This window comes from Ochrobactrum sp. P6BSIII, assembly GCF_014138065.1.
In the GTDB taxonomy this organism is placed as follows: Bacteria; Pseudomonadota; Alphaproteobacteria; order Rhizobiales; family Rhizobiaceae; genus Brucella.
Genome location: NZ_JACGXB010000024.1, coordinates 1 through 40,632 on the forward strand (window position 1 = coordinate 1; position 40,632 = coordinate 40,632).

A 40,632-nucleotide genomic window follows, 5' to 3' on the forward strand; every position below is an offset into this window, starting at 1 on the left:
ACCGCCAGCGCGTAGCCGACCGCAACCGCCGCATCGACGGCGTTGCCGCCGTTCTTCAGCACATCGATACCGACTTGCGAGGCAAGATGCTGGGCTGTAACCACCATGCCGTTTTGCCCTTCTGCCGGCGCAGGTGATGCTGCGTAAGCCGAAGGCAGATGGCTCGCAACGGCAACGACAGCGGCAAGGGAAAGTGATTTCAGTGTGTAATGCTGCATGCCTTTCCTCCCAAGAGTTCTCCCGGATGGGTATCCGGTAACATCGTCCGCAATATCGATTGCAAAGGCAAGCAGGAGAAAATTATTCTGATTGATGTTGTGAACAGGGCGTGGAGCGATACTAACTGGCCAACTTTGCGGAATGAGGTGGTGATCTATTGTTTCAGACTTTATTGCAATGTCTGCAATTCTCGGGGCTGCTTCGGACTGAGGAGTACTTTCAGCTCATTGTGCAACTCTATCAATAGCTTGGAAAGACCAAAGGCTCAGGTCGCGGGTTCATTACCCTTCAAGGCGTAAGGAGCGATATTGCTACTCATGCAGATTTGGGGCAGGAAACCTGTACTGGCAATCAGATGGCTGGCCGGGCTGTCAGCTGCCCGCATCATTACGTTCGCTGAAATACAGTGAACAGAACTACTTGCAGATTTGTATATGGATGGGTTCTTCTTCGCTGCTACCCAGCTCCATACATTGCTGTTTCGAACAGAAAGTCCAGCCTCCACTCGTCTTGCCAGACGCAGCAAGAAGGATTTCCTGCCTAGGAGGAATGGCCGGGTGATAAACATACCAACCATCTTTCAGAACTGCATCCGCTGGCGGATCCATCCCCGCGCCGGAGCCCTTGATGCGGGCTTCCGACAAGACCAGCCCCTGAGATGAGACGGTCCAGGACTCCTGCCATGGCACTTTTTCAACGCTGTGGGTCCATGACAGCAAGAAGCTTGTGGTGGCGATTTTCAGGACGCCGCCAGCCGTTGCAATGCAGACCGCCATCAACCGGATGACGCGACAACGGAAGGACGCGACCTCCAGAAATGCCATATCAGGAAAGCGGCGCAGGCAGCAAAGCCAAGCTCATCACTATAGGGATATGTTGCAAGCATCAGAGCAATTGCAGCAAAAGCCCATATGCGTTCCCACATTTTCAGTGGTGTTTTTAGATGACCGATGGCGGCGGCGCCCCAAAGCAGAATGCTAAGCAGAGCCTTGATGAACATATAGACAAAGGCTGGCCAGAAACCGAATTTTTCTGAAAGCGGTCCGCCCTCTTGGAGCATGATGACCGGTTCATACACCGCCATGAATGGCACGGCGAATCCCGCGACTGCGATCCGGATCGCTTGCATGCCGATCTTCATGCCGGACTCGCGCGCAATCGGCGCTGCCGCAAAAGCAGCAAGCGCTACCGGCGGCGTGAGATCCGCCATGATGCCAAAATAGAAGACGAACATGTGCGACACCAGAAGTGGTACTTCAAGGTGCAGAAGCGCAGGCCCCGCGATCGACGATGTGATGATGTAATTTGGAATGGTCGGAATGCCCATGCCAAGCACAAGACACGCCAGCATTGTCAGCACCAGAGAGAAAAACAGTGAGTTTTCTCCAACGCTGACGATCACGCGGGCGAAAGTCGACCCGGCTCCCGTAAGCGCCAGAACGCCGATGATGACGCCAACAAGGGCGCAGGCGATGCCGACGGGAAGCGCGTTCTTAGCGCCTTCAGCGAGACTTTGAAGACAAAGGCTGAGCGTTTCGCGACCGCCTCGCACTAGAAAGTTAATCGCTACCAGAAGCGCGACAAGCACTATGATAAGCGTTATGCCGCGCAGACTGTAGCCGAAAATGTTGAAGGTCGTACCGAAAGCCGCTGCCGACATGATGCCGAGTGCAACCCAGAACAACACGCGCAAAGGCGTCGACATGGGGCCGGAAATCGGCACGCCCAGAATGATAAGGGCGGTCAGGCTAAGGCCGACCGTGCCAGCAAAAAGTGGCGTATAGCCGGAGAATAGCAGCCATACCAAAGCGATCAGCGGTAAAACGAGAAACCAACGTTTTCGGATCGCTTCAAGAGCGCTGGGCATTTCGCTTTTGTTGAGTCCTTTCATCTTGAGACGCCGCGCTTCAAGATCAACCATCACGAAGACAGTTATAAAATACAGAATTGCAGGCACAATTGCCGCTTTGACGATCTCAACATAAGGCAGACCCAGCGTTTCGGCCATGATGAAAGCAACCGCGCCCATGACCGGGGGCATGATCTGGCCACCCATTGACGCCACAGCCTCGACACCACCGGCAAAGGCCGGGCGGAAGCCGGACCGCTTCATAAGCGGAATGGTGAACGCGCCCGTGGTCACGACATTGGCGACGCCGGACCCGTTGATTGTTCCCATCAAGGCAGAGGAGATCACCGAAACTTTTGCCGGGCCACCCCGCGATGCGCCGACCGTGCCCATCGCAATGTCGTTGAAGAGCTGGATCATGCCCGCACGCTCAAGAAAAGCCCCAAACAGGATGAACAGAAAAATATAGCTCGACGAGACATAGATCGGCGTGCCGTAAATTCCTTCGGTTCCCAGGAACAGAACCTCGACCACCTGCTCGAAATCATATCCGCGATGATTGAATGGCTGCGGCAAATATTGGCCGAACAAACCATATGCCAGGAATATCGCGCAGATGAGGGGCAAGGTCCAGCCCATCATCTTCTTTCCCGCCCAAAAGACGAGTGCGATGACCAGAATGCCGATTACAATATCCGGCGTATTGGGTTCGCCCGCCCGGATCACAAGGTCCTCGTAGAACACCCAATGATAAAGGCTAAGCGCGAAGGCGAGGATTGCCGCCAGCCAGAACGCTGCCCGTTTCGCAGCCGTGGTGCTCGCATTGGCGTAAAGGCCGAAGAGAAGCAGCAGCAGAAATCCGACATGGACCGAGCGGACCACCTGACTTGGCAATGGGGAATAGGCGGAAGTCCAAAGCTGGAAAACCGAAAAAGCCACGGCAATGGCAAATAGGATTTTTGCGCCTGTGCCTGTGCCCCAGGCGGGAATATGTTCGGCCGATTCCACGGCGCTGTTCTCGCTCTGCGTCATGAACAAACCTTCATCCGTTTATGCATGTTAGAAACAACGGTTTCGGAGACGACGCCATGGAGAACGATCGGGCTTCAACCGCCAAAAGGGGGCCGGCGCCCGAGATTGTTACGCGGGCGCCAACCAACGAAAGAGCTGAAACCAGCCTATTCGATACCTTTTTCCTTGTAGTAACGCAGTGCGCCGGGGTGGATCGGGACGGGTGACACAATGGTGCTCTTGTCGAGCTTGATCGCCTTGGCAGAAGAATGGGCGGCAGCCAATTGGTCGAGATTTTCAAACAGACCCTTGGTCATCTGGTAAACCAGCTCTTCATCCATATCAGGACGAACGATCAGATAGTTGATCACGGAAGCCGTCACGACGTCCTTGTCCTGGCCACTATAAGTATTCGCCGGGATTGTGTTGACCTGATAAGGCGCACCAATTTTCTCGATAACGTCTGCCGGAACCTCAACAACGTTGATGTCCACGGAGTTGGCAAGGTCACGCAGCGACGCGACGCCAAGTCCGGAAGATTGCAAGGTTGCATCCAATTGGCGGTTTTTCATCAGCTCGACGGATTCTGCGAAAGGGAGATATTCGATCTTGCCGAGATCATCATAGGAAAGTCCGGCAGCCTCCAGAATGGTGCGCGCATTCAGTTCCGTTCCGGATTTTGGCGCGCCGACGGAAAGACGTTTTCCCTTGAGATCGGCCAACGTCTTGATGCCGGATTCCTTGGAAGCGACGATCTGAACGTAATTTGGATAGATTGCCGCAAGCGTGTTCAGATTAGTGAGCTTCTTTTTAAAACCAGCCGCCTCATTCCCCTCATAAGCATCACGCAGGGAATCGCCCAGCGTGAACGCCACTTCGCCACGACCGCTGTTGATAAGATTGATATTCTCAATGGATGCCTTCGTCGCCTGAACCGAAGGACGCACATCAGGAATGCTGGAATAGATCTTTTCCATCGCGACCCCGAGCGGATAGTAGACGCCGCTGGTGCCGCCCGTCAGAATATTTACAAATTCTTCAGCTCGTGTTTGCGTTACACCGACGGCTAATCCGAGAGCCATGGCCAGAGAAACGGTAGTTTTACGATTAAAAAATTGCATGCTTCCTCCTCACCTCGAAAGATATCGCTGGACTATCAGTTCAGCGATCAGACAAAAGCCTATGCAGAATGCTTTCCTGCCATATTCGAAAATGTCCTCCCACAGACTTGCTGAACGCTACAGCATTCTTTTTAAAATCCCAAACTGTTTTGGAATTCTGACGTCGCCAATATAGATTCCTGTTTTATAAATCAGCGTGTGAAGCCGAAATGGCGCTGATATTATAAATATAACGTATTGTATTTATTTTTTATAATAAAATTTGGATGAGAAACAAATATATAAATACGAAAACTTCAATTAGACATTGAAGAAGCGATGAAAATTTCAATTTTGCTGAATGGGTAATTCTTTCAGGCCGGAAGCAGCGATCAAAAACCGATCGAGCGCTTGACAAGCGATGGCTAGCTTTTCATGCTCCAAGACATAATTTGAACAAAATTAACGAGGGAACGGAGAGAAACATGACAGTGAGAAAGTTCAGTCGTCGAGCAGCATTTGCTGTTGTTGCAGGTTTTGTTGCCGTTGGAACGGGCATCGCTTTCGCACAAGCTCCCGCGTTTTTTCGCATCGGCACCGGTGGAACAGCAGGCACCTATTACCCGATCGGTGGGCTGATCGCGAATGCGATTTCCGGTGCCGGAGATAAAGGTGTCCCTGGATTGGTGGCCACCGCTGTTTCATCGAACGGATCGGTCGCCAATATCAACGCGATTCAATCTGGCTCACTGGAGTCTGGCTTTACGCAGTCGGATGTTGCTTACTGGGCTCATACCGGCACTGGCTTGTATGACGGCAAGGGCAAGGTCGAAGATCTGCGTCTGATCGCGACGCTTTACCCTGAAACCATACATCTGGTAGCGCGTAAAGATGCAGGGATCAAATCTGTTGCCGACCTCAAAGGGAAGCGCGTTTCGATTGATGAGCCCGGTTCTGGTACGATTGTTGATGCTAGGATCGTTCTTGAGGCCTATGGCCTGAGTGAAAGTGACGTGAAAGCAGAGCATTTGAAGCCAGGTCCGGCGGGCGAGCGTCTGAAGGATGGCGCGCTCGATGCTTATTTCTTCGTTGGTGGATATCCCACGGGAGCGATCTCGGAACTTGCTACATCGAATGGCATTTCCCTTGTTCCGATTTCTGGCCCCGAGGCTGAAAAGATCAGAGAAAAATACACGTTCTTCTCACAGGATACCGTGCCGGCGGATACCTACAAGGATGTTGGACAGACAGAAACGCTCGCCGTTGCGGCCCAGTGGGTGACGAGCGCAAAGCAGCCGGATGAACTGGTCTACAACATCACAAAAACTCTCTTCAATGATGCAAGCAGGCAGGCTCTCGACGCCGGTCACGCAAAAGGCAAGCTTATCAAGCTTGATACAGCAATCACCAGTCTTGGAATTCCGCTGCACCCAGGTGCGGAGCGGTTCTACAAGGAAGCGGGTGTTCTCAAGTAAACCTATCCTTTCCAAGTGGAATGAATGGACGCGTTGAAACACAACTCCGAGATGCGGGCACCAGACCGGTGCCCGCGCAAGGGTGGGTTTCATGACATCCAGATGGATGTGAAGCTAAAGAGGGCTGGTGTGGTGAACGGACAAGAAACGAAACTTTCGCCCATGGAATTGGATGAGGCCAAAGCGCGAGAGCTTGAAGAACAGTTCGATTCCGAGATAAGGTTTCGCCCGCTGGCACCGATTGCCGCTCGTATCGTCGGGTTCCTGCTCATCGTTTTATCTCTGTTTCACTACTATACTGCGGGTTTCGGCCTTTTGTCGGAAATGGTGCATCGCGGCATCCATCTTTCCTTCGTGCTGGGCTTGGTTTTTCTCGTCTTCCCCTTTTCGCGGAAGGGTTATGATCAACCCGAAACCTCTTCGCTGCTAAGACCCCTCGGTATTTCAATCATTGACTGGGCGTTGGCGATTATCGCTGTTGTGGCAGTACTGCACGTCCCTTTAATACCGCTTGACGATCTTGCTTTCCGGGTTGGCAACCCGACCACCACAGACGTTGTTCTTGGAGGTTTGTTGGTCGTAGTGCTTTTGGAGGCAACACGGCGCTCGGTGGGCTGGCCGCTGCCCATTATCTCAATTCTGTTCATGCTTTACGCGATCTATGGACGCCACATGCCCGGCATATTGGTTCATCCAGGTGCGACTGTAAGCCAATTGATTGACCATCTTTATCTAACGACACAGGGCATTTATGGTATCGCGCTCGGTGTTGTTGCCACCTATGTCTTCCATTTTGTCTTGTTTGGTGTTTTCGCGACCCGCATTGGTTTGGGGCAATTGTTTCTTGATTGTGCAGCCTGGGTGGCAGGGCGCTTTGCTGGCGGACCTGCAAAGGTCTCGATTTTTGGCTCAGCGCTGTTCGGTATGATCTCTGGTTCTTCAGTCGCCAACACGGTCACGGTCGGTTCTTTGACCATCCCTGCAATGATCCGGCTTGGATATAAAAGGCATTTCGCGGCAGCGGTGGAATCGGCATCCTCAACGGGGGGGCAAATTACGCCTCCGATCATGGGTGCAGCTGCGTTCCTGATGATCGAATTTCTCAACTTGCCTTATACGACTATCATCCTGGCCGCTATTGTGCCGGCCTTTATGCATTTTTTCGGCGTGTTGATGCAGGTTCATTTCGAGGCCAAGCGCAATGGTTTGCGCGGCATGACCAAGGAGGAGTTGCCAGATCTCGGGGAGGCCTTTAAGCGCGACTGGCCGACAGTTATCCCTCTAGTAGTACTGATTGGTGTTCTGTTGTCCGGTTATACGCCTTATCTCGCGGCCTTCTGGGGTATAACCTTGTGTATTGCGGTCGGCCTGCTTAATCCCCGCAAGCGCATGACGGTGGGGGAGATACTCGACGGTCTGCGAGACGGTGCAAAATACGCTCTTGCCGTTGGTGCAGCGGCGGCTACTGTCGGCATTATAGTGGGCGTGGTGACGCTCACTGGGGTTGGTTTCAAAATTTCCTATATAGTAACATCGACGGCCGCCCAGCTCGCTGGCTTTTTTGGGACGATCCTGCCAGTTAGCTGGTTTGGACCGCAGAGTCTCACACTCCTTTTTACGCTCATAATGACCGGTATTGTCTGCATCCTCATGGGGTGCGGCATTCCGACAACCGCGAACTACATCATTATGGCCACGATTGCCGCACCTGCTCTGGGGCTTCTAGGTGTGGAGCCCATCGTCGCGCATTTCTTTGTATTCTATTACGGCGTTCTGGCCGACATAACACCACCGGTGGCGCTCGCCGCCTATGCAGCTGCGGGTATGGCGGGGGCCGATCCATTCAAGACCGGCAATACCGCGTTTCGCCTCGGATTGGGCAAAGTATTGGTGCCATTTGTCTTCGTTTTCTCGCCGTCCCTGTTATTGGTAACATCCAATTTCAACTGGCCTGACTTCTTTATTGCGTTTTTCGGTTGCGCCATCGGTATTACCGCGCTCGGCGCTGCGCTCTCAGGCTTTTTGTTGGTGAGAACAAAGCCTTGGGAGAACATCCTGATGGTCTTGGCGGCGGTTCTATTAGTTGCACCGGAGATTTACTCATCGATGGTGGGCTTGCTAATGTTAGTTCCGGTTGGAGTTCGGCAATTTTCTGGGTTAAAAACGGCAAAGATGCGTGAAGCCCACTGAAGCTCCTTCATCGATGCAAATTGCGATGCCCCAATTTACTCCGCCAGCAACACTCACGATATATTGTGCCAAATGTTGAATAGGACGATGGTTGCTGCGATCAGCAGAGAAAGAATTGTGACGAGAGTTGGCGACAGGACACCGCGTCTCCCGAGCCAGAATCTTAACTGGCAATCAAGGCGCTTATGACCGCTTTGCTTTAAAGCGGTCGTTCCGTTTATCCGTTCTTCAAGGTCCGCGAAGGGCCTCTTTCCGGACATTCTGTCTTAAGAAAATCGCTCGGTCGGTGAATGTTACCAAAGCTTCAAACGAAACGGGGCGGCCGTAAATTTAACGCTTTGTCGAATGGCAATATGTGAGAACGTCTAGTTCAATGTCGTCACACAGCGCCTGGTATTCGTTCAAGAGCAAAACGTTTTCTGTGCGATTTTTTCTAAGGCTTTCCAGCGTATTTGTCGCTGCGTCGTAGGCTTCAGCGAGTTCATCAATCGGGTCTCCGCCAAGTCGCTGCAAAGTCTGGCGAACGGCTGGTAATCTAAGCATAAGCTTATTTCTTCCGATTTTGGATGAGAAGTCGCTACTGACAACCGGTTTAAGATGATGCGATGCCATTAAAGTCCATACCAAAACAATAAGATACAGCGTTTGGGCAGCATGACACCGCATGCGGTGTCATGCAAGAAGGCAATGTTGATTGACAGCAATCACCTCCGCCAGCAGTACCTAGAAACTAACGCTGAGTTTGGCGTTGACTCCGTTCTGTTTGGCGCCGGATGCGAACTGGCCGTTATAGGAGAGGCCTAGCGTGGCATCTTCGGTCAACTTGAAATCAAGCCCTGCTTCGATGAGAGCTGTATCTTCGGCGATTGGCAGGCCTGAGACCGTAAAGGCGTCCGAGCCGATGAAGCTTGCGGTGGAAACCGGCGTGATATCGCCATAGGTGTGTCGCCAGCCGAGATCGGTTCGTGCCGTTGCCGTGACGCTGCCCAGAGCAAACTCTGTCGATGCACGAAGGCCGAGCGTCGAGAAGCTGGTATCCGTCGTGCCGGAATGAACGGATAGGGCTGCTGCAGTCTGGCCTGTTTCATTAAAACTGTCGGTCTTCAGGCGAAGATAGGCAAGACCCGCATAAGGCTCGAACAGGGCTTTGCCATAGTGGACGTTATAGCCAAGTTCGCCGAAGAGCTGGAAACTTCCGGCATTGTAATCGCCGGTCAGATTATCGGCAAAGCCGGGGAAGGCGACAGAACGGTTCATGTCGACATCATGCCATGTATAGGCAAGACCGGACCGGAATGCCAAGGCATGGCCATTGTTGAGCGTCCATTCCGTTCCGGTATAAGCGCCGAGCGTATAATTATCGCTGCTGCCTGACGAGGCGCGATCATTCATATCGAAACTGGAATGGCTGTAGCCTGCCAGAAGTCCGAGGCGCCATGTATCGAGAACCGCACCATCAATACCGGTGACAAAGCCGCCAACAGATGATTTTACCGCTCCCGCATTGCCATCGCTATCCTGTCTCGTCCATGCGCCATAGGCATAGCCCCAGGCGGTATAGAGATTTTGAAAAGGAGCAATGCTGGCAGGAGCCACGGCATCGATGGCAGAGGCGGAAGCCGATATATGCCTTTGCGCTCCGGCGTAGGAAAGCGCATTGATCGACGTTGCTGGAGCGCCCCCAAATGCCTGCTGCAGACGACCGAGTGCCGCATTGCGGATAAACTGGCCGTCGTTGATCAGTACACCTTTCGCGGAAGCATAAGCCTCACCGGAAAGGCTATCGAAAGCCGCACGCGCCTCATCGGCCGATAGCATCAACAAGGTATTGTACAAGGCCAGTGACGAACCTGTCTGCGCCAGCGTATCCAGACCGCCAGCGGTTGCCAGCTGATTGCGGGTCTGAGCCACAGTCGCAAAGAGGGCAGGGGAGGGCAGTTCAGGCTCAGGGGTTTCCGGGTCGACGGTTGTTGGGCAACCTGTCTTCAGGCAGATTTTGAGGTCTGCCGCTGTGTCGTCATAGACAAGGCTCATATCGAGAAAGGCTGAGTTCGACACAACGCCTGCGAATTCACCACTGATACCGCCATCCGTCGTCAGGATATGGTAGAGTTGGCCATTTTGGTAGCTGGTTTCTGGGTCAATCGTCGTGACCGAGACATTGCTGCCGGAAATCGTTGCTGTTCCGGTTACATCGACGCGATCGGAGGCGCCATCGCTGGCTATTTCGATTTCAAGCGCTGAGCCAGGCTTAAGCGTCAGATCGCCGTCGACTGTAAGCGTGCCGATGGAATTGCCGGGCGACAGCACGCCATCTGACAATATTGTCGCGTTTCCAGTCGTTCCATAGCCACCAAGTGCCGCGCCTGTCCAGACGACGATCCCGCCACCAAATGCTGCCTCGCTGTGGTCGCTGTCGCCAATGACCAATTTTCCTTCTTCAACAGTGGTGGAGCCGCCGAACGACGAGTTGTCGCCATTAAGAAACAGAGTTCCCTTGCCCTGTTTGGCCAGATCACCCGCTCCGGTAATCTCGCCGGAAAGCCTCAGTGTTGTCCCCGATTTTACGTCGAAACTGCCTGTTGTATCAACGATCACGGCGCGGCTGCTATCGAAGCTTTCAGTTGTGGCAAGCCTGCCACCGGCGAAGGTGAGGAAGCCCGAAACATCACCGAGAGAAGTGTCAGATGAGACTTGAAGAATTCCACCGTAAAGTGTTGTGCCGCCAGTATAGGTGTTCGCCCCCGTCAGACTGGTGCGGCCTGAGACCGTGTTAACCGTTCCATTGCCGCTGATCGTCGGGGCAAACACGTAATCATTCGCTGTATGATTGAAAACAATGGTGCCATTGCCGTCGCCAAAGGCGATGGTGGGTGCCGCCACGATACCGGGTACGTCTGCAGGGGAACTTGCATCGGCGCCAATCGCCAGCGTGCCCGTACCCCAACCTCGCTGCGCCAAGGTTATGCTATCGGCAGATACTGCACCGCCATTCCTCACAATGAGTAAGGCGGAACCACCCACTCCCACAACCAATTCACCGGCATTCTCCCATCGCGCGTTCGGACCATCAATGACCGCAATCCCACTAGAGTTCGAACCCTCCCCGATCGTGCCAAAACCAGAGGAAACCACGCCGTCCTCGCCAACAAGCAAATCACCTGTTCCGAAACGGCCGACATATAGCATATTGTCAATGATCCAAGACGAACCTCTACCTGTCACTGCCGCAGTGCCCACCGCATCCCTAATCTCAGAACCAATCGATCCATATCCTGACCTAATGGTGCCGCCATCTGCAATGAGAAGCTCACCCGTACCTGCTCGGCCGACCTGCAATATGTCGTTAATCGTCCAGCTGGAATGTTCTCCGGTCACGATTACAGTACCCGTTGATCCGGCAAAGTAACCAACAACGCCCCGCATACTCGAGGCCACGCCGCTACCCGCTATCGTCAAAGTACCGCTGCCTTCCCTGCCTATATAAAGGTCGCCGTTCATGGTCCAGCTTGATCCCAGGCCACTGACCTTAACGGTGCCCCCGCCACTTTCGAACAGTCCGAGGGCTCCCTCGTTGCTGTTGACTGCCGCTCCGTCCTCAATAGTAAGCTTACCGCTGCCTAGATTGCCGACATTAAGCTGGTTCGTAATCTCCCATCGCGAACTGGAACCAGAGATGTTTACCGAGCCTGTCGCACTGGCACTCGATACGCCAATGTCGACAAGCAGACTTGAAGCGGTACCTCCGCTAATAGCGGCGGAATAGGGAAGAGATGTGTCGATGCTCACGCTGTCTTGGCTAGTTGGCACTGTGCCAGCCTGCCAATTTGCGCTGTCAAACCAGTCAGATGAGTCTGTGCCGGTCCAAACGCTCTGCGCAAAGGCAGGCGAAACCGCGAGTGCCGCCGAACTCACGACCACAAAGCTGGAGAATGAGGCTGTAGAAAACAGTTTAGCTTTTCGTGATGAGCGCATAAATGAGGCCCCTGACTGGTCGCCGAAGCCGTTTGAGTTTTCATCCGGCTCCCAAAGAATATGTCGGAAAAATTTTCCCTCGTGAAATTGTGTGGCAGATTAAAGACTATTTAATCCCAGTTCTACTACTCAATCCTACCCAATTCTTATAAATTCTTGCAGAGATAATCTTATTCTTGCCTACTCGCATCATAGCTGCAAAATTCATCTAATTTATCGAAGCAGTTGGAGGGGCTCTATGCTGCCGGGCACGAATGCTTGATCTCAAAACAATCATGGTTGTCACCGTAGCTGTGGCCGGTTTGCAGGCTGTCGCATGGATTTTCGTCTGGGGAGTATGGCGGCATCTTTACGAACTGAAGTTTCTGGCCGCAGGCTTTATTGCTATTATGGTCGGTGTTTTGATGATGCTTATGCGTGGCCATAGTCCAACATGGTGGGAAATCGTTTTCCACAACACGATGATCAAGCTCGGCCTCGTCATGCTCGCAGAAGGCTTGGCAAGATTCCTCGGCCAGCCACGCTACACCTTGATAGGCGTCATCCTGCTGATCTTCCAGGTCGCCGCGTGGAGCGCAGCCGTGTGGGTCGATCCGGGCAATGTTGCGATCCGAATCCACTCGTCAACGATCTTCACCGTCATTATGATGTCGATAATGTGTTTGGCGCTCACGCGCGACCGAACTCAACCCCGACTGCTTCGCTGGATCACGATAGCCATTCTTGTGGAGTACATGTCGGCCAGTATCGTTCAGAGCGTGATCGAACTGCGTTTGCCTGCCGATTTCAAAAGCCCTCCAGTGCTTGCCGATCGCAACGCATGGTATTTATTGCAGGGCACATTGTTTTTAATCGCGTTTTTCGCATGTCTGCTCTTCATGGTGAGTTCTCGCTTGTCATCTGATCTGCGGGAGAAGAACAGGGCATTGCAGCAGGAAGTAGAGGAGCGACGGCGACTAGAAGTCCGGTTGAATGCCAGCCTTGAAACCGAGCGTTCGTTGCGCGACGAGCAAGCGGATTTCATGCGTGTCGTGAGCCACGAATTCCGTACTCCACTGGCGGTGATCCGCAATGCAACAGAGATGATCGGGCTTGTTGGCGACAAATCACCCGAAGCAACACGGGAACGGCTTGCAGGCATAGGCGAAGCTCTCAATCGTCTTTTTTCACTTATCAACCGTTTCATGGCAGAAGACCGCGAAAATGGCTATCAGCCGGAAACAATAACGATAGGATCGCTTATCGGGGATGTGCAGTTGCATTTCGACATGACTGGACGTGGAGAGCGCCTTCACTTCGTGGTGGAAAATGAAAACTTTGCTTTCCATGCCGATCCGGACATGCTGGCAACGGTAATCATCAATCTGATTGACAACGCTCTCAAATACTCACCCAAAAGCCAACCGGTCCGGATCAATGCCAAAACGGATCGCCGATCAATCTCGATAGAGATACGTGACAATGGCATAGGCATCCCAGCAGAAGAACTGGGCGCAATTGGACGTCGCTTTTTTCGTGCTTCCAACACCAAAGCGATAATAGGTACCGGTCTTGGCCTATATAATGCACAAAAATTACTGGCCTATCACGAAGGTAAGCTTCGGATTGGTCCCGGCGGTGAGCGGGGAACTGTGGCGATGGTACAGTTACCAATACTGGAACATACCGCAGCACAGATTCAGTCTGTAAAGGAGTTCGCACGGTGACGCATATTCTGATTGTCGAAGATGAACCTAGGCTGCGCAAAGATTTGGTCGACTTTCTCGTGTTAAGTGGATTTTCGGCGAAGGGAGCCGCGACAGCCAGCGAGATGAGGGATGCACTGGAGAGCGAGCAACCTCCCGCCGTTATCGTTCTTGATGTCGGCCTCCCGGACGGCGATGGGTTCGAACTTGCAGCCGAAATTCGCCAGTCTCACTCTTGCTCCATCATCATGCTTACAGCGTTTGGCGATAGTGACGACCGTGTGCGAGGCTTCGACAGCGGTGCGGACATCTATCTGGTGAAAGACAGTACTTTGCGCGAAGTGGAGGCTGCTATTCGCAGTCTGTTGCGACGAGCCGGTAGTCTTGCTGAGCGCGAAAAACAAGATGTTGATCTTTGGGTGCTGGACAGTGCGGGCTGGGCGCTAATTGCGCCTAACCAACAAATCATAAAACTGACGGCTACGGAATTCGCCTTTATGAAGGCCTTGTGCGATCGTAGTGGAGAGATCGTCCAGCGTGACGGCCTTGCAGAGACTCTGGCAGGACAGAGATCCAACTTTGACAAGCGTTATCTTGACGCAGTCGTCAGTCGCCTACGACGAAAGATCGAAAACCAGGCACAACTGCCAGCTCCAATTATGGTTGTTTACGGCGTAGGCTACACGTTCACTGGGGCAACGACTGTTGGATGACTAGCCTCACATCCAATTAAGCTTCATTGATAGCACGTTAGAAAAAGTTTATCCGTTTCAGGGCTCGGCGGATATTGACCGCTTTGCGCTCCAATTGCGGTCATCTCGCTGCCAACTGCGACTGATTGAAAGCTGACATTAGCGAAGCAACTTCAGCGCTGTGAGCATCGCGACACCTAGCACGGAAGAAAGAGCCAAAATTGAGAGACTCCAGCTCGCACCAAAATTCGCTATACCGGAAGCCATCGCGAATGGTGCAGTCGCAGACACGATTAGTCTGGCTGACATGATCTTGCCCTGCATGGCACCATAGCCGTCACTTCCGAACAGTGACAAAGGCAAGGTTCCGGAAACAATGCTGAAGAGACCGTTTCCGAAGCCAAAAAGACAGGCAAACAGCATCGTCGCAACAATGGATGGAGCACCGAATAGCAGAACAATGAGGGCGAGCCCCATCAAGGATGCAGAGATTACTGCCAGACTGATCGGAGCGAGATTTTTGCCACCGAGCATATTGATCAGGCGGCTGGCTACCTGAGAAGGTCCGAATATCGCGCCAATAAAAGCTGCAGAACCTGCAAGACCGAGCGCGCCCAACATTGGCACCATATGGACCAGAATGGCCGCTGCAACGAGAGCCTGCGTCGAGAATGCCACGAGAATAAGTACGAAACCTTTGCGCCGTTGATGGGCAGGCAGATCACCTGAAGAGGCGGTTGTGACTGTTCCATTTGTTGATCGCTTCCGATCACTCTTGGCAATCGAACGCGCGAGCATAAGGTGTACCGGCACACAGAGAAACAAATGGAGGCAAGCGAACAGCAAATAGGTCTGTTGCCAGGTGAGCCAATGTTGAAGGGTCGTTGTGATGGGCCAGAAAATTGTCGAGGCAAAGCCTGCAATCAATGTCAGATAGGTGATGCTACGCTGGGCGACATTTGGCGCTAATTGCACCAATAATGCAAAGGCTGCTCCATATTGGACGAGGTTTGCGGCGATTTCGATGATCGTCAGCGCTCCTGCAAACGCCAAAGCATTTGGAGAAAACGAACACAGTATGAGAGAGACGGCGGCCAGTATTGAGCCTATCGTCATCATGCGACCTGCGCCGTAGCGATCAATCCATTTGCCCAACCAGGGAGCCAGAAAGCCCCCGGCTAGCAGGGCAAATGACAGCGCTCCGAAAATCCATTCGTTGGAAACGGAGAAGTCCCCCGCCATGGACGGCGCGAGAATGCTGAAGGAATAATATAAAGTGCCGTAACCGATATTCTGGGTCAGTCCGAGACCGGCAATGGCCGCAATGGGAAGCCGTTCAGCGCTCATATTGATTTCAACGATACACGCTTTTCGAGTTTGGCCGCTTCTTCCTTGCGCTCGCTATAACGGTCTGTGAGATGATCCGAGACGCCACGCGTCAAAAGTGTAAACTTCATCAGTTCTTCCATCACATCGACCACGCGATCATAGAACGACGAAGGTTTCATCCGTCCAGCGTCGTCGAATTCCTGCCACGCCTTTGCGACGGATGACTGGTTGGGAATGGTGATCATTCGCATCCAGCGCCCCAGAATGCGCATCTGATTGACGGCGTTGAAGCTCTGCGATCCGCCGGATACCTGCATCAATGCTAGAGTTCGGCCCTGCGTCGGACGAATTGCTCCCCCCGGCAACGGAATCCAGTCGATCTGCGATTTCATGACGGCGCTCATGGCTCCATGACGCTCCGGACTGGTCCAGACTTGCCCTTCTGACCAAAGCATTGCCTCACGCAATTCCTGAACCTTCGGATGCTCTGCCAAACCGTCGTCTGGCAAGGGAAGACCATTGGCATGAAAGACACGCGTTTCAGCGCCCATCGCATCGAGAAGGCGCTGCGCTTCCAGCGTCAGGAACCGACTGTAAGAACAATCACGAAGTGAGCCATAGAGCAAAAGGATACGAGGCTTATGCTTTGGAAAGTCGGCGCGTAGTGCATCCAGGTCGGGCAATGCGAAGGAATTCTGATCGAGGTTCGGCAGGTCCATGTCAGCGGGGCTTTCTTTCATAGGTGATGACTTCTCCGTCCTCTTTGGTGAATGTCGACACCGGGTTTTCCAGAATATCGAGAACCAGTTCTGACGGACGGCACAGTCTGGTGCCAAGTGACGTTTCCACGATTGGACGATTAATCAGGATAGGATGCGCCATCATGAAGTCGACCAGTTCATCATCGGTCCATTTGCGATCGGACAATCCCAGTTCGGCATATGGCGTGCCTGTCTCGCGAAGGATTTGGCGAGGCGTCATCTGCATTGCTCGAAGCAATTCGACAAGTCGTTCTCGCGATGGCGGATTTTGTACATATTCAATGACCACAGGCTCTTCGCCGCTGGCACGGATCAAGGCCAATGTGTTGCGAGACGTGCCACAGTCCGGATTGTGAGAGATCGTAACTGACATCAGAGTTTTCCTGTTTCGGTGACTGGCCTTTGATTGGCACCGCGTTCGTACCAGCCCTTGGAGCGGTTCACGATCCAGACGACCGAGAGCATGACCGGCACTTCAACAAGAACGCCAACCACTGTTGCGAGCGCCGCGCCAGATGAGAAGCCGAAAAGGCTGATTGCGGCTGCTACTGCCAGTTCGAAGAAGTTGGATGCGCCAATCAAAGCTGACGGACCAGCAACGCAATGTTGCTCGCCTGAAATGCGATTCAATAGATAGGCGAGGCCAGAGTTGAAATAGACCTGGATGAGGATCGGGACGGCCAGCATCGCAATGATCATGGGCTGTGCGATGATCTGCTCTCCTTGAAACCCGAATAGCAGAACAAGTGTCGCCAAAAGCGCAATCAGGGACAATGGCTGTAGCGTTGTGAGCATCGCATCGAAAGCTCGTTCTCCACCGCTGGCGAGAATGCTTCTGCGCAGGATTTGCGCGATAATCACCGGAATGACGATATAGAGGACAACCGACAGAACGAGTGTGGCCCACGGGACAGTAATTGCAGACAGTCCGAGCAGCAGCCCAACGATAGGGGCAAATGCCACAACCATGATCGCATCGTTCAGTGCGACCTGCGACAGCGTGAAATGCGGCTCGCCCTTGGTCAGGTTGGACCAGACGAACACCATTGCCGTGCAAGGGGCGGCTGCGAGAATGATCAGTCCAGCAATGTAGGAATCGATCTGGTCTGCAGGCAGATAAGGGCGAAACAACCAGCCGATAAATAGCCAACCGAGAAGCGCCATAGAGAATGGCTTGACGGCCCAATTGATAAAGAGCGTGACGCCGATACCACGCCAGTACTCAGTGACCTGTCTCAAGGCGCTGAAATCGATCTTCAGCAACATGGGGATGATCATGAGCCAAATGAGAATGGCGACCGGAATGTTGACCTTGGCGACTTCAGCATATCCGATTGCATGAAAAACTGTCGGAAAGAAATGGCCCAGAGCTATGCCTGCGACGATGCACAGAGCTACCCAGACAGTCAGATATCGTTCGAATGTGGACATCAATCCTTCTCCACATTCCAGGTTGCCTCGCTCAAAATTGAACGTGCAAAATCGTCTGTGCTCAAGGAGAGCACGCTATAGGCCCGATCTGTCATTGTATCAGTCCGTTTGGTGAAAGGCCGAATTCATCCGCGTTATCTTATTGTGTGGCGGCTTTCGGTTCGCAACAGGGTGTCAGGCTTTCTATGAGGGGTGCGCAGAGTTCAGCACTGCCGCCGCAACAGTCCTTGATCATGAAAAGGGTCAGTTCGCGAAAACGGTCAAGGTCGGCGCGATAGATAATCGAACGGCTCTGACGTTCACCTTTTACAAGTCCAGCGCGAGACAATGTCGCCAGATGCGCAGACATCGTATTCTGCGGCACATCGAGCATGCGCGCCAGTTCACCGGCAGGAATGCCCGCAGGTTCGTGTTGCACCAACAGACGGAAGGTATCCAGCCGGGTCGGTTGGGCCAGGGCGGCAAAAGCGGTTATTGCTTCTTCATTTTCCATATATCCAGAATAATGGATATAAATAGTCTGTCAATAGGCAAAGCTGTTTCGACACATTGTCGCCAGTGGGTCAAATTGTCGAAGCTGACTGAAATTTGCATCACAAGCAGACCGTCTGGTTCGGGCCTCCTTACTGACGTTGACAACGGAGAGACGTTCTTGACTGGCAATCAGGCTATTATGCTCACTTATGGCAGGATTGATAGCTTAGTATAAGTTCGGGCTTTCTTAGGATCTGATGCAAACGTTTTATCAATGAGCAGTGATAAAGGTTACCAGTTGTAAGAAGCTGAGCTATTTCATGGGCTGATGACCCCCAAACTGCGTCGGAGCTCTTTCTAAACGGCGATTGACACACCAGCGACCATTAAAAGGCACATAGGGTTTACTTTTTCTTTGTCGTCTCCTACCAATTCGAAATGCGAGCTAGCTAATCAAACATCTTCGGCGGCTGAGCGGCTTATATGACGCCTTAGTAAGGCAGCAGCGAATTCAAGATCCTCGCTAACGATAGCTTCGAGAATGCTTAAATGATCGCTGCAAGCCCTACGAATCCGCAATTCACCCAACCGGTCGAAGTCGGAATATTCTGTCATCCGGCGTAGGTGGTTTTGCCAGCGAACTGATTGGGTCAAAAAGCGATTATTAGCCCAAGAAACAATAGTTTCATGGAAGTTTGCGTTGGCGTTGAACCAGAGATCTCTTGTGAGGTTATGGATAGGTAAGGCAGATACATGAATCTGCTCTCGTTGGAGGGCTGCGAGTTGGCTTAGATCGGGCGCATAATCGGGTTGCAAAAGCGCGCCACATTCGATGACAAGACGGAAAGTGTAGCTCTCACTTACCGCTCGTTCATTATCGAGCGACTCGGCAAAACGCCAGCCATGGCCGGGGAGGCGTTCTGCAAGACCTTCAGCGGCAAATCGCATAAGTACTCGACGTACGGCACTTCGAGTCGCACCCAGCCGATCAGCGAGTTCGGCTTCCGACACTTCCGCGCCAACAACGCCAGATGCACGTGAGCTCATCAGGAGGCGGTAGAGTTCCTCCGCCTCAGACGGCGGCAGCATACTGTCTTTCAGTTCATTCGGTGCGGGGATGCGGTGCAACTGATATCCCCGATTGGGTGTTTGGCTTACAATGCCTTGCTGGACAAGAAGATTAAGTACCTGTCGCACGGGTGTACGCGACACCCTAAGCTCCTTTGAAATCGCGACGTCTGACAGACGATCACCGATACTCCAGCGTTCGGCGGATATAAGCGATACCATCTTGTGTGCAACTTCCGCTTGAAGACTACTTAGACCCAATCCGCTATCTGCAGGATTTCTTAGGTTTATTTTCACGTGGTGCATCCTCTCAACGCGGATCCGTTGTTCTGCATAGCCATGTTCGCCAGAATTGCACTTTGGCTGCGGGTTGGTGGGCGCATAATTTCAATGTACCAAACAATATCAAAAAACTCTTGACTCCGCAATAGATGGATGGGAAATGTATTAATACGATTCAAAATACAAAATGGATTGAGAATGTCAGTTACCCCATTTCCATTCATCACAGTTGCGGGTGTGCCGGAAGAGCGTGGGCGCCAATATGGGGTTCTGGCAGCAGAACGCATCCGGCGCAGCGCTGGTCTTTATTCCAACACCCTCGACGCGTTCGGTCTTTCGCCTGAACGCAGGCAAAGTCTCATCGAAGAATTTACTGGCCGGATCGAGGAATTCGACGCGACTTATGTAGAGGAAATGCGCGGCATCGCCAAAGGTGCGGATGTGCCGTTTGAGCAGATCGTCATGATCAATGCACGCACGGAAGTCGTTGCGATGGCGCGTGCGGAAACGGGTTCGCCTGATCCCGAAGAGCAGGATGATGGCTGCACCGGTGCTCTCATCATGCCTGCGAAAAGTGCTTCTGGTAATCTGGTTCATGGCCAGAACTGGGACTGGCGTTCTGAATGTGTGGAAACCGGCATTGTGCTGCGTGTTCGCAACAATAACGGCCCTGATTTTGTAACGTTTGTCGAGGCTGGTGGGCTGGCGCGCAGCGGCTTCAATGAAGCGGGAATCTCTATCACCGCCAATTATCTCGAATGCGAACGCGACTATAAGAAGCTGGGCGTTCCTTTGGGTCTCGTGCGCCGCAAGGTGCTTGAGCAGGAGCATTTTGCCAAAGCAATAAAGGCTGTGGCTTCGACACCAAAATCCTGCTCAAACAATATCATGATTGCGACGAGCGCCGGTTTCGGCATCGATTTTGAATGTGCGCCGGATGAGTCCTTCCCGATCCTGCCTGAGAATGATCTGATCGTTCATGCCAATCATTGGGTCAGCCCAATTGCGCTGACAAAGCTGCGCGACACCGGCATCCCATTTGTACCTGAAAGCTTCTACCGTGATTGGCGCGTTCGCCAGTCTCTTGAATCACGTGGTGGAAAAATTGGTCGCAAGGAGCTGAAGGAAGCACTGTTCGACGACTTCCTGACACCTTATGCAGTCTGCCGCCCGCCACGTCCCGGCAATCACGACAATATAACGGCCACGGTTGCGATGGTGGTGATGGAAGCAGCGCTTGGCATGATGGAAATCGCGCCGCTGCCAGCTTTGAACCGTCAGTTTGCGACCTACTGTCTGCAGGATTATACGCCGCTACCGTCCGATGCCGCGCCACGCGCGAAATCCCTCTTTATCGAAGGCTAAAGAAATGCTGCGCTTTGCGCTTTCCAGAATAGGCATGGCCATTCCAACATTGCTGATCGTGGCAGTGGCTGTGTTTGTGATTGTCCGGCTGATACCGGGCGATCCTGCAGCCCTGATGCTGGGCGATTCTGCGGATGCTGCGACGCTGGCCGCGCTGCGCGAGCAGCTGGGCCTCAATCACAGCGTCTTTACCCAGTTTCTGATCTGGGGAGGCAATGTTCTGCATGGTGATCTCGGTGTCTCCATTGCCAACCAGCAGCCGGTTCTTTCGCTGGTTCTGGAGCGCTTTTCGGTCAGTGCGCGTATCGTCTTGTCAGCGGTGGCGCTTTCTACGCTTGTCGCTGTTCCGCTTGGAATGATCGCAGCCTGGAAGCAGAACAGCCTGACCGATCTGACGCTTGTGACCTGTGCCACCTTGCTGCTTTCGGTTCCGACATTCTGGATGGGCTTGCTGCTGTTGTTGGCCTTTGGCCTCAAGCTCGGCTGGTTGCCGATTGTCGGCTATGTCAGCTTTGGTGAGAACCCATGGAAAGCGTTTCTTTATCTGGTTTTGCCGATCACCACACTGTTTCTGCATGAAATCGGCGTCATTTTACGTATGGCGCGCGCCTCGACGCTTGAAGTGCTGAATCTGGATTACATCGCCCATGCCCGCGCCAAGGGACTGTCGGAAGCAACCGTGATGTGGCGTCATGCTTTCCGTAATGCGTTTGGCCCGACCTGGACATTGTTGGGGCTGATCCTTGGCAATCTGCTTGGTGGTATTGCAGTTGTGGAAACGGTTTTCACGATTCCCGGACTTGGCAGGCTTCTGGTTGAGGCGATCTTTGCTCGCGATTATCCCGTCATTCAGGGCTGCTTGCTGTTCACAGCCTGTGTTTATGTGCTGGTCAATCTGATCGTGGACCTTCTCTATCCGTTCTTCGACCCGAAGGTGACGGCGAAATGAAAAATCTCTCTCTCAACGCGATTATTGGCGGAACCCTGACCGCAACGCTTCTCACGATAGCGGTGGTAGGTTCCTTCTGGACGCCTTACAACCCGCTGGCCCTCGACTTTGCCGCGCGTCTTGCGCCGCCAAGTGCTGCGCATTGGCTGGGTACGGATGAATTTGGGCGCGACCAGCTGAGCCGTCTTATGAGAGGCGCATCGGCCAGTGTTTCAATCAGCGTGTTCACAGTCTCTCTCGCCACCCTCGGCGGAGTGCTTATCGGGGCGGTCAGCGGCTTCTTGCGTGGCTGGTTCGACCGGCTGTTGATGATGGTCAATGATGCTTTGCTGGCATTCCCTGGCATATTGATGGCGCTTGGTTTGCTGGCCGTCTTTGGTGCCAACAAGAATGGCATCATCTTAGCACTTGCTCTGGCCTATATGTCTTCGGTGATCCGCGTGGTCCGTGGCACGGTTTTGAGCCTGCGTGAACGGGAGTTCGTTGAGGCCTCCCGCGTCATGGGAAACTCGGAAATCTATACGATGTTGCGCCATATTCTGCCCAACTGTCTGGCGCCTGTTCTGGTCATGGCAACGTCCATGTGCGGCTGGACAATTCTCGCGGAAAGCTCGCTTAGCTTTCTGGGTCTGGGTGTGCCGCCGCCAGCGCCGACTTGGGGCAATATGCTGGCGGGAAGCCGCAATTTCATTGAGCAGGCCGTTTGGCTTGGTATCTTCCCCGGCCTTGCAATTTCGCTGTCGCTGCTTGGTATTAATCTTCTAGGTGACGCGTTGCGCGATCGCCTCGACCCACGCATGAGGAAGCGCTCATGACTTCCGCACCCTTGCTTGAAATCGACGATGTAAGCCTGCGTGTTGGCGACAGTGCGCTGGAGATCGTCAAGCGCGCTTCCTTCTCCATAAAAGCTGGCGAAATTCTCGGCATCGTTGGTGAATCCGGCTCTGGAAAAACCATGCTCGCGCGGGCGGTCATGGGGCTGGTTCCGGCGTCCATTAAAACAAGTCATGGTGCGATCCGCTTCAAGGGACAGAACGTGTCAACGATGTCGCCGACCGCTTTGCGCGGGCTGCGTGGCGATGGCATTGCCATGATCTTTCAGGAGCCGATGACTTCGCTTACCCCGTCACTGACTATCGGGCGGCAGCTTGAAGAAGGACTTGAACTGCACTTTCCAGCCGAGAAGGCACAACATGCCGACTGGATCAGAGCCATGTTGTTGCGTGTTGGTATTGCCGATCCTGATCGGGCGATTGAGGCGTTCCCACATGAGTTCTCAGGCGGAATGCGCCAGCGCATCATGATCGCCTGCGCGATGCTCATGAAGCCTGATCTGCTGATCGCGGACGAGCCGACCACTGCGCTTGATGCGGTTATCCAGCGCGAGGTTATGGAGTTGCTGGTCGATCTCACGCGGGAACGTGGCACGACCGTTTTGCTGATCAGTCACGATCTTCCAATGATTGCGCGCTATTCCAAACGTGTGGTTGTGATGCGCCATGGTGAAGTGGTTGAAACGGGCGATACCGCGGATGTTCTGGCAAAGCCCCGGCATGATTACACCCGCAAATTGCTTTCGACATTACCGGTTCGTGGGCCTGCGCGCGTGGTTCCAAAGGCTGATCCGCTGATCAGCGTGCACGATCTTGTTGTCGATTTTGAAGGCCGGGGTGGCTGGTTCAAGAAAGCTGGCGGCAAACGTGCTCTGCATGGGGTTACGATTGATGTTCTGCCCAACGAGGTTGTTGCCGTGGTTGGCGGCTCCGGTTCGGGCAAGACCACGGCCGCGCGCGTGATGGCTGGACTAATCAAGCCGAGCGAAGGGAAGTTGCTGTTCAAGGGACAGCCTCTCGAGAGGCGTTCATCCCAATATCAGGATTATCGTTATCACACGCAGATGGTGTTTCAGGACCCTTATTCATCACTCGATCCGCGTATGAAAGTGGGCGAGTTGGTCGGTGAGGCGCTGCGCTTCTCGAAAGAGCTTTCGTCCGGCCAGAAAGTGGATCGTGTTCGCGAAACACTGGGGGACGTTGGCCTCGGTGGAGATTATGCTAATCGTTATGCGCATGAAATGTCGGGTGGTCAGCGTCAGCGTGTGGCGATTGCGCGTGCGCTCGTTCGCCGTCCCGCTTTTGTCATTGCGGATGAAGCAGTCTCGGCGCTTGACGTAACGGTGCGTGCGCAGGTTCTCGATCTCTTCGCCAAGCTGCAGCAGAGCTATGGCTTCGGTTGCCTGTTCATTACCCATGATCTGGGCGTGGTTGAGCAAATTGCCGATCGTGTGGTCGTGATGAATGACGGTCGCATTATAGAGCAGGGAACGCGCGACGAGATTTTTGACGCGCCGCAGAACGACTATACCCGCCGTCTTCTGTCAGCCATTCCAATGCTCGAACTGACGGGTGAGGGCGGCGTCAAACTCAAATGGCGCGGCGATAGTGCAAATACGAAGTCTGGAGAGGAGGGCGGTCATGTCCATAACTGAAGAAAAGCCCGCTACTAAACGGCAGGGCCATGGCAAAAAACTCAGCTTCTACGATTTCGGAGCGACCACGTTTTTTGCAAGTCAGTTCGATCAGCGTTTCAGTTACTGCCTTTACGTCCCCGAGGACTATGATGAAGACGGCACCGAGACGCACGAACTGATCGTCATCATTCACGGGACGGGGCGGACAGCGGCACAGTACCGCGATCACTTTGCAAATTTTGCGCGAGAGAACCGCTGCATTGTTCTGGCGCCGCTGTTTCCTGCGGGCATCGTCGTGCAGGGCGATCTTGCCAACTACAAGCGCATCGAGTTTCACGGCATTCGCTTTGACCATATTCTGCTATCGATGATCGACGAAGTGGCTGCCAAGTATCGCCTCAAAAGCAATCGCGCCATCATGTACGGCTTTTCGGGCGGCGGGCAGTTCTGCCAGCGCTTTTTCATGCTGCATCCTCATAGGCTGAAGGCCCTCTCTATCGGAGCACCGGGCGTCGTTACTCTGCTCAATTCCGATTATGACTGGTGGGTTGGCGTTCGCGATGTTGAAGCATGTTTTGGCTGCCGCATTGATCTTGAAGCGATGAAGGCTGTGAGCGTTCATACAGTGATCGGTGAGGAAGATACCGCGACTTGGGAAATCGCCATCCCGCGTGACAGCGCCTTCTGGATGGACGGCGCCGATCTTCAGGGCGATTGCCGGATCGACCGCATTGAAGCACTGGCCAAGTCGTTTGAAGCGCATCGCATCGCGGTTCGCAGGGACAGGGTGCCGGGCGTGGCTCATGAGCCTTTCAAAGTGCTGGAGCCGGTCGAAGCATTTTTCGCGGACGTGCTGAGGTCACAAAGTTGACCATACCGCAAAATCAAAAACAAAAAGGGGAAACCAAAATGTTCAATCTAATTTCAATCCGCTCTGCACTCAGCATGGCGCTTCTTGGTCTCAGCGCCACATCCTTCCAAGCACATGCTGCAGACGATGAGACCTTGCGCGTCGCCATTCACTCTGATGTTGCGAGCATCAATCCGGGCGTCAATCGCGATGCCAATGCCGATATGGTTGTTGCCCATATTGCCGAAGGTCTGGTCGCTTATGGCGACGATCTCGCCATAAAGCCAATGCTGGCTGAGAGCTGGACCTCGAATGCCGATCATACGGTTTATGAATTCAAGCTACGAAAAGGCGTCAAGTTCCAGAATGGCAAAGACCTGACCACCAAGGATGTCGTCTGGAATTTCGAGCGTTATCTCAAGCCGGATACAGCGTTTCAATGCGTCAATCGCTATAATGGCAAGGTCGATTCCGAGTTGAAGACGGTCGAGGCTGTTGATGACAACACGGTGCGCTTCAGCTTCGCAACTCCTGCGCCAAACTTTGTCATCACCATGGCTACCATCCAGTGTACCCCTTGGATATTGAGCCCGGAATCCGTTGATGCGGATGGCAAATTTGTAAAGCCGATTGGTACAGGTCCCTATGCTTTTTCCAAATGGGAGCGTGGCCGTTATCTGGACCTGACCCGTTTCGATGATTATTCGGCTCTGCCCGGTGATCTCGACGGTCTGGGAGGGAACAAGAAAGGCCATGTAAAGACCATTCAGTTCATGACTGTTCCAGATCCCAGCACGCGCACAAATGGTCTGCTTTCCGGTGAGATCGACTTCATCGATGAAGTGGAGCCAACCGGTGTCAAGGATCTGGAAGCGAAGGGCATGAAGGTCAATGTACAGCAGACGCCTTCATGGATGGTGCTTCAAATTCAGTCCACTTCCGATAAGTTGAAGGATCCGCAGATGCGTCAGGCGATTGCTCACGCCATCGATCTTAGCCAGCTGGCAACGGCGATTGGTGAGGGCATTTATGCACCAAACCCGTCGGTCATTGCACCAAACACCATCTATTCGGATAATCAGGCGGCTGCCTGGCCTGCATACGATCCAGCCAAAGCGCAGGAGCTGCTGACCAAGGCAGGATATAAGGGCGAACCGATCAGCCTTCTGGTCGCCAACCGCCAGAACCGCGTGCAGGTTGCCACGATTGTTCAGGCATTCCTTGCAGCCTCCGGCATCAATGCGCAGCTCGAAGTGCGCGATTGGGCGACCCAGCTCGATCAGTATCGTCGCGGCGCCTATGAACTTGCCGTTTTCGCTTATTCAGCCCGCCTTGATCCGCTGTTATCTTTCCAGTCGATGATCGGTGACAAGAAGGCTGATGCCGCACGCCAGTGGGACGATGCCAAGGCGGAAGACCTTCTCAAGCAGGTTTCTGCGAAAAGCGACGTCGAAGTACGCAAGAAGCTCTTCAACGAACTCAACACATTGATGGGTGAGCAGGTTCCGATCCTTGGTCTGGTAAACTTGCCATCGATCACAGCTGCCGGTCCAAAAGTGAACGATTTCAAGGGCTGGGCTGGTGATACGCTTCGCTTCTGGACGATCAGCAAGGCACAGTAAAACGCTCCGCTTCGCGAGCTTAGCATTGGGATAACCCCATGACGTCTACATCCTTTGACTACACCCGGACCGACGCTGTCGGTCTGAGAGAGGCCATTCGCGCAAAAATTCTGTCGCCGCATGAGGCTGTTCATGAGGCATTTGCAGCGATTGATCGGTGCAATCCTAAGCTGAATGCTGTGATCTACGAGATGCGCGATCAAGCGGAAGAACAGCTTAAATCGCTGCCAGAGGGTCTGCTTAGCGGTGTTCCGGTTTTGTTGAAGGATGATTGCCCTTCCTATGTCGGTGCAGCAATGTCCTTTGGATGTCGTGCGGCAGAGGGAAATATCTCGCAGCGCGATCATGAACTCGTCAAACGCTACAAATCCGCTGGTCTGGTGGTGGTGGGTAAAACCAATTTGCCGGAGTTTTCCTGCAATATCGCAACGGAATCTTCGCTTCATGGTCCAGCACTCAATCCCTGGGATGTTACACGCAGCATTGGCGGTTCTTCCGGGGGGGCGGCAGCTGCCGTTGCCGCGCGCATGGTGCCTGTGGCCTATGGCAATGACGGAGCAGGCTCGATCCGTATCCCGGCATCTTGTGGCGGGCTTTTCGGGCTGCGTCCGTCGCGCGGGCGAGTCCCATGCGGTCCGGTCTCGACAGAAAACTGGGGCGGAATGGTCAGCCATCATGTGCTGACGCGCTCGGTTCGCGATTCCGCAATGATGCTTGATCTGACAGACGCGCTTGAACCGGGTTCGCTGTACGCGGCCCCGGCCAAGACGGATCTGTTCGTCAACAGTGTCAGAATGGCGCCGCGGAAACTTCGTATTGGTGTCTGGCAGGAGTCTGATCTGCGTCATGATCTGGATGAGCAGACAGTCGCAGCACTTGAGGCGACGATTGCTTTGTGCGAACGGCTCGGACATAACGTTGTTCGGGTGAAGCCTGATTTTGACGGCGTTGAGCTTGCGGGTGCCGTACAAAAACTGATCGCCGTTTACACCGCAATTGAAGTGGCAGATGTTGCCGCGACAATGGCAAAGCCTGCCAATGAACTTTATTTTGAGCCTTCAAATCTGGGATTGGCCGCTTACGGCGATAGCTTGGCTGCGACAGAGGTTATTCAAGCGCGTTTGACCGCAAACAGTACGGCGCGCAGTTTTGGTCGTCTGTTTGAAGAATGCGATGTGGTGTTAAGCCCGGTCATGCCGGTTGGATCATTTCCGCTTGGGATGCTCGACGTGCGCTCACCCGACTGGAAAGGGTTTGCCCGGCAGTTTCTGGAGCTGACAACCTTCACCCATCCGGTCAACGCTGCTGGCTTGCCTGCGATGAGTGTCCCACTTCACGAAACGTCTGATGGTTTGCCAATCGGCAGCCAGTTCATTGCTCCTTATGGGGCCGAAAATCCGCTATTCCAACTAGCAGGTCAGTTGGAAGCCATGTGTCCATGGTCTGATCGACTGCCCGCTATTCACGCCTGAAATCAAGAGACAAGCGATGCTCTATACAAAGCCCTATTTCCAGCCGTCCGATACGACCGAGGTTTTCGATCTCGTTGATAGAACGGTGCTTGGTACTTTGATCACCAGCCATGAGGGAGGCCTTGCTATATCGCACCCCGTCTTCATGATGGATCGGACACGCGGCGAAAACGGCACGCTGGTCTCGCATGTTGCTGCATCCAACGATCATGTTGAGTTTTTGAAACGCGGCCTGCCATCAATCGCAATCCTGATGGATGCTGGTCATTATGTATCATCGTCATGGTATCCCGGTTATCCGGAAAGGGACAGCGCACCGACCTGGAGCTTTATGGTTGCTCATATCCATGGCGCGCCCAAAATCCTGTCGGAAGCAGCGACCGCCAAACATCTCCACGAGCTCGTCAAGCATATGGAAAAGGGTCGTGACAAGCCGTGGCAGATGAAGGAACTCGGTCCCGGTGGTCTGGAGCGGCGTCTGCCCAATATCGTAGGCTACGAAATGCAGATTGAGAAGATGGAGATCAAGTTCAAGCTTGGACAGGACGAACGGTCGGCAGATATGCGTGCTGCGATCAAAAAACTGCGCGAAGAGGGGCGGGAAGATGTCGCCGAAATGATGGCGCGTCACTGCAAAATTTAGAAAATAAGGTGGAGTGGGTTCATAATCAGTCCCCTGTGCATAGCGTGTATTTAATTCGACATTGGCTGGCAACAGAGCCCATATTGCCAGACTTCAATCACTCAAGTGGATAGGTCCCGGAATGATATTCAACCAAGGAGTGGTTTTCGTGACCAGGGATTATATCTATTTTCCCATCCAGCGATGGTGTCCAGAAGGAATGAACGACGTCAGTGCTGGCGAGCTGGAATTCTCCGCGCTCCCCGACCGGAAGCCTGATTTCGTTAACGGGGTGTACTGGCCTGGCGCGCCCCGGGAGATGGTATGTGATATGCAACCAGAATTGCTCACCGGCAATTCAATCCGGAGGCCGGAAGTGGCGGTGACTTTTTGAAGGGGCGTAAGCCGGGTATCGCAAGACATCGCAGGCGCTGAACGCGCCGGCATGTTCTGACTGGCAATCAGCGCATCACGAGAGTGTCAGAATGGTTGACGGGTCGATTCCGTTCTATACGACGAAAGCTGTTTTGATATGCCCGGCCTTTCACCGCACAATAGATCAGAGCCCAAATAATCTTCGATCGATCATCCTGCAAATCATTTGATAAACGGTACTACTCTTGCGCCTCTGCGGATGATAACTACTGTCAAGGATCATCAGTTGTGAAAATGACATGACGCAAAAAACGGCGACCTTGAAGGATGTAGCAGCATTAGCAAAAGTCTCGCGCGCCACTGCTGCTCGTGCGCTCAACAGCTACGGTTATGTTGGTGATGAAACGGCGCTAAAAGTTCAGGCCGCCGCCGAGAAGCTCGGATATAGAGGCAATCGACTGGCCCAGGCTTTGCGCAGCGGTCAACTTCCGATTATCGGTTGTGTTCTCGGCGATATACAAAATCCGTTCTTTGCAAAAATTGCCCATGATTTGGAAGTGCTGGCGCGCGAAGAAGGGCACAATCTCATCATCGCCAGCAGCGAAGAACAATTGGAACTGGAAAAATCCTTGCTGGCGAGTTTGCAATCGCTCAGCATTCGAGGTTTCATAGTAGCGCCAACCTCAGCCGAGGATAATCAGCATCTGCAACGTCTGATCGATGAGAATGTGCCCGTGGTGCTGATCGATCGTGCGGCGCCAGGCATTGAGTGCGACAGCGTCCTTGTTGACAATGAAGGCGGCGCGCGAAAGGCCATTGAGTATCTGATTGGAATGGGGCACCAGAATATTGCGCTTTTGCAAGACGATGCGCGCATCTTTACGTCAAGCGAGCGTTTCAATGGTTACAAGACTGCGTTGCTCGCGCATGGTATAGAGCCGAATGAAAAAATGATATCGGTCTCGCAATCGACGGTTGAACACGCCATCGATGCGACCATACGCCTGTTCAGCCGCCGAAATCCTCCGACAGCACTGTTCACGGTGGACAGTTTGATGACGCAGGGCGCGCTTTTGGCGTTCCGCTCGATGGGTATATCGATTCCCCACGATGTGTCTTTGATTGGCTTTGACGATTTTAATCTGGCCACTTTTACCGATCCGCAGATCACTGTCGTTGCTCAGCCGGTGTCGGAAATCGGTCGGGCCGCGGGCCGGCTCCTGCTTGAGAAAATCGCGGGGAAAAAGGGACCTCCGCAGAAAATAAGCTTTGAAACCAAGCTGATAGTCAGAGGTTCGGTAAGCCGTCGTTAAGCTGACGACGAACAAAACCTGGCCCTTTAAAAAATTTCAAAAACCCACTTGCCAGAAGAAAATTCTTGTGCGCTAGATATATGTGAGATCGATCTCACATTGTCTCAACGAGTTACAGGCGCAAAACCGGTTCGGGCTTTTCTCGAGGTTTCAACTGCGCAAACGGGAAGGTAGTAATGCTCAACTTCGATAAAGATCGCTTTGTGAAAATACAGGGCGGCTCGGTCGCAATCGCCGACGATGTACGCGCTTTGGTGCGTAAGTTGCTCGATGACGGCCTGGAACGCATTTTCTTCATGGGGACGGGCGGTGTGCAGTTTCTGACCCAGCCCGCGATCGAGCTTGCGCGCAACTCGACGGTGTTTCCGGTTTCAGCGGCATTTTCTGCCCAGGTTGTCCTCGAAGCGCCCGCCGGACTGGACGAAAAGGCGCTGGTTATCCTTCCGTCCCTGTCGGGGACGACCAAGGAAAGCGTGCAGCTTCTCGCGTTCTTGAAAAAGAAGGGTGTGAAAACCCTTTCGCTGACCGGACACAAGGATACGCCTCTCGGGCTCGATGCCGATTACAACTTCACGAATTTTGCGGAGGACGACACGTCGTCGGAATCGTTCTACCTGCAGACCTTGCTCATCGTGCTGGCGCTGCTGGCCGAACGCGATGAATATGCCGATTTCGATGCAACGGTTTCCGAACTGAAGCTGCTTCCCGAACTGCTGGTCTCCGTGAAGGAAGATTTTGAAGCAAGCGCAGCCGCGCTTGCGCAGGAAATCAAAGACGAGAACTACCATATCTTCACAGGGGCGGGATCTGCGTGGCCAGAGGCTCATTATTACGGCATGTGCATTCTTGAAGAAATGCAATGGATTAGGACGCGTCCTGTTCATGCTTCGGATTTCTTTCATGGCACGCTGGAGCTGGTAGAACCGGGTGTCAGCCTGTTCATTTTCAAGGGTGAGGATGCCTGCCGTCCGCTGACGGACCGGGTTGAGAATTTCGCCAAGCGCTACACGGATAAAGTTCGTATTCTCGACGCAGCCACAGCCAAGCTGCCGGGTGTTTCCGAGAAGACGCGGAGCTTGATTTCTCCGATCATCCTCGCAACCATGCTGGAGCGCCTGAGTGCTCATCTGGAAGTGCTGCGCGACCATCCGCTGACCACACGGCGTTATTATAAGCGCGTCGAGTACTAAAACAGTTCCCGGTCCGGCTCCGCCGGATCGGGTTTCCGTATTCAGACGAATATCAAGAAACAATAGCCAAAAGAGAGGAACTTTGAAATGAAACGCAAGACGTTTTTGAGCACCACAAGCCTCGCATCGCTCATGGTGCTTGGATTGGCCGCAAGCAATATCGATGTAGCCCTTGCAAAGGACGCCGTTGTTGCCGAACCCGATGCTCCGGTCGAATATTCCGGCACGTTGAGCATTCTGACGAAGTTCGGCCTCCAGCAGCTTTCACCTTATTTCGTTAATGCCGCCAAGGAATACGAGAAGCTGCATCCTGATGTAAAGGTTGAGCTTATCCAGGAAAGTGACGATAGCGTAAAGGGAAAAACCAAGGCTCTGGTCGCATCGAATTCCTTGCCGGATATCTATTTCACCTGGACCGGTAGCTGGGGTGAGAACTTCGTGCGCGGCAATCGTGCAGTAGATCTGACCAAGGTCATCGGTCCGGATACGCCATGGGGACAACAGCTTGCCCATGCCGCTGTGAGCGCCTTCCAGTATAATGGCAAGTTATACGGAATTCCGCTTTATCTGGACGCCAAGTTCATGGGCTACAACAAGGCGCTTTTTGCCAAGGCTGGAGTGGCCGAACCGAAGAGTTTCGATGAGTTGATCGGCGCGTGTGCCGCCTTGCGCAAGTCCAATGTGGTGCCGATTTCGTTTGGAAACAAAGAGGGATGGCCGGCGGTGCATTTCGCTGGACAGCTTCTCGCCTATAACGTACCGCAAGCGACACTTGAAAAGGACTTCAACCCGAAAACCGCCGAATATTCGGATGCAGGTTATGTCGAGAGCCTGAAGCAATTGAAGCAGCTCACCGACGAATGTTCGGACGGTGCAGGTACCAACGGCTCGTCCTATGCCTCGGCACTGCAACAGTTCAGCAACGCCAAGTCCGCAATGTACTATCAGGAAATCATCGAATTCGACCAGAGCACAGCCGATGGCGCATTGAAGAAGGAAGACTTCGGCTTCTTTAAGCTACCCGCACCCAAGGATGCAAAGGGCGACTTCAAATCGATCGAAGGCGCGCCCGAGGGCTACATGATCAATGCGGCATCGAAGAATGTTCCGCTAGCCATCGACTTCATGAAGTTCATCACTTCTCCGGAAAACGGCAAGGTTCTGTCGGCGCCGCCTTATGGGCAGCCCAGCGCCACTGTCGGCGGCTATTCGTCCGAGAGCATGAACCCATCTGTCGTTGAAGGGCTCAAGGTTATCGCGGATTCGTCCTATCTGGTGCCGTGGCTCGATACTGCAAACCCACCGCGCGTCGCCGCTGCCTGGCTTTCAAGTCTGCAAGCCCTGATTGGTGGTTCCATGACACCGGAGCAGGTTATGGAAAAGGTGAAACAAGCAGCAGCCTCTTCCAAATAAGGATGTTGTCGGCCGATGACTGTCATGAAGCGTGAATATAAGGGGGAGGCCGTCAAAAACGGCGTCTCCCGACCGGACGGGTCCGAATTGGACAAGTCCGGTTTGCTGGCGAAGCTGCTGTCGTTCCGTTGGGTTCTGATCGCGTTCGTTCTGATCTTGTGGTTTGTTTATTATCCAATCATAGACAATTTCATCGTCAGTACGACAAATCAGGATATTTTTACGGGTGAAACAGCCTTTGTCGGTCTGGATAATTATCGGCGTCTGCAAGACGATCCGGTAATATGGACGGCAATTCTCAACAACACGCTTTATGCAGTCATTTCAGTTGTTTTCCAGGTTTTTGGCGCATTCGTGCTTGCTGCGATCATTGAAGGTTTGCAACAGGAAACCTGGCGCAGGTTCTGGCGCGCCGTCTATTTCGTACCGTCGGCGATTTCGATCACCGTGACGGGGCTGTTGTTCTACTTCATTTATCAGCCCGATATCGGGCTGCTGGACTCCGCCTTGACCCATCTGGGGCTGGGCGCCTGGTCTCGCGCATGGTTGGGAGAAGAACAGACCGCGACCTATGCAATCATCGCAATGAGCCAGTGGCAGGGCTTCGGATACTCGACCTTGTTGTTTGCCATTGCAATCCAGAAGATCCCGCGCGAACTCTACGATGCGGCGATCATGGATGGCGCCGGTATGTGGCGCCGCTTGTGGAACATCACCTTTCCGCTGACGCGTGAAATGACCGGCCTCATGGTGATCGTTACCATCACCGGTGCTTTTCAGGTCTTCAACGAAGTCATGGTGATGACGGGCGGCGGTCCCAACAACTCCAGTCAGGTGCTTGGAACATGGCTCTACCAGCAGGGCTTCATTGAAAACGATTTCGGTTATGGCGCAGCCATCGCATCGGTAATCTTTATCATTACGCTGCTGGCGGGCTTCGGACAGCTTTGGTACACAAAGAGACGGAGGGTGTATCTATGAACGCCTCCTATCAGACACGCGAAACGGAACCCACCGATTTCGTGCAGATACTGGCCAAGGTCTGTCTCGTGACCTTTCTGATCTGCCTCGGTATTGTGGTTATCTATCCGCTTCTGTGGATGGCTTTGAACGGCTTCAAAACCAATTCCGAGATATTCGGCGAACCGTTTGCGTTGCCGACGGGCTTTACGCTCGATAACTACATCGCTGCCTGGAACCAGGGCATCAGGAACTATATTGCAACGAGCATCATCGTCACGCTGGTTTCGGCTGTCTGTACGGTGTTGATAAGCGCCTGGACCGCCTATGGCCTGACACGGTCGAAACTGCCGGGCAAGCCTTTCTTTGTCGGCCTAGTGCTTGGCGGCCTGATGTTGAGCCCCACGGTCGCGGTTATTCCGCTGGTGCGGATCATGCAACAGCTCGGCCTCTATAACACCTACTGGGCGCTTATCATACTCTACACGGCATTCCGTATCCCGTTCACCACCTTCCTCATTCGCGCCTATATGTTGGGGCTTCCGCGCGATCTCGACGAAGCGGCGGTGATGGACGGCGCAAGCGAGGGCCAGATTTTCTGGCGGGTGACCTTGCCGCTTTGCAAACCGATCCTCGTTTCCTGCGTGATCCTGCACGTTCTTTTTGCCTGGAACGAATATCTCTTCGCCATGATCTTTACCAGTGGCGCCGATGTCCAGACCCTGCCAGTGGGGTTGACGTCCATCATGGCAAAACACGGAACAAACTATGCCGTTGTCTTTGCCGCAATGACATTGTCCGCACTCCCAATCCTGATTGTCTTCTTCGCCGCACAGCGCTTCTTCATACGCGGTTTGGCTGAAGGCATCGGCAAATAACGGAGCGAGAAATGTTAAGACGTGAACAGTTGATCGGTGCGAATTTCTCCTTTCAGCACAATCCCTTCCAATGGGTTGCCGGGCAACTTCGCCAGATGGGTTTCAAACGCATGGAGCTTTGGGGGATAGCCCCCCATCTCGATCTGTTTCATGGCAGCCCGGCGCGACTGGCGGAACTCCGCTCAATTCTCGGCGATAACGGGATCAGTGTACATTGCTTCACACCCGAGCAGGTCCTGTATCCGGTCAATATAGCCTCGGGCGACAGGATCTATCGCGAGAAGAGTGTGGATTGCTTCCTGCGTGCAGCTGATATCAGTGCCGAACTGGGCGCGAGCTATCTCTTTTTGACGCCCGGTCGTGGCTTTGAAAGCGAGAGCCGCCATCTCGCCTGGGCTCACACCGTTGAATCCTTGAGCAAAATTGCTACGCATGCAGCCGGCCTTGGTATCAGATGTCTGCTCGAACCCTTGCAGCGTCTTGAAAGCAACATCGCCAACAATGCCGCCGATCTCGAACGGCTTTGGCGGGACCTGAATGCCAATAATGTCGATCTGGTCCTCGATCTGGTTGCGATGGCTGCTGCCGGAGATCAGGTCGGTGGCTATATGAAGCGATTTGGCAAGCGCCTTGCCCATATTCATATCGTTGACGGAACTCCGTCAGGGCACCTTGTCTGGGGCGACGGAAACCTACCACTGGACGATTATCTTGCCGAAATCTCTGACCATTCTTTCGAGGGTACTTTGACCTTCGAGCCCTTTGGCAATGGTTCGTATGCGCTGGACCCGGCTGCGGCCTGGCGGCGCTGCCTTGATGCAATCGCTCCTCATTTTGATACTGCGGAATGATGATGAAGAACGCAAATCCCAATCTTATTGCCGTCGGTGACAATTGTCTTGATGCTTATCTGAACAAGGGTTTTGTCACGGTTGGCGGAAACGCCCTCAATGTCGCCGTGCAATGGAAACGGCTTGGATATGGTGCCCGCTATTTTGGCGCCCTGGCTCCCGATCAAGAAGCCGATATCATGCTTGGCATTATCGATGATGCCGGACTGGCGCGTGATGACGTTGAAATTCTGCAAGGAAAATCAGCGGTTACGCTGTTGACCGATGATGCAGGCGAAAGACATTTCCTGCTTGAATCTCTGGGCGTCGGCGAGAACTACATTCCGGATACACAGCGATATCAGGAATTGCTCTTATCCGACTGGACCCATCTTGGGACCCATTCCAGTGAAAAACTGGTGCGCAAGCTGGTGCAAGACGGGATCGGGTTCAGCGTGGACGTCTCGACACGGCATTTCGACCTGTCGCTTGAAGGTGTTCCGCTTGTTTTTGCGTCGGGTCCCGACGATCCAAAAGAGCCGGTGGAGCCGTTGATCGCGCGATTCAAGCAGGCTGGCGCGCAGAAGATTGTCGTGACCTGCGGAAAGCGCGGTTCATTCTACGACAATGGAAGCCAATTGTTTTCGGCAGGCTCGGTGCCTGTAAGCGTGGTGGATACCTGCGGTGCCGGCGACAGCTTTATCGCGACCTTTCTGATGGCCCATTTCTTTGAAGGTTATTCCGAAGAGGCGGCACTTCGTCAGGCAGCTATCCGCGCATCCGAAACCTGCATGCATCTTGGCGGTTTTCCGCAGCGCGTGCAGCCCATCCCGCAATGGCTGCTCAGCAAATACGATGACGTCATCGCAACAGCGCAAAAGGTCTGAATATGAGCATTATTAAAATGCGACCACCCATTGTCGCCGCGAAACAGGACCGTTCTTTCTGGCTGCAAAGCATCAGCGCTGACAGGATCGTCGCACCTCTCACCGGCGACGAACAATGCGATATTGCAATTGTTGGCGGAGGATATGCCGGACTGTGGACGGCGCTGCGGATCAAGGAACAAGCGCCGCAGACGCGTATCACGATCCTGGAAGCGGATTTTTGCGGTTCCGGCGCATCGGGACGCAATGGCGGGCAGGTGCATAGCTGGTTTGCCGAAATCGACATGTTGCGCGACCTCGTGGGCGATGACGATGCGCGCATGCTGTGCCAGGCGACATGCGATGCGATCGACGAACTGAAAGCTTTGCAGGATCGCGGAACCATCGACATGGATCTGCGGCTTGACGGTTGGCTTTGGACGGCCAGCTCTTCGGCCCAGGAAGGCGCCTGGTCCAAGGCTTACGATCTCTGTCAGAAATCCGGATCTAATCCATTCCGGACATTGAGTGCAGAAGACATCGAACGCCGCACCGGTTCGAAGGCTTCTTATGTCGGTATCGTGGAAGACCGGGCAGGCACTGTCCAGCCGGCAAAGCTTGCTCTGGGCCTTCGCCAGTTGGCTCTTGCGAGGGGAATTGTCATTCATGAGCAAAGCCCCGTCCTGGAGATCGTCACAGGCGAGCAACCGAAACTTCGAACGGCACATGGAACGCTTTCCGCCGCGAAGGTCGTTTTGACCATCAATGCGTGGGCTTCCGCAATCCCCGAATTGCATCCATATCTTTATGTCGTGAGCAGTCAGCTCATCGCGACGGCACCTGCGGAAAATGTGCTCGAACGCATCGGATGGATCGATGGCGCTTCAATCTGCGATGCGCAGCATCACGTGCTCTACTATCAACGCACGCCATCCGGTCAGGTTGTTTTCGGACGGGGAACAGGCGGCATCACCTATAAGGATCGAATTGACGCTCGTTTCAACCGCAGCGGTGATGGCGGCGCTGACAATATCCGGGAGCTTCACCGGGTTTATCCTCAGCTGAAAAATGTGCCGATTCTTTATGACTGGAGCGGTCCGATCGATTGCACTGCACAACATCTGCCGGTGTTCGATCATCTCAAGCAGCATTCCAATATTTTTTATGCTCTCGGTTTTAACGGCACCGGCATAGCCCAAACACCGGTTGCAGGCCGCATCATGGCAAGCCTCGTCTTGGGCTGGACGGATAAATGGAGCCGGTGCGGACTGGTCGGGATCGAAAAGCGGACCAAACTTCCGCCCGAACCTGTGCGCTATCTAGGCGCTAGAATTGTCCGCCGAGCTATTCGGAAAAAGAACGATGTCGAAATCCTCAATCGTGCCCCGGGTCCCTTAACAAGGTTTCTGGCAAGTCTGGCTCCGTGAGCGAACGGAACCGCCGCGCGTAAAATAATAAAAGGAACGGGAACGATGGCCGACCTGTCGCTGAAGAACATACGTAAATCCTATGCCAACTTGGAAGTACTCCATGGCATCGATCTTGATATCAAATCGGGCGAATTCATCGTTTTCGTCGGACCGTCCGGTTGCGGAAAGTCAACTTTGCTGCGGTCGATTGCCGGTCTGGAAACAATCACATCCGGTGATCTCGTCATTGCCGGTGAGCGCATGAATAACGTGGCCCCATCGAAGCGCGGTATTTCGATGGTTTTCCAATCCTACGCACTTTATCCGCATATGACCGTCTATGAGAATATGGCTTTTGGTCTCCGTATTGCCGGCGTGGCAAAGACCGAGATCGACAAACGCGTTAAAAAAGCAGGCGAGATTCTCCAGCTCAGCGATTATCTGCAGCGCTTGCCAAAAGCCCTTTCCGGCGGACAGAGACAACGCGTTGCGATCGGCCGCGCAATCGTGAGAAATCCACGTGTGTTCCTGTTCGACGAACCTTTGTCGAATCTTGATGCAGCCTTGCGGGTTGCAACACGTATAGAATTGGCGAAGCTCAAACAAAGCATGCCGGATGTCACAATGATTTACGTCACGCATGATCAAGTGGAAGCGATGACACTGGCTGATCGCATCGTCGTGTTTAAAGACGGACACATCGAGCAGATCGGCACACCCGTCGAGCTCTACAGAAAGCCGGCCAACCTTTTCGTGGCCCAGTTCATCGGTTCTCCAGCCATGAACATACTCGAGGGCACCATATCGGAAGCCATGGGACGCAGTTATACTTGTCATCTTGATTGTGGGACGAAACTTGGCCTTGAAGCCAGCGATGGAACTTTCGCACTCAATGATAGAGTTAGCGTTGGAATTCGACCCGAGAATACCAGGATTGCGCACGACAAAACTGATGGCCCGGTCTTTTCTGGTGTCGTGGATCTTGTAGAGCATCTGGGCGAGGCGCAAATCCTTTATATCGACATGGCTGGTTCCGACACCAAATATCTGATCAAGACCCCTGAGGAAGCGAATGGGAGGTTATCAAATAAATTAACATTTACGGCCTCGACAAAGGACATGCATATCTTCTCCGCCAGCGGAACAGCGGTTCCGGCTCAGGTCATCTAACGATTTGAGTATTAAAATTGCGACGAATTCCTAGTAGCCGCGCGTGTCGATAGTTGCACGCATTATCAGACGAAGAGTGATTATGCCGGTGATGTGGCCCGGCGTGATCACGATGGAGTTGTACAGCTTTCCTATCACCGTCCCTGTTTTTTTGTTGGTGATGGCACTTCCAGCACCGGTTTGTCAGCGGGCGACCGCCGGAGCGATAAAAGGTTAGGTGGTCTGAAACCGGGACGTGGGAAACGGAATATAATGTTGGCTGTATAGGGAAAAAAATGCTGCATATAGATGTGACGTGAAATCGTCACGTCTCCTCTAATCCGGTGTTGCAATCATCTTCGAGTGGTTGGGATCTAATATCCCGTTGCTGCACCAGCGACGGCTCGACTATCGATTGCGCCATAATAGCGGTTGTCGCCGCCTTTTTCGATGGCTGCCATATCCTTGCCACCGACAAGAATGCCGGCTGCCTCGCCCCAGACCGGCCAGTTATGGTCCTCGCCGACCGTATAGCCCATGCCGGCCAGCAGCCTGATCGTATCCGGCGAAAGCGCGTTCGCTTCCATATAGACCCGATCAGGCAGCCACTGGTGATGAATGCGGGGCGCATCGATAGCTTCCTGAATATCCATGCCATGGTCGATGACATTCATGATCGCCTCCAGCGTGATCGTGATAATGCGCGAACCGCCGGGACTGCCAATAACCATGAACGGTTTGCCATCCTTCGATACAATGGTCGGGCTCATCGAGGACAAAGGTGACTTGCGCGGTTCGATGGCGTTGGCTTCGCCTTGTATGAGACCATAGAGATTGGCCACGCCCGGTTTGATGGTAAAGTCGTCCATCTCGTTGTTGAGAAGAATGCCGGTGCCTTCGGCCACCTTGGCCGTGCCGAACGATCCATTCAGCGTGTAGGTCACGGCGACGGCATTGCCGTCCTTGTCCACGATGGAATAATGCGTTGTTTCGTTGGATTCCTTGAATTCGGCTGGTTTCAGTGCTTCGCTGACACCGGCGCGATAAGGGTCGATACGACTGCGGATTTCTGCGGCATAGGCCTTGCTGGTGAGCTTCTCGATTGGATTATCGATGAAATCAGGGTCGCCCAACGCCGTGTTGCGGTCCACATAGGCATGGCGCATCGCTTCCACCATCAAACGCGTGGTTTCCGCCGAGCCATAGCCGAGATAAGAAATCGGGTAGCCTTCAAGCACGTTCAGGATTTCACAGATGATCAGTCCGCCCGAAGAAGGCGGTGGCGATGAGACGATGTCATAGCCGCGATAGCTGCACTTGACCGGTTCCAGCTCACGAACCTTGTATTGCTCGAAATC

The 40,632-nt window shown here is 53.5% G+C and carries 33 protein-coding genes and 1 pseudogene; 21 read left to right on the plus strand and 13 right to left on the minus strand.

Annotated elements, in window-relative coordinates; all coding sequences use genetic code 11:
* The 4 genes and pseudogenes from ggt to FHW00_RS22825 form a co-directional block, all read right to left on the minus strand.
* Positions 1-218 (minus strand): annotated as a pseudogene (gene ggt, locus FHW00_RS22810) (gamma-glutamyltransferase); the annotation flags it as partial.
* A 417-nt stretch (positions 219-635) separates the two neighbouring features.
* On the minus strand, positions 636-995 hold the full coding sequence (locus FHW00_RS22815) for a DUF1850 domain-containing protein (protein ID WP_078341010.1): 360 nt from the start codon (positions 993-995) through the stop codon (positions 636-638).
* Complete coding sequence (locus tag FHW00_RS22820; RefSeq protein WP_078341009.1) at positions 995-3,100, minus strand: TRAP transporter permease; 2,106 nt, start codon at positions 3,098-3,100, stop codon at positions 995-997. Before FHW00_RS22820 ends, FHW00_RS22815 begins: the two co-directional genes overlap by 1 nt.
* A 146-nt stretch (positions 3,101-3,246) precedes the next feature.
* A complete protein-coding gene (locus FHW00_RS22825; RefSeq protein WP_078341007.1) occupies positions 3,247-4,200 on the minus strand; it encodes a TAXI family TRAP transporter solute-binding subunit in 954 nt (317 codons plus the stop codon).
* Positions 4,201-4,664: 464 nt separating this feature from the next.
* Between FHW00_RS22825 and FHW00_RS22830 the strand changes: the two genes are divergently transcribed.
* Both FHW00_RS22830 and FHW00_RS22835 read left to right on the plus strand, forming a co-directional pair.
* Positions 4,665-5,654: a TAXI family TRAP transporter solute-binding subunit gene (locus tag FHW00_RS22830; protein ID WP_078341006.1), complete on the plus strand. Its 990-nt coding sequence runs from the start codon at positions 4,665-4,667 to the stop codon at positions 5,652-5,654.
* A gap of 102 nt (positions 5,655-5,756) precedes the next feature.
* A complete protein-coding gene (locus FHW00_RS22835; protein WP_078341013.1) occupies positions 5,757-7,844 on the plus strand; it encodes a TRAP transporter permease in 2,088 nt (695 codons plus the stop codon).
* 723 nt (positions 7,845-8,567) lie between these two features.
* Here FHW00_RS22835 and FHW00_RS22840 read toward each other — a convergent pair.
* Positions 8,568-11,654 carry an autotransporter domain-containing protein gene (locus tag FHW00_RS22840; protein WP_176168377.1) on the minus strand — a complete coding sequence of 1,029 codons (3,087 nt, stop codon included), beginning with the start codon at positions 11,652-11,654 and terminating at the stop codon, positions 8,568-8,570.
* A gap of 419 nt (positions 11,655-12,073) precedes the next feature.
* Between FHW00_RS22840 and FHW00_RS22845 the strand changes: the two genes are divergently transcribed.
* Positions 12,074-13,525, plus strand: a complete 1,452-nt coding sequence (locus tag FHW00_RS22845) for a sensor histidine kinase (protein ID WP_078341003.1) — start codon at positions 12,074-12,076, stop codon at positions 13,523-13,525.
* Positions 13,522-14,217 (plus strand): response regulator transcription factor, encoded by a 696-nt coding sequence (locus FHW00_RS22850; protein WP_078341002.1) that lies wholly within the window; start codon positions 13,522-13,524, stop codon positions 14,215-14,217. The genes FHW00_RS22845 and FHW00_RS22850 overlap by 4 nt, the downstream gene beginning before the upstream one ends.
* A gap of 138 nt (positions 14,218-14,355) precedes the next feature.
* Here the strand turns inward: FHW00_RS22850 and arsK are convergent, their stop codons facing one another.
* The 6 genes from arsK to FHW00_RS22880 form a co-directional block, all read right to left on the minus strand.
* On the minus strand, positions 14,356-15,543 hold the full coding sequence (gene arsK / locus FHW00_RS22855) for an arsenite efflux MFS transporter ArsK (RefSeq protein WP_078341001.1): 1,188 nt from the start codon (positions 15,541-15,543) through the stop codon (positions 14,356-14,358).
* Positions 15,540-16,265 (minus strand): arsenical resistance protein ArsH, encoded by a 726-nt coding sequence (arsH, locus tag FHW00_RS22860; RefSeq protein ID WP_078341000.1) that lies wholly within the window; start codon positions 16,263-16,265, stop codon positions 15,540-15,542. Before arsH ends, arsK begins: the two co-directional genes overlap by 4 nt.
* Positions 16,246-16,659, minus strand: coding sequence for an arsenate reductase (glutaredoxin) (arsC, locus tag FHW00_RS22865; RefSeq protein WP_078340999.1), 414 nt, complete (start codon positions 16,657-16,659; stop codon positions 16,246-16,248). The genes arsH and arsC overlap by 20 nt, the downstream gene beginning before the upstream one ends.
* Positions 16,659-17,717, minus strand: coding sequence for an ACR3 family arsenite efflux transporter (arsB, locus tag FHW00_RS22870; RefSeq protein WP_078340997.1), 1,059 nt, complete (start codon positions 17,715-17,717; stop codon positions 16,659-16,661). Before arsB ends, arsC begins: the two co-directional genes overlap by 1 nt.
* A 139-nt stretch (positions 17,718-17,856) precedes the next feature.
* Positions 17,857-18,210, minus strand: coding sequence for an ArsR/SmtB family transcription factor (locus tag FHW00_RS22875; RefSeq protein WP_078340996.1), 354 nt, complete (start codon positions 18,208-18,210; stop codon positions 17,857-17,859).
* A 434-nt stretch (positions 18,211-18,644) separates the two neighbouring features.
* Positions 18,645-19,556, minus strand: coding sequence for a GntR family transcriptional regulator (locus tag FHW00_RS22880; protein WP_283735554.1), 912 nt, complete (start codon positions 19,554-19,556; stop codon positions 18,645-18,647).
* Between the two features lie 183 nt (positions 19,557-19,739).
* On the opposite strand from FHW00_RS22880, the gene FHW00_RS22885 reads away from it, so the two are divergent.
* Genes FHW00_RS22885 through FHW00_RS22920 form a run of 8 tightly spaced genes read left to right on the plus strand, consistent with a single transcriptional unit; the run spans position 19,740 to position 28,912 of the window.
* Positions 19,740-20,906 (plus strand): C45 family autoproteolytic acyltransferase/hydolase, encoded by a 1,167-nt coding sequence (locus tag FHW00_RS22885; protein WP_176168376.1) that lies wholly within the window; start codon positions 19,740-19,742, stop codon positions 20,904-20,906.
* A gap of 4 nt (positions 20,907-20,910) precedes the next feature.
* Positions 20,911-21,855: an ABC transporter permease gene (locus FHW00_RS22890; RefSeq protein WP_078340994.1), complete on the plus strand. Its 945-nt coding sequence runs from the start codon at positions 20,911-20,913 to the stop codon at positions 21,853-21,855.
* Complete coding sequence (locus tag FHW00_RS22895) at positions 21,852-22,670, plus strand: ABC transporter permease (protein WP_078340993.1); 819 nt, start codon at positions 21,852-21,854, stop codon at positions 22,668-22,670. The genes FHW00_RS22890 and FHW00_RS22895 overlap by 4 nt, the downstream gene beginning before the upstream one ends.
* Entirely contained in the window at positions 22,667-24,343 is a 1,677-nt protein-coding gene (locus FHW00_RS22900) for a dipeptide ABC transporter ATP-binding protein (protein ID WP_078340991.1), read from the plus strand. Before FHW00_RS22895 ends, FHW00_RS22900 begins: the two co-directional genes overlap by 4 nt.
* Complete coding sequence (locus FHW00_RS22905; RefSeq protein WP_078340989.1) at positions 24,330-25,196, plus strand: hydrolase; 867 nt, start codon at positions 24,330-24,332, stop codon at positions 25,194-25,196. The genes FHW00_RS22900 and FHW00_RS22905 overlap by 14 nt, the downstream gene beginning before the upstream one ends.
* Positions 25,197-25,234: 38 nt before the next feature.
* Positions 25,235-26,797, plus strand: coding sequence for an ABC transporter substrate-binding protein (locus tag FHW00_RS22910; RefSeq protein ID WP_182514699.1), 1,563 nt, complete (start codon positions 25,235-25,237; stop codon positions 26,795-26,797).
* A 38-nt stretch (positions 26,798-26,835) separates the two neighbouring features.
* Complete coding sequence (locus FHW00_RS22915; protein ID WP_078340987.1) at positions 26,836-28,269, plus strand: amidase; 1,434 nt, start codon at positions 26,836-26,838, stop codon at positions 28,267-28,269.
* A 16-nt stretch (positions 28,270-28,285) separates the two neighbouring features.
* Entirely contained in the window at positions 28,286-28,912 is a 627-nt protein-coding gene (locus FHW00_RS22920) for an FMN-binding negative transcriptional regulator (protein ID WP_078340986.1), read from the plus strand.
* A 97-nt stretch (positions 28,913-29,009) separates the two neighbouring features.
* Here FHW00_RS22920 and FHW00_RS22925 read toward each other — a convergent pair whose 3' ends face one another.
* On the minus strand, positions 29,010-29,228 hold the full coding sequence (locus tag FHW00_RS22925; RefSeq protein ID WP_210276622.1) for a hypothetical protein: 219 nt from the start codon (positions 29,226-29,228) through the stop codon (positions 29,010-29,012).
* 337 nt (positions 29,229-29,565) lie between these two features.
* On the opposite strand from FHW00_RS22925, the gene FHW00_RS22930 reads away from it, so the two are divergent.
* The 9 genes from FHW00_RS22930 to FHW00_RS22970 all read left to right on the plus strand — a co-directional run bounded on the left by FHW00_RS22930 (position 29,566) and on the right by FHW00_RS22970 (position 39,295).
* Positions 29,566-30,579 (plus strand): LacI family DNA-binding transcriptional regulator, encoded by a 1,014-nt coding sequence (locus FHW00_RS22930; RefSeq protein WP_078340983.1) that lies wholly within the window; start codon positions 29,566-29,568, stop codon positions 30,577-30,579.
* Between the two features lie 176 nt (positions 30,580-30,755).
* Entirely contained in the window at positions 30,756-31,769 is a 1,014-nt protein-coding gene (locus FHW00_RS22935; RefSeq protein ID WP_078340982.1) for an SIS domain-containing protein, read from the plus strand.
* Positions 31,770-31,856: 87 nt separating this feature from the next.
* Positions 31,857-33,182, plus strand: coding sequence for an ABC transporter substrate-binding protein (locus FHW00_RS22940; protein WP_078340981.1), 1,326 nt, complete (start codon positions 31,857-31,859; stop codon positions 33,180-33,182).
* Between the two features lie 15 nt (positions 33,183-33,197).
* Positions 33,198-34,163, plus strand: a complete 966-nt coding sequence (locus FHW00_RS22945; protein ID WP_078340980.1) for a carbohydrate ABC transporter permease — start codon at positions 33,198-33,200, stop codon at positions 34,161-34,163.
* The gene (locus tag FHW00_RS22950) at positions 34,160-35,020 is read left to right on the plus strand and encodes a carbohydrate ABC transporter permease (protein WP_078340979.1); all 861 of its coding nucleotides are present in this window, start codon (positions 34,160-34,162) and stop codon (positions 35,018-35,020) included. The genes FHW00_RS22945 and FHW00_RS22950 overlap by 4 nt, the downstream gene beginning before the upstream one ends.
* Before the next feature lie 11 nt (positions 35,021-35,031).
* Positions 35,032-35,871, plus strand: coding sequence for a sugar phosphate isomerase/epimerase family protein (locus FHW00_RS22955; RefSeq protein WP_078340978.1), 840 nt, complete (start codon positions 35,032-35,034; stop codon positions 35,869-35,871).
* On the plus strand, positions 35,868-36,737 hold the full coding sequence (locus FHW00_RS22960) for a PfkB family carbohydrate kinase (protein WP_445558011.1): 870 nt from the start codon (positions 35,868-35,870) through the stop codon (positions 36,735-36,737). Before FHW00_RS22955 ends, FHW00_RS22960 begins: the two co-directional genes overlap by 4 nt.
* A 17-nt stretch (positions 36,738-36,754) precedes the next feature.
* Complete coding sequence (locus FHW00_RS22965) at positions 36,755-38,143, plus strand: NAD(P)/FAD-dependent oxidoreductase (RefSeq protein ID WP_445558010.1); 1,389 nt, start codon at positions 36,755-36,757, stop codon at positions 38,141-38,143.
* Between the two features lie 45 nt (positions 38,144-38,188).
* Complete coding sequence (locus tag FHW00_RS22970) at positions 38,189-39,295, plus strand: ABC transporter ATP-binding protein (protein WP_078340975.1); 1,107 nt, start codon at positions 38,189-38,191, stop codon at positions 39,293-39,295.
* Between the two features lie 353 nt (positions 39,296-39,648).
* Here the strand turns inward: FHW00_RS22970 and FHW00_RS22975 are convergent.
* A partial coding sequence (locus FHW00_RS22975) for a gamma-glutamyltransferase family protein (protein ID WP_182514700.1) occupies positions 39,649-40,632 on the minus strand: 984 nt, incomplete at its 5' end.

Excerpts from the sequence above, each read along its gene's own strand:
- FHW00_RS22815 (WP_078341010.1), bottom strand. The coding sequence starts at position 995 with ATGGCGGTCTGCATTGCAACGGCTGGCGGCGTCCTGAAAATCGCCACC.
- FHW00_RS22945 (WP_078340980.1), top strand. The coding sequence starts at position 33,198 with ATGACTGTCATGAAGCGTGAATATAAGGGGGAGGCCGTCAAAAACGGC.
- FHW00_RS22940 (WP_078340981.1), top strand. The coding sequence starts at position 31,857 with ATGAAACGCAAGACGTTTTTGAGCACCACAAGCCTCGCATCGCTCATG.
- FHW00_RS22820 (WP_078341009.1), bottom strand. The coding sequence starts at position 3,100 with ATGACGCAGAGCGAGAACAGCGCCGTGGAATCGGCCGAACATATTCCC.
- FHW00_RS22915 (WP_078340987.1), top strand. The coding sequence starts at position 26,836 with ATGACGTCTACATCCTTTGACTACACCCGGACCGACGCTGTCGGTCTG.
- FHW00_RS22930 (WP_078340983.1), top strand. The coding sequence starts at position 29,566 with ATGACGCAAAAAACGGCGACCTTGAAGGATGTAGCAGCATTAGCAAAA.
- FHW00_RS22920 (WP_078340986.1), top strand. The coding sequence starts at position 28,286 with ATGCTCTATACAAAGCCCTATTTCCAGCCGTCCGATACGACCGAGGTT.
- FHW00_RS22830 (WP_078341006.1), top strand. The coding sequence starts at position 4,665 with ATGACAGTGAGAAAGTTCAGTCGTCGAGCAGCATTTGCTGTTGTTGCA.
- FHW00_RS22825 (WP_078341007.1), bottom strand. The coding sequence starts at position 4,200 with ATGCAATTTTTTAATCGTAAAACTACCGTTTCTCTGGCCATGGCTCTC.
- arsB (WP_078340997.1), bottom strand. The coding sequence starts at position 17,717 with ATGTCCACATTCGAACGATATCTGACTGTCTGGGTAGCTCTGTGCATC.
- FHW00_RS22960 (WP_445558011.1), top strand. The coding sequence starts at position 35,868 with ATGATGATGAAGAACGCAAATCCCAATCTTATTGCCGTCGGTGACAAT.
- arsK (WP_078341001.1), bottom strand. The coding sequence starts at position 15,543 with ATGAGCGCTGAACGGCTTCCCATTGCGGCCATTGCCGGTCTCGGACTG.
- FHW00_RS22935 (WP_078340982.1), top strand. The coding sequence starts at position 30,756 with ATGCTCAACTTCGATAAAGATCGCTTTGTGAAAATACAGGGCGGCTCG.
- FHW00_RS22970 (WP_078340975.1), top strand. The coding sequence starts at position 38,189 with ATGGCCGACCTGTCGCTGAAGAACATACGTAAATCCTATGCCAACTTG.
- FHW00_RS22905 (WP_078340989.1), top strand. The coding sequence starts at position 24,330 with ATGTCCATAACTGAAGAAAAGCCCGCTACTAAACGGCAGGGCCATGGC.
- arsH (WP_078341000.1), bottom strand. The coding sequence starts at position 16,265 with ATGAAAGAAAGCCCCGCTGACATGGACCTGCCGAACCTCGATCAGAAT.
- FHW00_RS22965 (WP_445558010.1), top strand. The coding sequence starts at position 36,755 with ATGCGACCACCCATTGTCGCCGCGAAACAGGACCGTTCTTTCTGGCTG.
- FHW00_RS22950 (WP_078340979.1), top strand. The coding sequence starts at position 34,160 with ATGAACGCCTCCTATCAGACACGCGAAACGGAACCCACCGATTTCGTG.
- FHW00_RS22845 (WP_078341003.1), top strand. The coding sequence starts at position 12,074 with ATGCTTGATCTCAAAACAATCATGGTTGTCACCGTAGCTGTGGCCGGT.
- FHW00_RS22895 (WP_078340993.1), top strand. The coding sequence starts at position 21,852 with ATGAAAAATCTCTCTCTCAACGCGATTATTGGCGGAACCCTGACCGCA.
- FHW00_RS22955 (WP_078340978.1), top strand. The coding sequence starts at position 35,032 with ATGTTAAGACGTGAACAGTTGATCGGTGCGAATTTCTCCTTTCAGCAC.
- FHW00_RS22885 (WP_176168376.1), top strand. The coding sequence starts at position 19,740 with ATGTCAGTTACCCCATTTCCATTCATCACAGTTGCGGGTGTGCCGGAA.
- FHW00_RS22875 (WP_078340996.1), bottom strand. The coding sequence starts at position 18,210 with ATGGAAAATGAAGAAGCAATAACCGCTTTTGCCGCCCTGGCCCAACCG.
- FHW00_RS22900 (WP_078340991.1), top strand. The coding sequence starts at position 22,667 with ATGACTTCCGCACCCTTGCTTGAAATCGACGATGTAAGCCTGCGTGTT.
- FHW00_RS22910 (WP_182514699.1), top strand. The coding sequence starts at position 25,235 with ATGTTCAATCTAATTTCAATCCGCTCTGCACTCAGCATGGCGCTTCTT.
- FHW00_RS22835 (WP_078341013.1), top strand. The coding sequence starts at position 5,757 with ATGGATGTGAAGCTAAAGAGGGCTGGTGTGGTGAACGGACAAGAAACG.
- FHW00_RS22890 (WP_078340994.1), top strand. The coding sequence starts at position 20,911 with ATGCTGCGCTTTGCGCTTTCCAGAATAGGCATGGCCATTCCAACATTG.
- arsC (WP_078340999.1), bottom strand. The coding sequence starts at position 16,659 with ATGTCAGTTACGATCTCTCACAATCCGGACTGTGGCACGTCTCGCAAC.